Annotated in this window: 45 protein-coding genes (1 of these 45 running past the window's edge); 19 read left to right on the top strand and 26 right to left on the bottom strand. The window is 72.8% G+C overall.

All coding sequences use genetic code 11. The features are described 5' to 3' along the window. From HHX40_RS32610 to HHX40_RS38005, 3 genes are all read left to right on the top strand, one after another. A protein-coding gene (locus HHX40_RS32610) for an MFS transporter (RefSeq protein ID WP_182883651.1) crosses the window boundary here: on the top strand, nucleotides 1–186 show its 3' end. It extends 1113 nt beyond the left edge of the window; the window shows 186 of its 1299 coding nt (coding positions 1114–1299); its start codon lies off the left edge, out of view; it ends in the stop codon at nucleotides 184–186. A gap of 61 nt (nucleotides 187–247) precedes the next feature. After that, nucleotides 248–1264: an aspartyl/asparaginyl beta-hydroxylase domain-containing protein gene (locus tag HHX40_RS32605; protein WP_182883650.1), complete on the top strand. Its 1017-nt coding sequence runs from the start codon at nucleotides 248–250 to the stop codon at nucleotides 1262–1264. A 67-nt stretch (nucleotides 1265–1331) separates the two neighbouring features. After that, entirely contained in the window at nucleotides 1332–2288 is a 957-nt protein-coding gene (locus HHX40_RS38005; protein WP_182883649.1) for a GNAT family N-acetyltransferase, read from the top strand. Nucleotides 2289–2331: 43 nt separating this feature from the next. On the opposite strand, the gene HHX40_RS32595 is transcribed toward HHX40_RS38005, so the two are convergent. The 6 genes from HHX40_RS32595 to HHX40_RS32570 all read right to left on the bottom strand — a co-directional run bounded on the left by HHX40_RS32595 (nucleotide 2332) and on the right by HHX40_RS32570 (nucleotide 8514). Further along, entirely contained in the window at nucleotides 2332–3108 is a 777-nt protein-coding gene (locus HHX40_RS32595; RefSeq protein ID WP_182877296.1) for a cyclase family protein, read from the bottom strand. A gap of 1 nt (nucleotide 3109) precedes the next feature. Then, nucleotides 3110–3508: a Rieske (2Fe-2S) protein gene (locus HHX40_RS32590; RefSeq protein ID WP_111701505.1), complete on the bottom strand. Its 399-nt coding sequence runs from the start codon at nucleotides 3506–3508 to the stop codon at nucleotides 3110–3112. A 93-nt stretch (nucleotides 3509–3601) separates the two neighbouring features. Next, nucleotides 3602–5209 carry an FAD-dependent monooxygenase gene (locus HHX40_RS32585; RefSeq protein ID WP_220499861.1) on the bottom strand — a complete coding sequence of 536 codons (1608 nt, stop codon included), beginning with the start codon at nucleotides 5207–5209 and terminating at the stop codon, nucleotides 3602–3604. Beyond that, nucleotides 5206–6603, bottom strand: a complete 1398-nt coding sequence (locus HHX40_RS32580; protein WP_220499860.1) for a hypothetical protein — start codon at nucleotides 6601–6603, stop codon at nucleotides 5206–5208. The genes HHX40_RS32585 and HHX40_RS32580 overlap by 4 nt, the downstream gene beginning before the upstream one ends. Then, entirely contained in the window at nucleotides 6569–7810 is a 1242-nt protein-coding gene (locus tag HHX40_RS32575) for an aminotransferase class V-fold PLP-dependent enzyme (RefSeq protein ID WP_220499859.1), read from the bottom strand. Before HHX40_RS32575 ends, HHX40_RS32580 begins: the two co-directional genes overlap by 35 nt. After that, complete coding sequence (locus HHX40_RS32570) at nucleotides 7807–8514, bottom strand: tryptophan 2,3-dioxygenase family protein (RefSeq protein WP_182883648.1); 708 nt, start codon at nucleotides 8512–8514, stop codon at nucleotides 7807–7809. Before HHX40_RS32570 ends, HHX40_RS32575 begins: the two co-directional genes overlap by 4 nt. 181 nt (nucleotides 8515–8695) lie before the next feature. On the opposite strand from HHX40_RS32570, the gene HHX40_RS32565 reads away from it, so the two are divergent. The 3 genes from HHX40_RS32565 to HHX40_RS32555 all read left to right on the top strand — a co-directional run bounded on the left by HHX40_RS32565 (nucleotide 8696) and on the right by HHX40_RS32555 (nucleotide 14115). Further along, nucleotides 8696–10075 carry an alpha/beta hydrolase family protein gene (locus tag HHX40_RS32565; RefSeq protein WP_182883647.1) on the top strand — a complete coding sequence of 460 codons (1380 nt, stop codon included), beginning with the start codon at nucleotides 8696–8698 and terminating at the stop codon, nucleotides 10073–10075. A 103-nt stretch (nucleotides 10076–10178) separates the two neighbouring features. Beyond that, entirely contained in the window at nucleotides 10179–12914 is a 2736-nt protein-coding gene (locus tag HHX40_RS32560; RefSeq protein ID WP_220499858.1) for an alpha/beta fold hydrolase, read from the top strand. A gap of 13 nt (nucleotides 12915–12927) precedes the next feature. Beyond that, complete coding sequence (locus HHX40_RS32555; RefSeq protein WP_310738381.1) at nucleotides 12928–14115, top strand: ABC transporter permease; 1188 nt, start codon at nucleotides 12928–12930, stop codon at nucleotides 14113–14115. Nucleotides 14116–14327: 212 nt separating this feature from the next. Here HHX40_RS32555 and HHX40_RS32550 read toward each other — a convergent pair whose 3' ends face one another. Further along, entirely contained in the window at nucleotides 14328–14915 is a 588-nt protein-coding gene (locus tag HHX40_RS32550; RefSeq protein ID WP_182883645.1) for a flavin reductase family protein, read from the bottom strand. Between the two features lie 379 nt (nucleotides 14916–15294). On the opposite strand from HHX40_RS32550, the gene HHX40_RS32545 reads away from it, so the two are divergent. Next, the gene (locus HHX40_RS32545) at nucleotides 15295–16491 is read left to right on the top strand and encodes a glycerophosphodiester phosphodiesterase (protein ID WP_259404118.1); all 1197 of its coding nucleotides are present in this window, start codon (nucleotides 15295–15297) and stop codon (nucleotides 16489–16491) included. 434 nt (nucleotides 16492–16925) lie between these two features. On the opposite strand, the gene HHX40_RS32540 is transcribed toward HHX40_RS32545, so the two are convergent. After that, nucleotides 16926–17603: a methyltransferase domain-containing protein gene (locus HHX40_RS32540; RefSeq protein ID WP_182883677.1), complete on the bottom strand. Its 678-nt coding sequence runs from the start codon at nucleotides 17601–17603 to the stop codon at nucleotides 16926–16928. A 623-nt stretch (nucleotides 17604–18226) separates the two neighbouring features. Between HHX40_RS32540 and HHX40_RS32535 the strand changes: the two genes are divergently transcribed. Next, the gene (locus tag HHX40_RS32535; protein ID WP_182883644.1) at nucleotides 18227–20140 is read left to right on the top strand and encodes a helix-turn-helix domain-containing protein; all 1914 of its coding nucleotides are present in this window, start codon (nucleotides 18227–18229) and stop codon (nucleotides 20138–20140) included. On the opposite strand, the gene HHX40_RS32530 is transcribed toward HHX40_RS32535, so the two are convergent. Continuing rightward, entirely contained in the window at nucleotides 20084–21448 is a 1365-nt protein-coding gene (locus tag HHX40_RS32530) for a transposase (RefSeq protein WP_182883643.1), read from the bottom strand. The two genes, HHX40_RS32535 and HHX40_RS32530, sit on opposite strands and share 57 nt — an antisense overlap. 613 nt (nucleotides 21449–22061) lie before the next feature. Between HHX40_RS32530 and HHX40_RS32525 the strand changes: the two genes are divergently transcribed. Beyond that, nucleotides 22062–22409: a chorismate mutase gene (locus HHX40_RS32525; protein WP_182883642.1), complete on the top strand. Its 348-nt coding sequence runs from the start codon at nucleotides 22062–22064 to the stop codon at nucleotides 22407–22409. Nucleotides 22410–22461: 52 nt separating this feature from the next. After that, nucleotides 22462–24456 (top strand): AfsR/SARP family transcriptional regulator, encoded by a 1995-nt coding sequence (locus HHX40_RS32520; protein ID WP_182883641.1) that lies wholly within the window; start codon nucleotides 22462–22464, stop codon nucleotides 24454–24456. An 81-nt stretch (nucleotides 24457–24537) separates the two neighbouring features. Here the strand turns inward: HHX40_RS32520 and HHX40_RS32515 are convergent, their stop codons facing one another. The 9 genes from HHX40_RS32515 to HHX40_RS32475 are packed head-to-tail and all read right to left on the bottom strand — an operon-like array spanning nucleotide 24538 to nucleotide 32137. Continuing rightward, entirely contained in the window at nucleotides 24538–24948 is a 411-nt protein-coding gene (locus tag HHX40_RS32515; protein WP_220499856.1) for an MmcQ/YjbR family DNA-binding protein, read from the bottom strand. Continuing rightward, on the bottom strand, nucleotides 24945–26021 hold the full coding sequence (locus tag HHX40_RS32510) for a [LysW]-lysine hydrolase (protein WP_182877307.1): 1077 nt from the start codon (nucleotides 26019–26021) through the stop codon (nucleotides 24945–24947). Before HHX40_RS32510 ends, HHX40_RS32515 begins: the two co-directional genes overlap by 4 nt. Next, nucleotides 26018–26848 carry a [LysW]-aminoadipate kinase gene (locus tag HHX40_RS32505; protein ID WP_182877308.1) on the bottom strand — a complete coding sequence of 277 codons (831 nt, stop codon included), beginning with the start codon at nucleotides 26846–26848 and terminating at the stop codon, nucleotides 26018–26020. The genes HHX40_RS32510 and HHX40_RS32505 overlap by 4 nt, the downstream gene beginning before the upstream one ends. Before the next feature lie 7 nt (nucleotides 26849–26855). After that, on the bottom strand, nucleotides 26856–27878 hold the full coding sequence (gene argC / locus HHX40_RS32500) for an N-acetyl-gamma-glutamyl-phosphate reductase (RefSeq protein WP_111701492.1): 1023 nt from the start codon (nucleotides 27876–27878) through the stop codon (nucleotides 26856–26858). Continuing rightward, nucleotides 27875–28744 (bottom strand): lysine biosynthesis protein LysX, encoded by an 870-nt coding sequence (gene lysX, locus HHX40_RS32495; protein WP_182883640.1) that lies wholly within the window; start codon nucleotides 28742–28744, stop codon nucleotides 27875–27877. The genes argC and lysX overlap by 4 nt, the downstream gene beginning before the upstream one ends. 3 nt (nucleotides 28745–28747) lie before the next feature. Beyond that, on the bottom strand, nucleotides 28748–28924 hold the full coding sequence (locus HHX40_RS32490) for a lysine biosynthesis protein LysW (RefSeq protein WP_150929950.1): 177 nt from the start codon (nucleotides 28922–28924) through the stop codon (nucleotides 28748–28750). Next, nucleotides 28921–29934: a transketolase family protein gene (locus HHX40_RS32485; RefSeq protein WP_182883639.1), complete on the bottom strand. Its 1014-nt coding sequence runs from the start codon at nucleotides 29932–29934 to the stop codon at nucleotides 28921–28923. Before HHX40_RS32485 ends, HHX40_RS32490 begins: the two co-directional genes overlap by 4 nt. Next, nucleotides 29931–30782, bottom strand: coding sequence for a transketolase (locus HHX40_RS32480; protein ID WP_182883638.1), 852 nt, complete (start codon nucleotides 30780–30782; stop codon nucleotides 29931–29933). The genes HHX40_RS32485 and HHX40_RS32480 overlap by 4 nt, the downstream gene beginning before the upstream one ends. Next, a complete protein-coding gene (locus HHX40_RS32475) occupies nucleotides 30779–32137 on the bottom strand; it encodes a DegT/DnrJ/EryC1/StrS family aminotransferase (protein ID WP_182877311.1) in 1359 nt (452 codons plus the stop codon). The genes HHX40_RS32480 and HHX40_RS32475 overlap by 4 nt, the downstream gene beginning before the upstream one ends. Nucleotides 32138–32212: 75 nt before the next feature. On the opposite strand from HHX40_RS32475, the gene HHX40_RS32470 reads away from it, so the two are divergent. The 7 genes from HHX40_RS32470 to HHX40_RS32440 all read left to right on the top strand — a co-directional run bounded on the left by HHX40_RS32470 (nucleotide 32213) and on the right by HHX40_RS32440 (nucleotide 39085). Continuing rightward, complete coding sequence (locus HHX40_RS32470) at nucleotides 32213–32482, top strand: hypothetical protein (protein WP_182883637.1); 270 nt, start codon at nucleotides 32213–32215, stop codon at nucleotides 32480–32482. 26 nt (nucleotides 32483–32508) lie between these two features. After that, on the top strand, nucleotides 32509–32994 hold the full coding sequence (locus tag HHX40_RS32465) for a hypothetical protein (protein WP_182883636.1): 486 nt from the start codon (nucleotides 32509–32511) through the stop codon (nucleotides 32992–32994). Beyond that, on the top strand, nucleotides 32991–35207 hold the full coding sequence (locus tag HHX40_RS32460; RefSeq protein WP_182883635.1) for a M48 family metallopeptidase: 2217 nt from the start codon (nucleotides 32991–32993) through the stop codon (nucleotides 35205–35207). The genes HHX40_RS32465 and HHX40_RS32460 overlap by 4 nt, the downstream gene beginning before the upstream one ends. Before the next feature lie 282 nt (nucleotides 35208–35489). After that, the gene (locus HHX40_RS32455) at nucleotides 35490–36248 is read left to right on the top strand and encodes an ABC transporter permease (protein WP_244302360.1); all 759 of its coding nucleotides are present in this window, start codon (nucleotides 35490–35492) and stop codon (nucleotides 36246–36248) included. Between the two features lie 60 nt (nucleotides 36249–36308). Next, nucleotides 36309–37379, top strand: coding sequence for an ABC transporter substrate-binding protein (locus tag HHX40_RS32450; RefSeq protein ID WP_182883633.1), 1071 nt, complete (start codon nucleotides 36309–36311; stop codon nucleotides 37377–37379). After that, nucleotides 37363–38187, top strand: coding sequence for an ABC transporter ATP-binding protein (locus tag HHX40_RS32445; protein WP_182883632.1), 825 nt, complete (start codon nucleotides 37363–37365; stop codon nucleotides 38185–38187). The genes HHX40_RS32450 and HHX40_RS32445 overlap by 17 nt, the downstream gene beginning before the upstream one ends. A gap of 28 nt (nucleotides 38188–38215) precedes the next feature. Further along, complete coding sequence (locus HHX40_RS32440) at nucleotides 38216–39085, top strand: TauD/TfdA dioxygenase family protein (RefSeq protein ID WP_182883631.1); 870 nt, start codon at nucleotides 38216–38218, stop codon at nucleotides 39083–39085. A gap of 2 nt (nucleotides 39086–39087) precedes the next feature. Here HHX40_RS32440 and mdlC read toward each other — a convergent pair whose 3' ends face one another. The 8 genes from mdlC to HHX40_RS32400 all read right to left on the bottom strand — a co-directional run bounded on the left by mdlC (nucleotide 39088) and on the right by HHX40_RS32400 (nucleotide 53852). After that, nucleotides 39088–40722, bottom strand: a complete 1635-nt coding sequence (gene mdlC / locus HHX40_RS32435) for a benzoylformate decarboxylase (RefSeq protein WP_220499855.1) — start codon at nucleotides 40720–40722, stop codon at nucleotides 39088–39090. A gap of 20 nt (nucleotides 40723–40742) precedes the next feature. Next, complete coding sequence (locus HHX40_RS32430) at nucleotides 40743–41624, bottom strand: prephenate dehydrogenase dimerization domain-containing protein (protein ID WP_182883630.1); 882 nt, start codon at nucleotides 41622–41624, stop codon at nucleotides 40743–40745. Continuing rightward, on the bottom strand, nucleotides 41621–43708 hold the full coding sequence (locus HHX40_RS32425; RefSeq protein ID WP_182883629.1) for an amino acid adenylation domain-containing protein: 2088 nt from the start codon (nucleotides 43706–43708) through the stop codon (nucleotides 41621–41623). The genes HHX40_RS32430 and HHX40_RS32425 overlap by 4 nt, the downstream gene beginning before the upstream one ends. A gap of 395 nt (nucleotides 43709–44103) precedes the next feature. Beyond that, a complete protein-coding gene (gene gntD / locus HHX40_RS32420; protein WP_220499854.1) occupies nucleotides 44104–45195 on the bottom strand; it encodes a guanitoxin biosynthesis L-enduracididine beta-hydroxylase GntD in 1092 nt (363 codons plus the stop codon). Between the two features lie 26 nt (nucleotides 45196–45221). Further along, nucleotides 45222–49673 carry a non-ribosomal peptide synthetase gene (locus HHX40_RS32415; RefSeq protein ID WP_182883628.1) on the bottom strand — a complete coding sequence of 1484 codons (4452 nt, stop codon included), beginning with the start codon at nucleotides 49671–49673 and terminating at the stop codon, nucleotides 45222–45224. Between the two features lie 36 nt (nucleotides 49674–49709). Continuing rightward, a complete protein-coding gene (locus tag HHX40_RS32410; RefSeq protein ID WP_182877320.1) occupies nucleotides 49710–49910 on the bottom strand; it encodes an MbtH family protein in 201 nt (66 codons plus the stop codon). Nucleotides 49911–49953: 43 nt separating this feature from the next. Next, a complete protein-coding gene (locus HHX40_RS32405) occupies nucleotides 49954–53073 on the bottom strand; it encodes a condensation domain-containing protein (RefSeq protein WP_182883627.1) in 3120 nt (1039 codons plus the stop codon). Beyond that, nucleotides 53070–53852 (bottom strand): thioesterase II family protein, encoded by a 783-nt coding sequence (locus HHX40_RS32400; protein ID WP_220499853.1) that lies wholly within the window; start codon nucleotides 53850–53852, stop codon nucleotides 53070–53072. The genes HHX40_RS32405 and HHX40_RS32400 overlap by 4 nt, the downstream gene beginning before the upstream one ends. A 224-nt stretch (nucleotides 53853–54076) precedes the next feature. Between HHX40_RS32400 and HHX40_RS32395 the strand changes: the two genes are divergently transcribed. Both HHX40_RS32395 and HHX40_RS32390 read left to right on the top strand, forming a co-directional pair. Next, nucleotides 54077–55972 (top strand): AMP-binding protein, encoded by a 1896-nt coding sequence (locus HHX40_RS32395; protein WP_182883626.1) that lies wholly within the window; start codon nucleotides 54077–54079, stop codon nucleotides 55970–55972. After that, a partial coding sequence (locus HHX40_RS32390; protein ID WP_182883625.1) for a condensation domain-containing protein occupies nucleotides 55969–57671 on the top strand: 1703 nt, incomplete at its 3' end. The genes HHX40_RS32395 and HHX40_RS32390, both read left to right, overlap by 4 nt.

Genomic DNA, 57671 nt, shown 5'->3' with positions numbered 1-57671 from the left:
TCCTTCCTGCTGCTCGGCGTGCTCTGCGTGGTCGCGCTGGTGGGGCTGGCGGCGGTGTCCGGGCGGTTCCGCGGCCCGCGGGCGGCCGAACCCACGGCGACCGCCGGAACCACCGGAACCACCCCGACCCCCGAGAGCACGGAGGCGGCGGTGGCGGCGCAGGAGACCTCGCAGAGACCATCCTGATATCGGCTCGGGTGACAGTGATCGTCGGACTTGTCGAGCAGAATGCGGAGAGATCGAGCTCATGAGTGTCACGCACCAGCAGGTCTTGGAACCCATCGTCTGCGGTCATCCCGCGGCCGCCCGGTTGCTGCCCACCTTCGACGTCGCGCGGCTTCTCGAGGATCTGGACCGCCTGGACGACCACCAGTGGTCGTTGCAGCAGACCTTCACCTCCGCCGGGCTGGCCGAGCGGGCACCCTACGACTGGCGCGCGCTGCCGCTCCGCAGCCCGACGGGCCGTCCCGAGCGCACCGACCCCGGCGGCGCGGGCCTGGACGAGTTCGCCGACACGCCCTGGCTCGCCCAGGCCCCCTACTTCGCCGAGATCCTGGCCTCGGTTCCGGCCCCCCTGCGCTGCGTGCGGTTGCTCGCGCTCGGGCCGGGCGCGATCGGCGAGGTCCACTTCGACACCAAGGTCGGCTTCCCGTGGGGGAACCTGCGGCTGCACGTGCCGATCACGACCAACCCCGGGGCCGCCCTGATCATCGAAGGGGTGGAGCACCGGTGGCAGCCGGGCACGTTCTGGTTCGGCGACTTCGGCCGGTGGCACCAGGTGCTCAACACCGGCCAGGACAAGCGCATCCACATGATCGTCGACACGCTGATCACACCGGAGACGCTGAGCCTGTTCCCCCCGGACTTCCTCGAGACGCTGTCCGCCGACGAGGTGCTCTACGCCCGCCCCACGGCGCCGCTGGACGACCCCGAGCGCTACCACTGCGCGTTCGAGATCCCCGCGTCCTTCGCCGACTGGGAGGAGGCGGAGGGCCAGTTCCTGCTGCCCCAGCCGAAGCTCGCGGCGACCGTGAACAGCGACGACGACGGTAACCGCCTGGTCCTGACGCTGGACGGTGAGCCCACCTTCGGTCTCGTCCACGTGGGCGAGGGCGAGTTCCGCTTCACCGGCTGGACGGAGGAGCGCACCATCCAGGTCGTGCCCGACGGCGCGGCCCCGACCGTCATCCTGCGGACCCGCAGGGGGACGGCCGAGCGCCGGCTGGAGGTCCCCGCGACCCGGCGGATCCCGTCCGCGGCGTGAACCGTCGTCCCGTCCCGCCGGGCGGCGCGGCCCGGCGGGACGGTCACGACCGGCCCAGGAGGAGACAGTGAAGATCGAGACGGTGAACGGCCTGACGATTGGGCTGGTCGACGTCGGCGAAGCCGAGAACGGTGACTGGGAGCGCCACCAGGGCGAGCTGGACCTGGTCCGGGTCGTGGACCCGCCCCCGGAGTCGTGGCCGCGGCTGCGCGCCGCGGGTTTCGCCGTCCACCCCTCGTGGATCACGTGGATGGCCCCGGTCGCCGCGTCGGAGGAGGAGTTCCTGAGCCGGCTGTCGGTGCAGGAGCGGCGCAACGTGCGTCTCGGGTTGCGCTACGCGGCCGGGCGCGACGTCCGGATGGACGTGGCCGACCCGGTGGACGACCTCGTCTTCGACGACTTCCTCAAGCTGTACGAGCCGCACATCGGCGGCATGCGGCACGGCGTGCCGTACGCGAGCATGGAGCGCGAGGAGATCCTCGGCATGCGCGAGGACTACTTCGCCGTCCAGGCGTTCGAGGACGACACGCTCGTGGGGTGCTGCATGTGCCGCAAGCGCGCCGACGCCTCGACCGTGGTGATCCGGTTCGTGACGACCACCCAGGACAGCCGGCAGCACCGCATCGTCCGCGCCATGTACATGCGGGTGTTCGCGAAGGCCCGCGAGCTGGGGTACCGGAGCGTGTCCCTGGGCACCGACCCCGCGCTCTACGGCCACATCGCCAAGCCGGGGCTGTTCCGCTTCAAGAGCCGGCTGGGCTTCACCCCGATCCCGGCGCGGTTGTTCGGCACGATGGACGACCCCGACGAGGCCACCCGGGTGCTCCGCCTGGACACGCTCACCGAGCCGTCGCTGCTGATCTCGTACGCCATCGCCGACGACGCGGGAGCCGGCGAAATCACCTTCGACACCCCGCTGCGCCTGGACGTGCTGACCGGCGAGGACACCACCGACCCGGAGCAGGACCTGGGGCCGTACCGGGCGCCGTTCCTCACCGGCGTCGGCCTGGTGCGGATCGGCTGAATCCCCGTCCGGCCCCCTCGCCCGGTCCCTTGCGGGAGCGCCGTCAGGCCGGTCCCTGATGCTCCACCAGGGCGAGCGCCCTGGTGGGGCTGCCCGAGCCGCCCACGATGGGCAGCGGCCCCACCATCAGCACGGCGCCGGTGGGCGGCAGCAGGGAGAGGTTGCGCAACTGCGTCAGGCCGTACTTCCCCGCGCCGTGGAAGTACCAGTGGCAGGGGTACGGACGGTCCGTGAACTCGCCCGCGAGGCCGGCGTCGGTGCCCACGGTCTCCACGCCGATGCCGATGACCGGGGTCTGCTCGGCCAGCCAGCGCGCGCACTCCGGTGCGACGCCGGGCGTGTGCCCCTCGTTGAGGAACCGCGCGGGGTCCTCGCGGCGGGCGTCCCAGCCGGTGCGGTAGAGCAGCCAGCCGCCCTCCGGAAGCTCGCCGTGGCTCTCCTGCCAGCGCTCGACGTGCTCGCGGCGCAGCAGGAAGTCGGGATCGCCCGCCGCCTCCGCGGTGAAGTCGAGCACGACGGCCGGTCCCACGAGACGCCCGGGCGGCACCTCCGACACGTCGTGGGTGCCCTTGCCCGACAACCAGTGCACGGGCGCGTCGAAGTGCGTGCCGGTGTGCTCCGACAGGCGGATGTTGTTCCAGTAGACGGTGGGCCCGGCGGCGTCGTAGTCGCTGATGACCTCGCGGGAGAACGGCCACGGCTGGCCCCGCTCCGGCGGCAGCTTGATGATCGGCGTCTGCTCGGAGAGAGGGGCGGTCAGGTCGACGACCTCGACGACGCCGCGGCGCATCGCGTGGACGAGCTCGGTGAGCAGCCCCATGTCAGGCCACCACGATCTCGTCGCCGGACACCTTCAGCTTGAAGGCGGGCAGCGGCTGGTCCGCCGGGCCGAAGGTGACCGATCCGTCGGTGATGGCGAACCTGCTGACGTGGCAGGGGCAGACGATCTCGCCGTCCGACACCTCGTCCACCCGGCAGCCCCGGTGGGTGCACAGCGCGGAGAACGCCTTGAAGGTGCCGGCCTCCGGCTGCGTCACCACGACGTCGAGGTCGGAGAGCACGTGCCCGCCGCCGACGGGCACGTCGCCGGTCCGGCCGAGGGAGGTGCCGCTCGGCGGCGCGTCCGCCGTACGGGCGACCTCGCACCCGGAGAGCGCGGCGGCCGCGGCGGCCGCGCCCGTCCCCGCGAGTACGGCGCGTCGGCTGTAGGTAGGGCTCATCGGTTACCTCCGGGGAAGAACCCCGCCTCCGGCGGGGAGGAATCGGACCTGGTCGGGAGGACGGGTGGGAGGACAGGTGAGATGAGGGGGCGGTCAGCCCTTCGCGAGCGAAAGCTCCCCGGCGGACGCCGAGGCGCGCAGTGCGGCCGCGAACCGCTCGCCGGACCCGCCGGTGGCGGACAGGTGGCCGTCGGGCCGGGCCAGCCACCACACCGGCTGGTCCAGCCCGCCGTACGTCTCCGGCAGCGCCGGCCCGGTGGCCCGGGCGAGGGTGGTCCCGGCGGGCGCCGCGGCCGCCGGGGCGTCCGGGGGGACCACGATCACGAGGCGGGCGGGGAGGTCCCACGGCCGCGCCCGCGCGGCCTCGACGACCGGGAGCGCCTCGGCCACGCCGGGTGCGAAGACCAGGCCGGTGAATCCCGCGCCGAGAAGCCGGCGCAGCCGGGTCGGCACGCCGTCCACGGTGACCTCGCCGTCGGGCGCGAACGCTCCCAGCAGCGGGTGTCCGCGCTCGACGATGGGGGAGTCGGTGTAGGTGTAGGGCTCGGCCATCTTGCCGCTGTTGACGTGGCGGCGGGCGAGGCCGAGGATGCGCGACAGGCGCAGCAGCGCCGCGCGGGTCCAGCGCCTGACCAGGTTGGGCGGCACCATGAAGCGGATGGTCGCCTCGGTCACCCGCAGGTTCTCCAGCGCGGCGGCGTACCGCTCGGTGTGGTAGCTGTCCAGCAGTTCCTCGCCGCCGCGGCCGGACAGGACGAGCGCGAGCTTCCAGGCGAGGTTGTCGGCGTCCTGGATGCCGCTGTTCATGCCGCGCGAGCCGTACGGCGGCAGCGCGTGCGCCGCGTCGCCGGCGAACAGCACCCGGCCCACCCGGAGCCGCTCGACCACCCGCTGGTGGAAGCGGTAGGTGCTGACCCAGTCCACCTCGTACGGAATGTCGCCGATGACCGCCCTGACCCGCTGGTCGAACCGGCCGTCCGCGCGCTCGGCGTCGATGTCGGCGTCCGGCGGCAACTGCCAGTCGATGCGCCAGATGTCGTGCGGCTGCGGGTGCATGACGAGCTGCCGGCCGGGGTTGAAGTGCGGGTCGTAGTGGAAGTGGCGCTCCTGCGCCAGCGGCAGCTTGGCCTTGATGTCGGTGATCAGGAACCGGTCGCGGTGGGTGTAGCCGGTCCACCGGACGCCCATCAGCTCCCGGAGCCGGCTGCGCACGCCGTCGCAGGCGACGAGGTAGGAGAAGGCGAGCTCCCGCTCACCCGTGCCGGTGCGCACGCGGACGGTGACCCCGTCCTCGTCCTGGCGCACGTCGGTCACCTCGTGGTCCCACCGCAGCTCGCAGAGGGGCTCGGTCTCCGCCGCCCGCACCAGGATCTGCTCGATGCGGTGCTGCGAGATGTTGACGAACGGCCCGAAGCCGGGGCCGCGGGGATACCGAGCCGCCCTGATCTCCCGGTTGCGCACATAGGTCCGGGCGACGTCCCAGGTCACGCCTTCCTCGGCGATCGGGTCCGCGCAGCCGAACTTGTCCAGCACCTCCAGCACGTCGCCCTGGATCAGGCACGCCTTGGACCCCTGCTTGACCAGGTGCGGGTTCGCCTCCAGCAGCACGCACGGCACTCCGTGGTCGGCCAGCCGCAGCGCCGCGACCAGTCCCACCGGCCCGGCGCCGACGATGCCGACCGGTGCCTCGATTCCGCTCACGGCGCCCTCCTCGTCTCCTTGTCGGCCTCCAGGACGGCCTCGCCGTCCGCGTGCAGGCCGTTCTCGCCGTTGCCGTGCAGGCCGTTGTCGTGCAGCCCGTTGCCGTTGCCGTTGCCGTTGGCGTGCACACCGTTCGGGTGCAGGCCGCCGCCGGGCACGCCGTTCTGCAGGGTGCGGAACACCGGCAGGTCGCGGACGGCCGCCAGGTAGGGCGTGCCCTGCGTGTATCCGGTGCCGGAGGCCTCGCCCAGCATGCGTACGGCCAGCCGGTAGTGGGTCTGGCGCCAGCGGGCGAGGGTCCGCGCGAAGGACTCCATCGCCGCGCCCAGCCGTACGCGGTCCGGCTCGGGCACGCCGGTGCCGAGCAGCGCGGCGCAGGCCTCGTCGAGGGTCTCCTGACCGGCCAGCACCCTCATGCGCACGTCCGGCACCGAGAAGTACGCCTGCGAGTCGATCCGGCCCGGGTCGGGCATGCTGCACAGCGACTCGACCAGCTTGTAGTTGCGCGACTGGATCGCGCTGGCGCCCTCGGTGAACTGGCGGAAGGTGCGGAACGCCTCGACCTGCATGGTGGCGAGCATCGAGAACAGCGGTCCCGACTCCTCCAGCGCGGTTCGTGAGCCGTCGAGGAAGTACACCGCCCGGTCCACCTCGCCCTGCCGCAGCGCCGCGATCGCGCCGCGCAGGTGCGTGGACAGCAGCGCGAAGGTGGTCTCGAACGCCTGGAGCACGCGCAGGAAGAGGTACTCGTCGTGGATGGTGTCGACGGGCAGGATGCTCAGCTTCATGGCCCGCCGCTCGGCGAAGGACATGTCGCCGCGGACCGCCGCGCACGCCTGGCGGGCCTGGTCGGCGGGGCCCACCTCGGTCAGCCCCGAGTCGAGCGCCATCCGGCCCAGCACCGGCCGCAGCACCCGCAGCCCGTGCCGGTAGCGCTTGCCGACCACGGCCGCGTCCGGCCGCATGCGGGGCAGCAGCGTCGTACGGCCGTCCTGGGCGGCCAGCTCGAAGGCCAGCGCGTCGGCCACGAGCTGGGCGATCAGCCGGTCGCACCGCGGCCGCGCGAAGAGGGCCTGCTCCAGGGGGTCGTCCGGCCCGGGGAGCTGGAGCAGCGACAGCGCCAGATACGTGGGGTAGTCGTAGCGCTGGTCGGGTTTGTCCAGGGCGGTGTCGAGGAAACTGGCGAGCGTGTGGACGTGCGGCCACGGTCCGTGCAGGGACGGCAGCAGCGTCCGCGCCTCCGCCAGCATCCGGAGCAGTTCCGGGGGCACGAAGTGCTTGCCGACGTGGTGATACTCGCGTACCACCGCGGCGTAGGGGAACTTCATCAGGTCGGGATTGCGCAGCCAGGAGCTCAGCTCAGCTGTGGACACGGACACCACCGCACGATCCATGCTTGCTTCGGTACGCCGAGACGGCCGCGCACAGAGCCGCGACGTCGCCGGCGTCGTTGTAGAAATGACACGAGATCCGGACGTACCGGCCGCGTGGGCTTACGCTGACGCCGTGTTCGGCGAGGAACCGGGCCAGCGACTCGGGCTCGGGGTCGAAGAGGCACAGGTGCGCGCCGCGGGTCCGCCGGGGCGGCAGCACGACCTGTTCACCCCGTTCGCGCAGGCCGCCGGCGGCCAGGTCGGTCAGGGCCAGCACGTGGTCGCGCACCTCGGCGAGGTCGAGCGGCTCGACGAGGTCGAACCCCGCGTTGGCCGCGTAGGCCGCCGGCACCGCGGGCGTCCCGGTCTCGAACCGGGTGGCCGCGGCGGGGAAGTCCAGCAGGCCTACGTCGAAGGCGAAGGGATCGACGCGCCCGAACCACCCGGTCAGCACGGGATCGAGACCGAGTGACCCCGGCGCGCGTACGTAGAGGAAGGCCAGGCCGGGCAGGCCGAGCAGGTACTTCATGGTGCCGGCCACCAGGAAGTCGCAGCCGAGTTCGTCCACCCGTACGGGCCGGACCCCCACGGCCTGGTAGGCGTCCACGAACACCGGGGCACCGGCGGCGTGCGCGATCGCCGCGATCTCGGCGACCGGCATGACGCGGCCCTCGGCGTAGGTCACCAGCGGTACCGACACGAGCCGAGTGCGCTCGTCGATCAGCGCGGCGTAGTCGGCCACACAGTCGCCGGCCCAGTCGCCGGCACCGTCGTCGCCGTACCCGTCGCCGTACCCGTCGGCCGTCTCGTCCACGGGTTTCCCGGCACAGGGAGCGTGGACGACCTCCGTGCCGTCGCGGCCCTGCGCGAGCCACACGTGGGAGATCGACGGGAACTCCGCTGTGCTGCTCACGATCCGGTGCCGTCCCCGCCGCCGGCCCAGTGTGGAGGCCACCTGGTAGGCCCCGACGGAGGCGTTGGGCACCACGGCCACGCGCTCGGCGTCGGCGCCGATGAGCCGGGCGAACCGGGCGCGCGCCCGGTCGACCTGCCGCGAGAACCGCTCCCACGCGCCCGCCCCCAGGGTCATGTCCGCCGCCATCCGGCCCAGCGCGTGGTCGAGGTCGGTGGAGCGGGCGCCCAGGCTGCAACTCGACAGGTGCACGGTGCGTTCCAGCATCGGGAAGCGCCGCCGGAACGCCGCCGCGGCGCTGCTCGTGCCGCTCATAACGCGGTCTCTGCCATGGGGCCGGTGCGGGTGAGCTCGTCGCGCAGCTGCCACAGCTCCGGGAAGAACTTGTAGTTGATCAGGCTGGCCAGGACGTCCACGGGGGTCCCCTGGGTGCCCACGACCTGATGCCCGATCACCCGCGTCGCCATCTTGTAGTGCCGTACGCGCCACAGGGAGATGCGCTCGTCCCACTCGATGAGCGCCTCGGCCAGCCGGTGTTCGGGGCTGTAGAGCCCGCTCCGGTACAGCTCGGCGAGGTCGAGCCCGCGCCGCCGGACCATGGCGGCGAACGCCGCTTCGAGCCGGCGCCCGCACCCCCGGATGGCCCGCCAGCCGGGTGAGTCCGCGCCCGAGCCGTGCCCCAGCACCGTGCGGATCAGCTGGAAGTCCCAGGGCGACAGGTGCCGCATCATCTCCAGCTGGCCGGTCACCAGCTCGATGCCCAAGGACGCCCGGCCGAGCAGGCCCGTGGCGCTCTCCAGCTCCTCCGCGCCGATGCGCTCGGCGGCCTCGTCGAGGTCGGCGCAGGTGAGCTTCAGCCACAGTTCGGTGGTCTGGTGCACGACCTGGAAGAGCAGCTCGTCCCGGTGCACGACCTCGTCCGGGCCGCGTTGCAAGGACAGCAAGGTATCGGTCCGCATATACCTCGCGTAATCGGTGTCACCCTCGCCGGTGAGCACCTGCTTGGAGTAGTCCTTCATGTAGCGAACCCCAATGTCTCACTCGTCGACATTCATGGGGCGACGGTACGAGGACGTCCTATCATCCGGGTCTCAGTGAATTGCCGGTTATGCGCGGGCGTACGGAGAATCGGAGACCCGGCACAGCCGGGCCGTCAATTCTTCCGCAGGGCGAATCGACAAACAATGGACGGGAGAATCCATGTTTGCTGCCCGGAAACTGCTGGGCCTTGTCGGCGTATTGCTGATGACGGCCGCGCTCACGCTCGCGCCGGGACCGGCCGGAGCCGAGGAGGTGACGTTCACCAGCGACGGAACGCGATTGAACGGCACCGTTTTCGCTCCTCCCGGGACAGGCCACCGGCGTCCCGGCCTGGTGCTCGTCTCCGTGTCCGGCTGGCTGCCGCGCGAGGAACTGCACAAGATGGTCGCGCCCTTCGTCGAGGCGGGCGTCGTGACGTTCGTCTACGAAAAGCGGACGGCCGGATATTCGGCGACGCAGCGGTCCTATTCCCAGCTCGCCGACGACGCGCTGGCCGCGGTGCGGCTGCTGCGCGCCCGCCCGGACGTCGACCCGGATCGGGTGGGGCTGTGGGGCATCAGCGAGGGAGGCTGGGTGGCGCCGCTGGTGGCCGCGCGCTCGCCGGAGGTCGGTTTCGTGGTGCTGCTGGCGGCCAGCGGCGTGCAGCCGGCCCGGCAGACGGCCTGGCACCTCGACAACCTGCTGCGGCACGACGGCGTGTCCGGCCCGCTCGCGCTCAACGGCGTCCGGCTGGCCGAGGGTCTCGGGCAGTTCCCCGAGGCCGCCTTCGATCCCGCGCCCGCGCTGACCCGGGTGCGTCAGCCGGTGTTCGCCGTGTGGGGGGCGGACGACCACACCGTCCCGCCCGCCGAGTCGATGGCGGTCGTCCGGAACGCGTTGGAGCAGGGCGGCAACCACGACTACACGATGCGGGTCGTCTCCTCGGCCACCCATCCGCTCGCCCGCGGCACGACCTGGATCGTCCCCGAGTTCTACGACCTGGTGACGGCGTGGCTGAAGAGCCCGAAGGCGGCCGGGCGGTCCGACGCGCCGCCCTCGCAGGAACGGACCAGCCTGCCCGTCGAGCCGCACACCTGGTACGAGTCCGCCTGGGCGCAGGGCGGCGCGCTGCTGCTGATGGCGGTGCTGTTCTCCGCCTACCTGGGCGCCGGGCTCGTCGGGCGGAGGCGGCGGCGCCGGGCCGCGGCGGCATGGGGGCCTGAGGGGGCGCAGCAGGGGCCGGAGCGGGATCCGGGCATGCGCCGGACCGCCCGTCTCCTGGCGGTCTGCGGGCTGCTCGCCCCCCTCGGCCTCGTCTGCTACGTCGTCGCCCTCCTGCTCACCCAGAGCACGGGCGCCGTCGGCGGGGTGGTGGTGCCCTACCTGGCGCTCCGGGGGGTCGTCCTGCTCGCCGTCGCCGCGATGGCCTTCGTCGCGGCCGCATGGTGGCGCGCCCGGCGGCACATCACCCGGGCGGAGCGCGTACGGCTGGGCCTGCTCCTCGGCGGCGGCGCGGTGCTGCTGCCCTGGGCGGCCTACTGGGGCCTGCTGTTCGGATGACCCGTGGCGACATCGACCAGGGGACATCTGGCACACCCCGTCCACGACCCGTCGGGCACGACCTAAGACCCAGGTGATAACCCGTATGTCTAGCGTCGCAGCCGTGGCACTTCTCGGGTGGCTGAAACCGCAGCGGGCGCGATTCCGGGTCGCCGCGCTCGTCGTCGCCGCGCTCGGCGTGACCGCCCTGACCCTGCACACCCAGCGGCCCGCCGAAGTGCGCGTGGAGAGCGCCTTCGTCGAGGTTCCCGCCGGGCCCGGCGCGTCCGGGCAGGTGAGCCTGGACACCAGCCTCTACCTGCCGACGCGCACCCCCGCGCCCGCGGTCCTGCTGGCCCACGGGTTCGGCGGCGACAAGCACAGCGTGGACGCCGAGGCGTACGAACTGGCCGAGGCCGGGTTCGTCGTGCAGACCTACACGGCGCGCGGCTTCGGCCGCAGCGGCGGGCGGATCGGCCTGAACGACCCCGATCTGGAGGTCGCCGACGCGCGGCGGCTGCTCGACCGGCTGGCCCGCAGGGCCGACGTGCTCAAGGACGGCCCCGGCGACCCCAAGGTGGCGGTCTCCGGGGCGTCGTACGGCGGAGCGCTGTCCCTGCTGCTGGCCGGGCTCGACCGCCGGATCGACGCGCTCGTCCCGGTGATCACCTACAACGACCTGATGCAGGCGCTGCTGCCGAACTCGGCCGGCGCCCCGGCGGCGGCCACGCCGTCCGCGACGGCCTTCGCCGCCGGCGGCGTGTTCAAGAGCTCGTGGGCCGGCTGGCTGTATTCGATGGGCTTCGGCAGCGATTCGGGCGGCGGGGGCGGGCAGTTCGGCGACTCCCCCCAGTGCGGCCGGTTCACGCCGGAGATCTGCCGCGCCTACACCGAACTGGCCACCACGGGCACGCCGACCCCGGCGCTGGAGCGGCTGCTGCACCGGCTCTCGCCCACGTCGGTGGTGGGCCGCATCACCGCGCCGACCCTGCTGGTGCAGGGTGAGCAGGACACGCTCTTCGGGCTCGACCACGCCGACGCCACCGCCCGCCAGATCGCCCGCGCGGGCACCTCGGTGCAGATGGTGTGGTACGCGGGCGGCCACGACGGCGACCGTCCCGATGCCGCGCTCCGGGCGCGCATCGCGGACTGGCTGCGCCTGCGGCTGCTCGGCCGGGGGACCGATCCCTTCGGCCCCTTCGAATACCAGGTGCAGGGCTCGATCCGGCCGGACGGATCGGCGGCGGTGCGCACCGTGCGGGCCCGCGCCTACCCCGGCCTGCTCTCCGGCGCGACCGGAAGCTGGTCCGCCCAGCTCATCGGCGGCGAGCAGACGATCGTCAACCCGCCGGGAGGCCAGCCGGCCGCCGTGAGCGGCATCCCCGGCCTGAACGGCTACCTGTCGCGCACGCCGTGGCTCGCCTCGATGGTCGGCATGGACCTGCCCGGGCAGTCGGCGAAGTTCTCCACCGCCGCGCTGAAGGCGCCGCTGCTGGTGGCCGGCGTGCCCACCGTACGGCTGCGGGTCTCCGCCGTCGGCGCGCCGGGGGACGGCGCGCTGTTCGTCAAGCTGTACGACAAGGGCCCCGACGGGACCAGGACTCTGCCCGGAAACGGGGTCGCGGCCGTCCGGCTGCCGTCGCTGCCCGCCGACGGATCCCCGGTCGAGGTGAACGTGAGCCTGCCCGGCATCGTCCACTCCGCGGTGAGCGGGCACGAGCTGGAGCTGACCGTGGCGACCACGGACCAGACGTACCGCCCGTCGTCCGCCCCGGCGGTCTACCGGGTGGCGGTGATCGGCGCGCTGCGGGCGCCCGTCGTGCCGGGCACGGCGATGGAGACGGCCTGGCCGGTCGGCAAACTCCTCGGCATCGCCGCCGTCCTCGGTGTGGGACTGCTGCTGAGCGTGCTCGCGGGCGTGCGCCGCCGGCAGCCCGACTTCGATCCCGCGCTGGCCGGCACCCCGCTGGTCGTCGAGGGGCTGACGAAGAGCTACCCCGGCGGGGTGAAGGCGGTGGACGGACTGTCCTTCCGCGTCGGGCGCGGCCAGGTCCTCGGCCTGCTCGGGCCGAACGGCGCGGGCAAGACCACGACCCTGCGCATGCTGCTCGGGCTGGTGAAGCCCACGGCGGGCACCGTGCGGGTCTTCGGGCACCGGGTCACGTCCGGCGCTCCGGTGCTGTCGCGGATCGGGGCCTTCGTGGAGGGCGCCGGCTTCCTCCCGCACCTGTCGGGGGCCGAGAACCTGCGCCTCTACTGGGCGGCCACCGGCCGGCCGGCCGCCGAGGCCCGGCTGGACGAGGCGCTGGACATCGCCGGCCTGGGCGACGCCGTGGAGCGCAGGGTGCGCACCTACAGCCAGGGCATGCGGCAGCGGCTGGCCATCGCGCAGGCCATGCTGGGGCTGCCGGACCTGCTGGTGCTCGACGAGCCCACCAACGGTCTCGACCCTCCGCAGATCCACCACCTGCGCGGGGTGCTCCGGCGGTACGCCGCGACCGGCCGTACGGTGCTCGTCTCCTCGCATCTGCTGGCGGAGGTTGAGCAGACCGCGAACCGGGTGGTGGTCATCCACCGGGGCCGCGTGATCGCCGACGACGCCGTGGGCGCCATCACGGCGGGTTCGGGAGAGACCGGATTCGCCGTGGACCGCCCCGACGTCGCCGCCGGTCTGCTCCGCGCGGTGCCCGGCGTGTCCGACGTACGCGTCGAGGAGGGCACCGTGTACGCCAACCTCGACGGCGTCGCCCGTGGGGAGACCGTGCAGCGGCTGGTTCTCGCGGGCGTGGCCGTCGACCGGGTGGCGCCGCGGCAACGGCTGGAGGAAGCCTTCCTGCGGCTCGTCCAGGAGGAATCGTGAGGAGTGTGACCCGGTGACCGCTCCGGAACGCGAGGCGACGACCACCCGCCAGGATGTGACCACGCAGGACGCGGGCGGTCCGGTCCGCGACGTGCCGCCGTACGACGGAGGCGCGGCGACGACCGGCCAGAACACGGCCTCTCGCACCGGCCGCGACGTCGGCCAGAACTCCGACCGCGACACGGGCCGGAGCGCGGGCCAGAACCTCGGCCCGGGCCCGGGCATCGGCCACACCACCGGCCGGAGCGCGGGCGGGGACCTCGGTGCCGCCTTCAGCGTCTCCACCGGTGCTTCGGCCGGCGCTTCGATCGGCGCGGACAGCGAGGCCGGTGCGGACGTCGAGGGCGGTGCGGACGCCAGGACCGGCGCGGCGGCGGGATACCGGCCGCGGGGAACCCTCCGCGTCCTGGTCGAGCTGCGCAGACAGTGGCGCCGCAGACGCACCCAGCTCGTCTTCGCACTGATCGCGCTGCTGCCGCTCGTGCTGGTCGCGGCCTTCGAGATCGGCGGGCAGGACCCGGCGCGCAGCGCGGTGACCTACGCCGACCTCGCGGTCACGAGCGGCCCGAACTTCGTCGTCTTCACCCTCTACCTGGCGGGTTCGCTGCTGCTGCCGGTCGTGGTCGCGTTGTTCTTCGGGGACGCGGTCGCGAGCGAGGCGTCGTGGTCGAGCCTGAAATACCTGCTGGCGATCCCCGTGCCCCGGCTCCGGCTGCTGCGCCAGAAGGCCGTGACGGCAGCGCTGCTCTCCCTCCTCGCGCTCGGCCTGCTGCCCGTGGTGGCGCTGATCGCCGGCGTGATCTGGTACGGCCCGGGCGACGCGACCAGCCCGGCCGGAGACGCGGTCCCCTTCGGCCGCAGCGTGGTCATGCTGGCGGTCGCCGTGGGCTACACCGTGGTGCAGCTCGCCTGGGTGGGGGCCCTCGCGCTCTGGCTGTCGGTGACCGTCGACGCCCCGCTCGGAGCGGTCGGCGGCGCCGCGCTGGCGTCGGTGCTCTCCCAGATCCTGGACCAGATCACCGCACTGGGGTCCTTCCGCGACCTGCTGCCCACCCATCACGCCTGGGCGTGGATCGGTCTCTTCGCCACCGACGCCGACGTGACCGGCATGGCCGACGGCCTGCTGGTCTCACTGGTGTACGCGCTGGTCTTCGGCGTGCTCGCCGCCTACCGGTTCAGCCGCAAGGACATCACGACCTGACCACCAGGCGAGGCAGCGGCAGAGCCGCCTCCCGGGGCGGCGTGCGGAGCGGACGCCAGAGGCAAGCGCAAGAGGCGGCGCCACAGGCAGCGTCTGAGGCGCCTTTGAGGGCGCCTTTGAGGGCGCCTTTCGAGGGCGGCTTGAGAGGCGGGCGTCAGAAGGACGACTGGGAAACGCTTGGGGGACGCACGGGGGAACGGTCAGGCGGAGCGTCAGGCGGTGGCGCCGAGCCCTTCGCCGAACCCTTCTCCGATGCTGTCGTTGAGGCGGCGCAGCGGCGAGACGCGGGCGGCGCCCCGGCGGTGCCAGACGAGCCCGCCGCCGTCGCGCCTGTCCGGGCTGACCACGCGGACGACCCGGGCCAGCAGGATCGTGTGGTCGCCGCCGTCCAGTGCGCCGGCCGGTTCACAGCTCACGCGCAGCCGTACGTCGGTCAGCTCCGGCGCCATGCCGGGGTGGACGTCCAGGCCGCGGAACCTGTCGACGGGTGAGGCGAACCGCAGGGCCAGATCCTGCTGGCCGGGTTCGAGCACGTGCAGGCACAGCTCCCGCGCGCCGACGACGGCGTCATGGCTCAGGTTGGCCCGGTTCAGGCAGACGAGCAGCATGGGCGGAGACAGGGAGACCGAGCACACGGCGTTCACGGTCAGGCCGCACATCCGGCCGTCCGGCGCGTAGCACGTGAGCACCGTCAGCGGTGCCGCCATCTGCGCCATCGCCTCGCGGAAGGTGTCGCCGTCGACCGACGGGGCGATGTCCGGCAGGGGTGTCGTCCTCGGGTCATCCCGTCGAATGATCACCCTCCGACCGTAACGGGGCTGCCTATCATCCAGCTCTCGCCGCCCGGCGGGAGATGCCCTCCGCGCAGGTCACAGGCCCCGGCGCGAGACCCCGCCCGCGATCCGCCCGCGATCAGGCCGTCATCCGCTCGCGAGCCAGCCGGGCAGGCCGGCGCGGCACAAGGCAGGGCAGACCAGGGCTGGCAGCGGAGCGCAAGGCAGCACAGTGCATGCACCAGCGCAGGGCGCGGCGGGGCTGTGCGGTGCAGTGCAGGACGAGAACGTCACGAGAGCACGCCGAGCCTGGGCGCTGGTGCAATTGCATCGCCGGTCCGCCCGCCGCCTGCCGCGCGTGGGCCGGACGTGCCACCCGGAAGCGTCCAGTCGAGGAGATCGCGTCATGACATCGAACCCGCGGAGGCTTCCTGCGCCACCCGCTCCCTCAGAACCGGCGAACTCGGCGCCCGTCCGCCTGCGGTCACGGCGGGGGAGGGCGGCGCGCGCCGGCGCGGCCGTGGCGATGGGCGTGCTGGCGACGGTCGCCGTGCTGCCCGCCGCGGACGCCACCGCGCAGCGCAGCGGTGTCCTGGGCGGCCAGACGTCCGGGCCGGTGATCATCGCGCATCGCGGCGCCTCGGCGTACCGGCCCGAACACACCCTCGCGGGGTACGAACTGGCGGTGCGCATGGGGGCGGACTACATCGAGCCGGACCTGGTGCTGACCAAGGACGGCGTCCTGGTGGCCTCCCACTCGCCCGAGATCGGCTCGACGACGGACGTCGCGAACCACCCCGAGTTCGCCGGGCGCATGAAGACCAGGAGTCTCGACGGCTGGGAGATGACCGGCTGGTTCGCCGAGGACTTCACGCTGGCCGAGCTGAAGACCCTGCGCTGCAGGGAGGACGAGCCGTCGATCCGCCAGCACACCACCATCTACGACGGCCGCTACCAGATCCCGACGTTCCAGGAGATCATCGACCTGACCCGGCGGCTCTCGCGGGAGCTCGGCCGGGACGTGGGCATGTATCCGGAGACGAAGAACCCCACCTACTACCGCAAGCTCGGCATGCCCATCGAACCCAAGCTCGTCCGCGCGCTGGAGGCCAACGGGCTGAACACGCCGCGGGCCAAGGTGATCGTGCAGTCCTTCGAGGTGGGAAATCTCAAGGAACTCCACAAGCGGCTGCGGGTGCCGTTGATCCAGTTGCTCTACAAGGACGGCGCACCGCCCGACTTCGCCGAGTCCGGTGATCCGCGCACCTACGCCGACCTGGTCACTCCGGCCGGACTGCGGGAGATCGCCGCCTACGCCGCCGGCATCGGCCCGGACAAGGACATGGTCATCGGACGGAACCCGGACGGCACGCTGGGCCAGGCCACGAACCTGGTCAGGGACGCCCACCGCGCGGGCCTCGTGGTGCACGCGTACACGTTCCGCGCCGAGAACGACACCCTGCCGAAGAACTTCCGGTCGTCGGACCGGGACGGCGACTACGGCGACCTGTTCGGCGAGCTGAAGAGGTTCTTCGCGGCGGGCGTCGACGGGGTGTTCACCGACAACACCGACATCGGCGTCGCGGCACGCGCCGAACGCTGACCCGCCGCCCATCCCTGCCGCCCGTCCCCGCCGTACGACGCCGCGCGAACAGCGCCGTACGGATCGGGGGCGGGCCTCTCGTGACGCGCCGGGATGGCGGTAACCCGGACGGAGCCCCGCGGATCGGGGGAATCTACGGGCGGAGCGTCAGGAAAGGGGCACCGCGGCAGTGCGGCGCTTCTCGGGTCGCAGGGAGAAATGCCGGGTTCGGGGAAACGGCGTGGCGGCCCGCGGGCGACGATGAACCGGGTGGGGCGTCAGGGCGATTGTCCGCGCCGCACGCGAATGGGGGTGCCGAACACGCGGAGGGTCGCGTGGGCCGGGAGGGTCGAGGCGGTGTCCTGCCCAGATTCGCGAACAAGGCGCGTGGCGTGGGGAGAACCGCGAGGAGTGAGGGAGAGGCTTTGGGGGAATCCTGGACGGACTTCAGCCGATCACGCGTGCGCGGTGCCGTTCGAGCCGGCGAAGGCGAGATCCCGCCGCCGCGGCGCGCTCACCGTCACTTCGAGCAGCATGTGCTCTATGTCGAGTTCTCCTTCCCGCACCGTCCGGTCGGCCAGCAGGCGCAGGCTGCGGTCGCCGTCCCCGGCGCCCCGCAGGAGGGCCACCAGATCGCCGCGGGTGCTGAAATGAATGAGCGCGACGCCGTCCGGGGTGAGCCAGTTCGGCACTTCCTCGAGAAAGCGGCGGTGCGCTTGGTAACCCGCGTCGACGTACGCCCGATCGTGCATGTTGGCGTATTCGAATCCGGGCGGGGCCAGCACGTAATTTGAACTCCAGAAAACGAGGTCGAAGCGCTCGCCTTCCCCGAGTGACGTGAACAGGTCACTGCATCGGGCGTCCACCCGGTCGGCCACACCGTGGCGCGTGGCGTTCATCGCCGTGTTGCGGGCCGCCTCCGGGTTGATGTCGAGCGCCACCACGTTCGCGCACCCGGCCAGCGCGGCCGACACGGAGATCAGTCCGGTGCCCGATCCCATTTCGAGAAGGGAGCCCCAGCGGGGAACGTCCGGGTCTTCCACGAGCCCCAGGAATCCCATCGCGATCTGAGTCGAAGGAGAATAGATCGGAGCGAAAACCTCGGGCAGGAGGTCCCATTCTCGGTCGTACATGCTGAACACGCTCGGACGGTCGGTTCGCGTTCGCGAGCGCTGACTTCGTTCTAGTGAACGTAAGTAACTCTTTGCCTCCAGGGTCACGTTGTTTCTCTCCCTCCTTGTCGGCAATACGGCTTATGCTAACTTTCACCCGGTGAGGGGAGGCCGGGAAAGGTTGTGGCACAACACACTTTCCGGTCTCGGATGGTGACGGAGTCACCGCGTCGCCCGATGGCGGGAGCCCGGGAGCGGGGCGAGGCGGCGGCGCTGAACAGGAGGCAGGCAGGGGTGTTCGCCGGGGTCACGAGGCGGCCGGCGGCGGTTATGATCACCTCAACCGGACCTGGCGGTGGCGATGGAAGCGCCATCCGCCAGTCGATCCGACGCGCGGTTAAGGTCCGTGTCAACTTGACATCTAGTTGACATGTAGGACCGTAAGGACGGACATTTCGCCTATCGAGTGACCAGCCTGCACCCTCGTGCCCGGCCTCCATCACCCCCAGGAAAGGGCCCTGCTGTGACGACGAGTCAACGGGTTATACTCGCCGTTTCGTCCCCGTGTCCGCCACACGGGCTCCTCCGCCACCCCCGCACGGACGGTCGCGAGCCCCGCCAGTTTCCCGATTGCGAGGCGATGTATGGCTGACACGCTGTCCTTTCTCGAACTCCTGGCGCGGGAGGGGTCGCCGGACGAGTTCGAGATGGTCGTGGCCGTGGCGCGGAGAAACGGGGTGACCGGGGAAGGGCTCGAGGAACTGGAGCGGGCCAAGCGCCTGAGCCTCGCGGTGCACGCCCAGCTCGAACGGCACCAGCAGCGTGAGGGGACCTTCGCGACGCTCGTCGACACGGCCAGGGAGCTCGCCAAGCCGCCGGATCTCGACGTCCTGCTCAACGTGACGACGAGGCGGGCGCGGCTGCTGCTGCGCGTGGACATGGCCTACATCGGCATGCCGGACGACGACCTGAAGGAGGTGTGCATCCGCGCGGCGGACGGCCACACCTCGATGCTCAGCGTCGGACTGCGGCTGCCGAACACCGGGGGCGTCGGGCGCAAGGTGCTCACCGACAGCCTGCCGTTCTGGACCCCCGACTACCTGGTGGACCAGCGTTTCGTGCACAGCGAGCGGACCGACGAGGTCGTGCGGGCGGAGGGGCTGCACGCGATCATGGCCGCGCCGCTGGTGTACGAGAAGGCGCCGTTCGGCATCCTGTACGTCGGCGACCGGAACGTCCGCCACTTCAAGGTGGACGAGATCTCGCTGCTGAGCTCGCTGGCGAGCCTCGCCAGCGCCATGATCGAGAAAGCCCGGTGGCTGGAGGTGGCCACCGGCCGGGCGGAGTCGCTGCGCATCCGGGTGGAGGAGGCGGAGAGCCAGCTCGGCAGCCTGGCGGACCTCGCCGAGGTGCACCAGGGGCTCATGGACATGGCTCTCTCCGGAGGGAACTTCCAGACGCTGGCCGAGGAGGCCGGGCACCGCCTGCGGGCCTCGGTCCAGTTGCGGGCCGCGGACGGCGCGGTCCTGGCCACGGCGGGACGGCTGCCGGAACGCGAGGACCTCGTCCTGCTGGCCCGGATGAACGCGCACGCCGCGCGGGAGCCGTTCCACCTGGAGGGCATGTGGGCGGCGCCCGTCCTCGCCGGCGACGGACACCTCGGCACCCTCCTGGTGTTCCCCACGGAGCCGCTGGACGAATGGGCGCGGCGGCTGCTCGGCATCGTCGCGCAGGTCGCCGCGGTGCTCGTGCTGCTGGACCGCAAACCGGGCATGCTCGAGGCGGGCGACCGTGGCGAACTGCTCGACGACCTCCTCGCCAACCCCCCGCGTCCGGCCCAGCGGCTGCGCAAGCGGGCCCGGTGGCTCGGCATGGACCTCGACACCGACCACGTCGTCGTGCTGAGCCGTACGGACGGCGCCGCCAGGGGGAAGGCCGCGGTGTGGGCCGCGTCGTACGCCCACAGCATGGGCGGCCTGCACACGGTCAAGAACGGGTGCAACGTGCTGCTGCTCATGGGGTCGGACCCGGGGGAGGCCGCGCGGGCCGTGTCCGCCAAGCTGTCCCCTCTGCTGGACACTCCGGTGACGGTCGCGGCGGCGGGTCCGGTCTCCGACCCCGCGTCGGTCCGGTCCGGGTTCGCCGAGGCGCTGCGCTGTCTGGAGGCCATGACGACCCTCGGGGCCGGCGGCTCCGCGGCCTCGGTCGGCGATCTCGGCTTCCTGGGCGTCCTGCTGGCCGACAGCCCGGACATCGACGGATTCATCGCCGCGGCGATCGGGCCCGTGCTGGAGTACGACCGGCAGCGGTCGACCGAACTGGTCCAGACTCTCGGGGCGTACTTCGAGTCGGGGAGCAGTCCCACGTACGCCGCCGAGAAGCTGCACGTCCACCCCAACACCGTGTCCCGTCGTCTGGAACGCATCGGCGAGCTGCTCGGCCCCGGCTGGCAGGACACCGAGCGTTCCCTGGACATCCAGCTGGCGCTCCGGCTCGTGCGCCTACGCCACCTGCTCGGTGGGTCCATCACACCCGGCACCGGGAGGGAAGGCGGGTGAGCCGCGCGCCGCGGTCCTGTCCCGCTCGGTGAGGACCGAGACGGCGCAGGCGGCCGAGGCCAGCGTGGTGTGGCGGTGCCATCCGGAGAACGACCGGCCGGTGAAGTCCCTCATTCCCACGTCGTCGGAGACGTCGGCGAAGTCCTCGTCGACGAGCCGAAGCAGCCGGGTCAGCCTGACCAGCGTGGTGAGATCCGGCGTGTTCAGGTTGGTGAGCCACAGCTCGCCCGGCCGTGCCTCGCCGATTCCGGAGATCCCCAGGAGGAGCAGCTCGCGGTCGTGGCCGCCCGTGTCGGCGGTCCCGCCGGCCCTGCGCACCGGAACTCCTCCCGGCCGCGCGGCGCGGGGCCGTACAACCCCCGACTGTACGGCCCCGGCCGGTAAGGCCCCCGAATTCAGGGCCCCGGCATTCGAGGCCCCCGGATTCGGAACATGGGGGGCGGTGCCTCCGTCGTGGCGGTGCGGCGCCACGACGGAGGCCGTGGCCACCAGGCGGGTGTGCCGCCCGGGGTCGGTGTCCGGCATCTCGACGCGGCGCCGGGTGTGCCGCGCCGCCGACATGATCTGCCGGGCGGAGAGGGCACGCGCCCGGCCGGGAAGGCAGAGCTGCTGATCGCCGTCGATCCTGGCGAGCAGCGGGACGCCGGCGTCGCCGAGCCCCCGCGCGAGAACGTGGACGTCGAGCTCCCGCGCGTCGAGCACGACCGGCCGCACGGGCAGGTCCCACGCCGACAGGTCCAGGAAGGCGTTCACCGCGCAGCCGGACGGCGTGTCGGCGGCGGCGCCCTCGGGAATGGCGGCCCGGCTGCGCCGCCGCTTGTCGTCCAGCCACGCCTCCGGCAGGTGCAGTCTCCAGTTCACCGGGCTGCACAGCTGCTCGGACGCAAGCCACACGCCCATGGCCAGCTGGGCCGTGCCCACCTGGCCGAGACCGGGGAAGAAGCGCCGGTCCACGCCCACCGAGTGCTCGCCCGCCTTGGGGATGAGCACCGGCCGCACGACCCAGGCCTGTGGCGGGGCGACACCGATCACGTATTCGGCCAGCGCCTGCCGCACCGGCATCCAGTCCCAGGTCGAGTCGCAGACGAAGTGGTGCAGGCTCTGCTCGGTGGCCGGGCCGCCGATCACGCCGGCGATGTTCCTGATCGACTTTCGTCCGGTCGCGGTGAGAAGTCCGTACAGGTAGTCCATTCCCCTGCTGCGCTGGTCGCGGCGGCGAAGAGGCGCGAAGAGCGCCGCGCAGAGCTCGGCGGGCAGGATCTCGTCGGGCAGGATGCGGTCCGGATCTGCGCTGCGCGTGTCGCGCATGGTGGGTCACCCCGGGCGAATGGCGGGCGGACGTGTCGCCTCCACCATCGGCCGCGGGCGCGGCGCGCGCCTAGATGCGCTCGCCCTCATGTGGCCGTCCGCGGTGGTGACGCCGTCACCCCGCGCCCTTTTCGCGCCTCCAGGCCCGAGATCTTCTCGCTCCGGTCACTCGTCCGCAGTGTGGCCGGGCCACCACGGGCGGACGCCGGGCGGATGTGCGCGTGTGGCACGGTCACCCCGGTGTGTTCCGTACGGCCCGCGGCGGTGGGAGCGGGGCGGCGGCGTGGCCCGCGGTCCGGTGCCGGCCGGTCGGCGGCGGGCTTGGCGGAGACAGTCCCTGGTCACCGTGTGCGGTGGGCCCCAAAGTTGGCTGAAATGGCGATAATCTTGAGAAATCTGCCTTACCACAGACATGACGGATTTTGAGGATATCCGTTGACGACCCCCCAGGCCTCCCGGACGATCCTCCACATACCGGGAAGTTGCCGCACACCAGGACTAAGGGGGGAACACCATGATACCGCCCTAAGAGATCCGACACCTAACTTTGCCGAGTGCGCGCCTCATCCTGTTGCGCCGCCGGCGCATCCGTTGGTTCGAAGGGACGTTTCCCGTGGCGAAACTCAACGTACTCAGAGCGCAAATAGACGGCCTCGACCGGAAATTGGCGGAAATTATCGCCGAACGTCTCGGGCTGTGTGCTCAGGTGGCTCACGTGAAGTTGGCCGAGGGAATTTCCATGATGCAGCCGGACCGCGTCACCGCAGTTCGTGAAGCCTACGCCGGCCGGGCGCGGGAGCTGGGCGTGTCACCGGACCTTCTGGTCCAGGTGGCCGTTCTCCTCATCGACGAGGCCTGCCGGCTGGAGGCGGGAATCATGGGAACGTCGATCGGACCCCACACCTCTGAACATACCCGGGCAGGCGGAGCTGGAGGCGTAGCCGATGGGACCCGAGTGTAATACCGAGACAGATGAGGGCGAAGTATTCTTTCGAATACTGGGCCCTTTTCAAGTGAGTGTCGGAAATACGGTCGTCAAGCTCGCCAAGAACAGGCAGCTGACCGTTCTCGCGCTTCTGGCGACCGAGGCAAACAAGATCGTGTCGGTGGGGAGAATCATCGACGCGGTCTGGGGGGACGCTTCGCCGATCACGGCGGACAAGCAGATCCAGACCTGTGTGTGGCGGCTGCGTTCGGTCTTCGAGGCGGCCGGCGCGCCCGCGAACATCATCGAGACCACCCAGGGGGGATACCGGCTGCGCCTCGGCGAGTCGGGCCTGGACGCGTGGCTGTTCGAGCGGGCCGTGGCCCGTGGTCGGAGCAGGGTGGAAGACGGTGATCTCGGCGGTGCGGCGGAGGAGTACCGCGCGGCCCTGTCGCTGTTCCGCGGCCAGCCGCTCGCGGAACTCGACAGCGCGGTGATCGAGGCGGTCGCCACCTACTGGGCCGAGCGAAGGCTGTCGGTGCTGGAGGAGTGCCTCGACCTCGAACTCGCCATGGGCAGGCACCGCGAACTGGTGGGGGAGCTCAGGCTGCTCGTGGAGGAGCACCCGCTGCGCGAGCATCTGCGCGCCAAGCTCATGACGGCGCTGTACCTGTCCGACCGGCGCGCAGACGCGCTGGCGGTGTACCGCGCCGGCCGGACCGCGCTGGTCAACAACCTCGGCCTCGATCCCTGCGCGCGCCTGCAGGACCTGCACCGCCGGATCATCTCCGGGCACCCCGTCCCCTCGCCGTTCCCGCAGCGTGCCCGGCACGCGGCGAAGATCCCCGCGCAGCTGCCCGCCGGCGTCGGCGACTTCACCGGCAGGCTCGACCAGGTCGACTGGCTGTGCCGGGAGCTCAACCACGACCGGGCCGACCGGCCGCGGGTCATCGCCCTGGTGGGCCGCGGCGGCGTGGGCAAGACGGCGCTGGCCGTCCACGCGGCACACAAGGTGCGCGACCACTACCCGGACGGGCAGATCCACGCCAACCTGCGCGGCAGCACCGAACCCCGGCAGCCGGCCGACGTGCTCGCCGAGTTCCTGCACGCGCTGGGGGTGCCGCAGCGGAGCGTCCCGCCGGACCTGTCCGGCCGCGCGACGCTGTTCCGCAGCGTCAGCGCCGGCCGCCGCCTGCTCATCCTGCTGGACGACGTGGCGGACTACGAGCAGATCGAGCCGCTGCTGCCCGGTGACCGGGGGAGCGTGGTGCTGTGCACGAGCCAGCCCAGCATGATCCAGGCGCCCGGTGTCGCGATGCGCCGCGTCGAAGGGCTCACCACCGCCGAGGGCGTGCAACTGCTCGCCCAGCTCGTGGGGGCGGAGCGCGTCGCCCAGGAGCCGGAGAGCGCCCGGCTGGTCGTGGAGCGTTGCGGGCACCTGCCGCTGGCGATCCGCGCCGCCGGCGCCCGCCTCAACGCCCGCCCGGCCTACCGGCTCGACCGGTTCGTCGACCGCCTGTCGGACGAGGACCGCAGGATCACCGAGCTGACCTACGGTTCCCTGGACACCGGCGCGCGGCTCGTCGCCTCGGCGGAGCGGCTGCCCGACGTGGCCCGCACGCTGTGGCTGCTGCTGAGCGTCATGAACCTGTCGCACGTGTCGGCCTGGGCGGCGGCCGCGGTCGCCGACCTGTCGGAGGACGAGGCGCAGCGGCTGCTCGACGTCCTGGTCGACCACCAGATGCTCGACGTGGTGAGCGAGGACGGCCTGGGCGGTTCCCGCTACGAGTTCCATTCGCTGGTGCGGATCCGGGCCCGTGCGCTCGCGACCGCGGAGCTCGACGCGACGACCCGCGCCAAGGCCCGTGACCGGCTCCTCGACGTGTTCCTGTGGCTTGAGGAGCACGCGCGGGTGGCCCTCCGCTCACCCCGCAACGGGCTGTCGCGTCCCGCGCCGGCCTCCGTGCTGCGCATCGGCCGGACCATCATCCGCGACATCGCCCAGTACGCCGACGTGTGGCTCGCCCAGGAGCGGCCCAACCTCGCCGAACTCCGCGAGCCGCTCGTCGCCACGAGCGTGTGACGATGCCACGGCCGGCGACGACGGTACGGGCGACGACGACCCCGGCCCCCAGGGCGGCCGAGCCGCCGGGGCCGGGGAGGTTCAGCGCTCCGGCGGCGGGTCCAGTTGTCCGGCCAGCCTCCTGGGCGCCAGGTGGCGGTAGCTCTCGGCGAGCAGCTCCGCCACCTCGGACCAGTCCACGTCCTCCTCGACGACCATGCCGACGATGTCGCGGAACCAGGGCGGCCGGAAGAACGGATGGCCGAGGCCGCCCAGGGCGGCCAGTTCCTCCCCGGACGACCGGAACGTCAGCACGACCGCCGGCCCGGACGTGCCGGCCGCCCGCGCGTACGCGGGAGGCCGGCCGTCCTGGACCACGAGCACGTGGGCGAAGGTCTTCCTGCCCACCCGCCACCGCGTGCCCACCCACGCCTGCTCCTCGTACGCCTCGGGCAGGCGCAGGCAGGCCTCCCGGAGGCGGGCCACGATCTCGCCGGGAACCTCCGCCGTCAACGCCACTCCGCCTGGGCGAGGATCCCGAGCGCCTCACGCAGGACCTCCACGGCCCTGCCGTACTCGATCATGTCGATGTGCTCCCGATCGGTGTGGTCGAGGCTGGAGTCACCGGGACCGTAGACCGCCATGGGCACCTGCCAGCGGGGCTCCACGATGTTCAGGTCGGCGGTCCCGGTCTTCAGCTTGAGCTTCGGCCGCTCCCCCCGGCGCCGGATGCCGGCGCACAGCGCCCGTACGGCGGGCCCCGCGGGGTCCACCCGCACCGGCGGCGTCCGGTCGTCGACGTACAGCGTCCCGTCCCTCGCGGCGTCGGTGACGAAGCGCTCGAAGGCCGCCAGGTCGAACCCCGGCGGGGTGCGTACGGACACGGTCATCAGCGCCTGCTCGATCGTGCCGGTGATGTCGTTCAGCGTGGGGATGGGACGGTCGAAGGCCCGGTCGCCCGCCCCCACCACCTCGCAGTAGGAGTCGCAGTAGGACCGGACCCGGTCCCAGAAGAGGGCCGCGGCCTCGGTGGCCTTCTCCTCCGGGCTGGCCGTGTGCACCGCCGGCCGGCTGACGTCGTAGCGCATCATGACGCGGCCCTTGTAGCCGATGCCGACGCCGGCCCAGCCGTTGGGCTCGCCGACGACGGCCACGTCCGGCCGGAAGGTCTCGGCGAGGTGCTGCGCGCCCTTGCCGAAGGTCTCCTCCTCGACGACCCCGGCCACCACCACCTGCATGCCGCGCAGGTCCGCCGCGGCGGCGGCCGCGATCATCGTGGCGAGCGGCCCCTTGGCGTCCACGGTGCCCCGCCCGTACAGGAGGGAGCCCTCCTGCCGGACCGGGATGTCGCCGGGCACGGTGTCCATGTGACCCATCAACATGATCATAGGCGCGTCGGGGTCGCCGCGCCTGCCGATCACGTTGCCCACCTCGTCGATGTGACTGCGGAATCCCCACTCGGGCAGTTCGCGCGCGAGCAGGGCGGCCAGTTCGGCCTCCTCACCCGTCGTCGACGGCACCTCCACCATGCGGCGCAGCAGGGTCTCGGCCCTGCTCGTCGTACCGCCGCTCACGCTGCTGGTCATCGCGCTCCTTTGACGAGGGTGGTTCCTGCTCCGGCCCGTGCGGCGAGCACCGGCGAGGGACCGCGTCCGTCGCCGAGGACGACATGCGGCACGCCCGCCAGGCACGCCTCGCCCGCGGTCCGCAGTTTGACCTTCATGCGCCCGCCGGCCAGGTCGAGGTACTCGGCGAGGTCCTCGCACGGGATCTCGGCCACCAGGCTGGCGGGGTCGCCGGCGTCCCGCAGGAGCCCCGGCACGTTGGACAGGATGATGAGCCAGTCGGCCTCCAGCGCGACCGCGAGATGCGCGGCGAACCGGTCGGCGTCCACGTTGAGCAGCCCGGAGCCGCCGGACCCGGCGTCGGACTCCGGGTCGTACGCGGGCGGCGAGATCACCGGCACGTACCCCGCCGCGAGCAGGGTCCGCGGCAGGTGGGCGTCCACCGCCGAGATCCGCCCCGACAGGTCGTCGCGGACCACCCGCCGGACGCCGTCCACGACGACGTTCGCCGGAGGCGTCCGCCGGGCGGTGACCATCCCGCCGTCGGCTCCCGACAGGCCCACCGCGCGGACGCCGAGCCGGAGCAGCTCGGTCACCAGCGGGGGCTTCAGGCGGCCGAGCATGCCGAGGACGAGCACGTCGAGCGCCGCCGCGTCGGTGTACCGGCTGCGGCGCCCGCCGGGCGCGGTCAGGTACCGCCTCGGGCGGCCGAGCTCGTCCGCGAGCCGGTCGGCCTCGGCGCCGCCGCCGTGGACCACGACCACACTGTCGCCGCGGTCCACCAGCGCGCGGATGTCGGCGCACGCCCGGGACATGTCCGCGCCGAGCGATCCGCCGACCTTGATCACATACCGTTCAGATCGGGTGGAGTCCGACGAAGTCGAGTCCCGCGGTCTCCTCCCAGTCAGCGGCGATGTTGAGGCACTGGACGGCATTTCCGGCACCTCCCTTCACCAGGTTGTCCAGTGCGGCCACGACCACCAGGTGGTCGCCGCCGGGGGCGAGGGCCAGCCCGATGTCGCAGAAGTTGCTGCCGGCCAGGATCTTCGGTTCCGGCATGCGGTGCAGCGCCGAGCGTTCCCTGATCACACGGACGAACGGCTCCTCGCCGTACGCCTTGCGGTAGACGGCCCACAGTTCCCGTTCGGTGACCGTGCGGGAGGGGGTGACGTGGCAGGCGACCTGCACCCCGCGCACCGCCTCGACGGCGGTCACCGACATGTGCGCCGTGATCCCGCACGCCTGCTCGATCTCCGCGGTGTGGCGGTGCCCGTGGGGTTTGGCCATCCGCATCGCGCCGCTGCGCTCGGGATGGTGGCTGCCCTCGTCGGGCGTCCGCCCGCCGCCGCTGGATCCCGTACGGGCGTCGACGACCACCGGGCCGCCGATCAGCCCCTCGGCCGCCAGCGGGTGCAGCGCGAGGATCGCCGCGTTGGCCATGCAGCCGGCCACCGCGATGTGGGTGGCGCCGCGCAGCCCGTCCCGGTTGAGCTCGGGGATGCCGGGCTGGAAGCGGGCCAGCCAGGCGGGGTCGGGCGGCGGCCCGGGGTAGAAGCGCGCCCGCCTCTCCGGGTCGTGGATCCGGAAGTCCGCGCTGAGGTCCACGACCGTCGGCGCGAGCCCCGACCAGCGTTCGACGGAGCGCATCGACGTGCCGTGCGGGGTCGCGAGGAAGACGACGTCGCAGGGCGACAGGTCCTCCTCGCGGGTGAAGCACAGGTCGGTCTGGCCGCGCAGGTTCGGGTGGGAGACCCGCAGGGGACGCCCGGCCTGCCGTTCCGAGGTGACCTGTGCCAGTTCGATGTGCGGATGACGCAGCAGCAGCCGGACGATCTCCCCGCCGATGTAGCCGCTGCCGCCGACGACGGCGGCCCTCATGGCGCCAGCGCTCCGAGGACGTGGCCGACGACGAGGTCGGCCAGATCCACCTCGGTCGCCTGGATGAGCCCGTGGAACTCCATGGTGTGGTTCACCTCGGTGACCAGCAGTTCCCCGGTCGCGCGCTCGATCAGGTCCACCGCGAGCATGCCGCCGCCGACCGCCTGGGCCGCCCGCAGCGAGAGCTTCACCAGGTCGTCGGTGAGAGGGCACCGCTCCGTGGACGCGCCGCGGGCGGTGTTGGTGATCCAGTGGCCGGAGCGGCGGTAGACCGCGGCCACCACCTCGTCGCCGAGCACGATCACCCTGAGGTCGCGGCCCGGCTTGTCGATGTACTCCTGCACGTAGAAGACCGAGTGCACCGGCGAGCGCAGCGACTGCTTGTGCTCGATCAGCGCCTCGGCCGCGTCACGGTCGTTGACCTTGGCCAGCAGCCGGCCCCACGAGCCGACGGCCGGTTTGACCACGGCCGGGTAACCGACGCGTTCGATGGCCTCCAGGGCGGCGTCGGGAGTCAGCGCGACGACCGTCACCGGTGTCGGTATCCCGGCGCCGGCCAGCGCCAGCGAGGTGAGGATCTTGTCGCCGCACGTCTCGATCACGGCGCTCGGGTTGAAGACCGGCAGGTTGCCGGCCTCGAACAGGCGCGCCGCGTACAGGCTGCGCGTGTGGGACATGCTCCGGTTGAGCACGCCCCGGTAGCGGCCCGCCACGGGCGCGCCGAGGTCGCCGACCACCCGGCGTTCGTCGATCTGCTCGTACGGCACGCCGCGCCGTTCGAGGGCCTCGAAGATCAAGCGTTCCTCGAGGCGCGTGCGGGTGGTCAGGACGGCGAGCGGACCGTCCTGACCAGCGCTGATTGTCACGTTCTACTCCCCGAAGTCTTCCTCGATCTCCGGCGCGAGCGCGAACTCGGCGGGGTCGAGGCCGATGACCTCGAGCTCCGCCTGGCAGGCCGGGCATACGACGATCGAGGTCACCCGCAGGTCCGAGGACGTGGGTACGGCCTCGGTGCAGTCGGGACAGGTGCTCACTGCGACGGTCATGGAGACTCTCCTTGTTCGGTGCTGATGCGAACATCCGGACGACCACGCAGGACGGACTCGGCCGCGCGGACCACGTGGTCCCGCGACACGCCGCACTGCGCGAGCTGTTCCTCGTGACTGCCGGGCCGGGAGCAGAACGCGTCGCCGACGCCCACGCGCACCACCCGCGCCGGCCGGTGTTCGGCCAGGGCCTCGGCGACCGCGCCGCCCAGCCCGCCGAGCACGGAGTGGTCCTCGACGGTTACGACGCCCGCGGTCGTCTCCGCCGCCTCCACCAGGGCGGCGACGTCCAGCGGCTTGATCGTGTGCATGTTCAGCACGCACGCCTCGATCCCCGCCGCGGCGAGCCTGCGCGCCGCGTCGAGCGCGAACCGTACGGGGAGGGCCCCCGCGGCCACGATCGTCACGTCGCCGCCCGCGCGCAGCCGTTCCGCTCGGCCCACGGTGAAGTCGGCGTCGTCGGTGTAGACCGGAGGGGTCGGGTTGCGGCCGAGCCTGATGTAGACCGGTCCCGGCAGGTAGGCGGAGGCCCGGACCATGCGGACGGTCTCCGCGGGGTCCGCGGGCGTCATCACGGTCATGTTCGGCAGGCCCCGCATGATCGCGAGGTCCTGCTGGGCGTGGTGCGTGGGGCCGAGGTGGGCGGCGGACAGCCCGGAGTGGGTGCCGACGATCCGCACCGGAAGCGCGTGGTAGGCGACGTCGATCTTGACTTGTTCCAGGGCCCGCGCCGAGGCGAAGGCCGCCATCGTGTTGACGAACGGCAGGACGCCGGTGCTCGCCACGGCCGCCGCCACGGTGATCAGGTTGGCCTCGGCGATGCCCAGGTCGACGTACTGGCCCGGCAGTTCGGCCTCGAACTGCCGCTCCAGCCCGCCCATGTCGGAGTCCAGGCACCAGACACGGCCGTCCGCCCGGGCCAGCTCCAGCAGCGTGGCCCGGTAGGCGGCGCGGTCGGAGTCGGGCGCCGGCGCCCGGGCCGGGGCGCCGCGCTCGCGTGTGGTGGTCATGCCGCGGCTCGCAGCGCGGCCAGGGCCCGCTCGTACGCGTCGGGGCCGAGCTTGGCGAAGTGACTCTGCTTGCGGTGCTCCAGGTGACGCACCCCCCGGCCCTTCACGGTGTCGGCGATGAGCACGGCCGGGCCTCCCGGCGCGGGCGGGGTGCGCAGGGCCGGCACCAGTTCGGCGAAGTCGTGCCCGTCGGCGTGCGACACCTGCCAGCCGAACGCGCGCCACCGGTCGGCCAGGGGCTCCAGCCGCATCCGGTCCTCCGTCGAGCCGTTGATCTGCAGCCGGTTCCGGTCGATCACCGCGGTGAGGTTGTCCAGCCGGTAGTGCGCCGCCGACATCGCGGCCTCCCACACCGTGCCCTCCTGCAGTTCGCCATCGCCGAGCAGGACGAACACGCGGTTGGCGCGCCCGGCCCGCTTGGCCGCGAGCGCCAGGCCGACGGCGAGGGACAGGCCGTGGCCGAGCGACCCGGTGGCGAACTCCACCCCCGGGACCGCGGGGGTGGGGTGGGCCATGAGCCTGCCGTCGGGGTGGCCGTAGGTCGCCAGCTCCGAGCGCGGGAAGAAGCCGCGCTCGGCGAGCGTGGAGTACAGCGCGGCGCTGGCGTGCCCCTTGCTCAGCACGAAGTAGTCGCGCCCGGACCAGCGGGGCTCCTGCGGGCGTACCCGCAGGACCTCGAAGTACAGCGCGACGAGGATGTCCGCGGCCGACAGCGACCCCCCTATGTGGGTGCCGACGGCCCCGGCGCCGATGGCCAGCACGTGCTCCCGCACCGCCAGGGCGGTGCGGGACAACGCGGCCGGGTCGACGGCGCCCTCGGGGCTCCGCGCGACGGTCTCGACGGTCATGCGGCCGCTCCGGCGTGCGCGTGACCGACGCCCTTCACCGCCGCCCACGGCGGGGCGTACGGCGCGGACCGCGCGAAGCGGCCGATCACGTCGAGGTTCTCCCAGACCCGCTGGAAGGCGTCGGCGTACTCCTCCAGCGCCGGCCCGGCGTCCGGGTTGAGGTGCATGCGCCGCAGGCACAGGGAGTCCTCGATGACCGCGCAGGTCACCGGGTAGTCGGCCAGGTCGTAACGCTGGGGGTTGACCCCCGGCAGCGACCAGGGGTAGCCCCGGCCGTACGCGTCCTGCTCCTGGAACACCGGCTGACCGGGCAACGGGATGATCTGGTAGTGCGTCAGCGGCACGCCCTCGGCCAGCAGCGCGCGGCGCAGCGCCTGCCGGAACTGGCCGGGCGTGATGCCGTCCAGCCCCGCGGCCTCCGGGTCGAAGCGGAAGCGCAGCATGTGCCACATGTGGGTGCGGTCGTCCGGCACGGAGGGCAGGACGATGCCGGGCAGCTCGGCGAGCCGGTTCAGGAACACCGGGATGTTCTGCTCACGCCGCACCTGGTAGTCCCAGAAGCGGTCGAGCTGGGCCCGGGTGAAGGCGGCGAGGACCGCGCTGAGCTTGAGGTTCGACCCCCGCGTGGCGGAGACGTAGAGGCGCTCCTCCGTGCTCAGGTCCTCGCCCAGGATGCGCAGGCTGCGGCAGCGCTCGGCGACCCGCTCGTCGTCGGTGACGATCAGCCCGCCCTCCCCGCAGGTCGGGATGCTCTTCTCCACGTTGAGGCTGAAGCAGCCGACGTCGCCGATCGAGCCCGCCGTGCGGCCGCGGTACTTGCCTCCCTGGGCCTGGACCGCGTCCTCGATGACGTAGAGGTCGTACTTGCGCGCCAGCGCCAGGATCTCGTCCATGTCGGCCGGCAGGCCGCCGAGATGCACCGGGATGATCGCGCGCGTACGGTTGGTGATCTTCGCCTCGATCTGCGTGACGTCGATGTTGAACGACACGGGGTCGATGTCGACGAACACGGGGACGGCGAGCTGGTAGAGGGGAGCCATCGCGGTCGCGACGTAGCTCAGGGCCGGCACGATCACCTCGTCGCCGGGGCCGATGCCGAGCGCGGTCAGCGCCAGCTCCAGCGCCACCGTGCCGCTGTTGACCGACACCGCGTGACGGGTGTCGCAGAATGCGGCCCATTCGCTTTCCAGCCCGCTGATCTCGGGCTCTTCCTTCGCGCCCACGGTGAATTTTCCGTGGTCGAGCACGCGTAGTACGGCGTCCCGATCGGCCTGCGTCACCACCGGCCATTCCAGTCTGCGGTATTCCGGCCGGACCGCGGGCTTGCCGCCGAACATCGCCAGATCGGCCTTCATTTCTCTCCTTCTGCCGCACCATTTCCCTTATTCGGGCGTCAGGCGGAGACCACGCTAGGCGTTTGTTCTCTCGCCATGGTATTGAAATGGCACGCCTTTTCTCTCGCCGTGGTATTGATTCGAGCTGATATTTCTCTCGGCAATAGAAATGGCGATGCGGACGGCTTCGCCCGGCGCGGGCGGCGCAGGGGAGAATGGCATGCGGTACGCGCCGGCCGTGTGGCCGCGGCCGTCCGGATGGCGCACTTGTGGTGGTCCGGAAAGGTGATTGAAGACCTCGGCCGAGATGCGCCGGTCGACATAGAATTACGGGGGATGCCGGAATTACGCTCGACGATGGCCTGACGACTCAGGCGGGTCCAGGAGGTGCCGTGGTCCGCGAGAGCGATCGACAGTTGGCGACGGTGCTGGCGCGTCATGCGGTCGCCCACGCCGCTCCTGGCGAACTGCCGTTGTTCGAGGTCACATCGGATGCCTTCTTCGCGGCGCCCGGGCGGGCCGGGCGGGCGTTCAGGCGGAGCGAACCACTCGGCTTCGGTCTGGAGACCGCGGTCACCGTCGTCAGCACCATCGCGCTCACCGTGACCGTCGACGTGCTGAAGGAGATCACCACGCGCCATGCCGAACGACTGGTGAGCTCGTCGGCATCGCGGGTCGGTCGCGTGCTCAGGCGCAGGTTCGCACGCAGGTCGCGGCAGTCCGCCGAGCCGTTGCCGAGCCTCGATCAGGAGCAGCTCGCGGCGCTCCGCGAGCTGGCATACCGGCGGGCGCTGGAACTGCGCGCGTCCGACGAGCAGGCGGCACGGATAGCCGACGGCATCGTCTCAGCGTTGGCCGGGCCGACCAGCGACCCGTGAGGCCGGCCGCGGAGTCCGCGGCGGCGACGGAGGACGCCCGGCCCAGTCCGTTCGCCGTCCCTTCCGCCACCACCTCGCGATTCGCCCTGCTCGTCGTCGCGATCTCATTGATCACATTGACGTACGGCCCGTCGACGGTTCCGGGGATGGGCGAGAGGCCGACGGGCGACTACGCGGGCGTGACCTGCTTCCGGAACCTGGTGAACGAGGCCACCCGGCGAGCCGGCACACCGGTGAACCTGTTCGACGCGGACACGTACCGGTTGCACGGGAGCTGCCCGGAAGGGGCGGCGGCGAACCCGGCACCGGGCCTTCGGGTGCTCGCGGTGTACTGGCTGGTCGTGCTGGCCATGTGGTGGGCGACACCGCTCTGGCGGCTGCGGCGCCGGCGCCTCCGCCCGCTGCCTGTCGCCGAGATGCCGGAACTCCCCGGATACCTCGCCGAGTTGCGGCGCGTCGCCGGAGTCGGCACCCGTGTCACGTTCGTGGTCGACTACCTCGACCCGCGCATCTCCGGCCTCGCCTTCGGACGACCGGGGCGGCGGCACATCTTGCTCAGTGGCGGACTGCTGGCCACGTTCGTCTCCGACAGACCGGTCTTCCGGGCGGTCGTCCTGCACGAACTCGCCCATCTCCGCAATCGTGACGTGGACCTTGGATTCATCACGATCGCGGCGTGGCGGGTCTTCCTGGTCCTGATCCTCGCTCCCGACCTGTTCTCTTTTCTGAGATTGCCGGCCGAGGCCCGGCTCCGCCCCTCATACGGCTTCGCCGCGACGTTGGCCGGGCAACTGGTCGTGCTGGCGGTCTATCTGCTGCTTGCCGGCAACGCCGTGCTGCGCAGCCGCGAGCTGCACGCGGACGCTCGCGCGGCGCAGTGGAGCGGCGGCCCCGACGACCTGGCCCGACTGTTCGCTCCGCACGCGGGCGTCCGGATCGGACGGCTACGTCACTCGCTGGGGTCGCATCCCGCGACCCGCGACCGGCTTCTGGCTCTGGCCGACACATCCGCGCTGCTGAGGATGGGTTTCGGTGAGTCGCTGACCATGGGACTGGCCATCAGCCTCGTTCAGGACATCGGCGAGACGGTGTTCGAGGGGAAAACGGCCTTCTGGGTCTTCGCCGTTCTGCTCGCGACCGGAGTCGGGCTCGGGATCTGGCGCATGGAGATCGCCGCGTACGTGCTGGGTGATCCGACGCGCGTCAACCGGGTGGGCCTGGGGCTCGGCCTCGGTCTCGCGGTGGGCGGGACAGTCTCTCCGACCTGGCCCGCGTCCGAGGATCTGCTCGGGCGATCGTCGATCGGCGCCATCCTCCCCTGGTGCGTGCTGTTGTTCCTCGGGGGCTGGCTGTTCGTCCGCTGGATGGCGGTGGTGGCTCGGGCCTGGATGCCGGTGGCCGCCGCCGCGCGCCGCCCCGCCCTCGTCGTCGTGACGACCCTGGCCGTCGCGGCGGTCCTACTGGGCATCGGGTTCGTCTACGCTCTGCCGCTGGCGTTGATCGCGGGGCAGGCACAGGCGCTTCTGTTCCCGGGGCTTCCGCAGACATCGGTGTTCTTCATCGAGGCCGTGGTCGTCCTCATCACCGCACCGGAGGCGCTCAGGATTCTCACTTTGCTGACCATCGCGGTGTATCCGCTCGTCGGAACCGTCCTCGCGCGCCGTCTCCCGTCGCGGCCCGCCCCGTCATGGCTCACGCTCGATCCGTTGCCGCCCGGCTGGCGGAGCGCCTCTCAGCTGCCGGGGGAGGGAGGAACCGCGATCAGGAGTGGTCTCGTCGTCGCGTGCTTCGCGCTCCTGCTCGCGTTCACCGGCTATTTTGTGAGCTTCCTGACGGCCCGCGATCTGGCCGTTTCCTTCATCCGTTTCTACGGCATGGAGACGTTCGACATGGCGACGATGGCGCTGACGTCAGTGATCGCCACGGCTCGCGCCAGGGACTCCTCCGTGCTCTGGGGTATCGTCGGCGCCTCTGTCGCAGGCCTGGTCGTGGTCATCGGTGAGCGCGTCCTCTTCCATACGGCGGCGGGCATCGCCACGGTCGCGTTCGGCCGTTCCGCCATGCCCGTTCTCAGCTCCGCGGTGCGGGACTCGCCGATGTACCTGAGTTGGATGCTGTCCGTATTCGCCGAGGGCATCGAGCTCGCCTCTCTGGTGGCACTGGTGACAGCGGCCGTCGACCCCCGCCGCCTCCGCCGCACCCCGGCACCCTAGGCCACCGGGGGTGGTGTGACCTGCCCAGAGATGGTCCCCGGGGCCTCCCGATTGCCATAAACATGTAAATTTGGTAGGAAATACCTGTGTCTCTGGCATCGGGGCCGGCCCCGAGCGGCCCGACGTGCCCCGACCTTCGGAGCGACCACCGTGACGTCTTCCACCTCAACATCGCTTTCTCCCGCTCCCGCGGGCGGGCCTCCCGTGGCGGGAGGGCCCGCTGACGGGGCGGCCGCCACCGCGCCGCCGTTCTGGCGGGGTCGCGGGACCCGCCGGATCGGCGTGCGGGTCCTTTCGCTCCTGGCGCTGCTCGCGCTCTGGCAGCTCGCGGCCGCCGCCGCGGGCAACCCGTCGTTCGTGCCCGCGCCCCGGGCGGTGTGGGACCAGCTCGTCCTGCTGTCCACCACCCACGACGGCGTCCGCGGCTACAGCGGTCACCTGCTCGCCGAGCACCTGGGCATCAGCCTCCGCCGCATCCTCGTCGGCTCGGCGCTCGGCGTGGCGGCGGGGCTCGTCATCGGCGTCGTCCTGGGCGCCGTGCCGTGGATCCGTCTCGTGGCCGAGCCGGTCGTGACCTTCGTACGGGCGCTGCCTCCGCTGGCCTACTTCAGCCTGCTGATCATCTGGTTCGGCATCGACGAGACGCCCAAGCTGTGGCTGCTCGCCATCGCCGCGCTCCCGCCGGTCGCCGTGGCCACCGCCGCGGCCGTCCACGGCGCCCCGACCGGCCTGGTCGAGGCGGCCAGGGCGCTGGGCGCCTCCCGGTGGAACGTGATCAGGGACGTGGTGCTGCCCAGCGCGCTACCCGAGATCTTCACCGGTGTCCGGCTGGCCGTCGGGGTCGCGTACTCCTCGGTCGTCGCGGCGGAGACGGTCAACGGCGTGCCCGGCATCGGGGGGATGGTCCGCGACGCCCAGCGTTACCTGCAGACCGACGTCGTGGTGCTCGGGCTGCTCGCCATCGGCCTGTCCGGACTGCTGATCGACGGCCTGCTGCGCGCCGCCGAGACCCGGCTCATCCCCTGGCGCGGCCGGACCTGACCACCGCGTCCACCCGAACTCCCATGAAGCCCCCCCAACCTGCAGAAGGAACCTTTCGCCATGCCACGACCACGCCCCGCGCGCCTGTCCACCATCGTCCTGGCCGCCGCGACGGCCGCAGTGACGGCCGCCGTCCTGACCGCGTGCGGCAACGGCACCGCGTCCGGCGGAGGTGGCGGCGGCGGTACGACGGAGCGCACCATCCGCATCGCCTACCAGGCGTTTCCCAGCGGGGACCTCATCGTGAAGAACAAGGGGTGGCTGGAGCAGGCGCTGCCCGGCTACACGATCAAGTGGACCAAGTTCGACTCGGGCGCCAGCATCAACACCGCCTTCGTGGCCAAGAGCGTGGACATCGCGGCCATCGGGTCGAGCCCGGTCGCCCGCGGGCTGTCCCAGCCGCTGAACATCCCCTATCAGGTGGCGTTCGTGCTCGACGTGGCGGGCGACAACGAGGCCCTGGTCGCCCGCGACGGCAGCGGCGTCTCCTCGGTGGCGGACCTGCGCGGCAAGAAGGTGGCCACGCCGTTCGCCTCGACGGCTCACTACAGCCTGCTCGCCGCCCTCGACAGGGCGGGGGTGCCGGAGTCGGCGGTGAACCTCGTCGATCTGGAGCCGCAGGACATCGTGGCGTCCTGGACGCGCGGGGACATCGACGCCGCCTACGTGTGGCTGCCGACGCTGGACGAGATCAAGAAGACCGGTAAGACGCTCGTCACCAGCCGCGAGCTGGCGACGGCGGGCAAGCCGACCCTCGACCTCGGTGTGGTGTCGACGGCGTTCGTCAAGGCGCACCCCGAAGCCGTCGACGCCTGGCGCAAGGCCGAGGCCAGGGCGCTCGACCTCATCGCGAACGACCCCGACACCGCCGCCCAGGCGGTGGGCGCGGAGCTCAACCTCGGCAAGGACGACGCCAAGGCGCAGCTCAGCCAGGGCGTGTTCCTCAAGCCGGCCGACCTGTCCTCGGCGGAGTGGCTCGGCAGGCCCGGCCAGGTCGGCGGCCTGGCCAAGAACCTGGTGAGCGCGGCGCAGTTCCTCAAGGACCAGCAGAAGATCGACTCGGTGCCCGACCTCGCCACGGTCGAGAAGGCCGTCTACACCGAAGGGCTTCCCGGTGTCCTCGCGCCCTGACCCGGCCGCCGCCCCCACTGCCGCCCCCACCGTGGCGGACGAGGACGCCGCCGTCCGCCTGCACGAGGTCGGGCACGTCTACGACGGCTCGGGAGGTCCCGTCGCCGCCCTGGGACCGATCTCCCTCACCGTCCCGTCCGGGACCTTCCTCGTGCTCGTCGGCGCCTCCGGATGCGGCAAGAGCACGCTGCTGCGCCTCGTCGCGGGCTTCGAGAAGCCCACCTCCGGCACCGTGCTCACCGGGGGCGCCGAACCCGTCCCCGGCAGAGGCGCCGGGATCGTCTTCCAGCAGCCCCGGCTGTTCCCGTGGAAGACCGTGGGCGGCAACGTCGAACTGGCCCTGCGGTACGCCGGGGTGCCCCGCGCGGAGCGCGCCCGCCGCGTGCCGGAACTGCTGGAACGGGTCGGCCTGCACGACGTGGCGGACCGCCGGATCTGGCAGATCTCGGGAGGGCAGCAGCAGCGGGTTGCGATCGCCAGGGCGCTCGCCGGCGACGACCCGCTGCTGCTGCTCGACGAGCCGTTCGCCGCCCTCGACGCGCTCACCCGCGAGCGCCTCCAGGAGGACCTGCGCCGGGTGAGCGCGCAGACCGGCCGCACGTCGGTGTTCGTCACCCACAGCGTCGAGGAGGCCGTGTTCCTCGGCAGCCGGGTCGTCGTGCTCACCCGCCGGCCGGGCCGGATCGCGCTCGACCTGGAGGTCGACCTTCCGCGCACCGGGATCGAACCCGACGAACTGCGCGCCCTGCCCGAATACGCCGCGCTCCGCGCCGAGGTCGGCCACGCCGTACGCGCCGCCGCCGCCTGAAGCACAGCCGCCACCCGAGGAGAACGAGATGACCACATCGACCGCCGTCAAGCTGGACCTGCGACCGCTCGGCCCCCACTTCGGGTCGGAGGTCGAGGGGCTGGACCTGGCACACGCCACCGACGAGGAGCTGGCCGCGGTGCGCGCCGCCCTCGTGGAACGCAAGGTGCTGTTCTTCGGCGGCCAGAGCCTGGACGAGGACGGGCAGGTGGCGCTCGGCCGCCGTCTCGGCGAGCTGACCGCCTCCCACCCGGTCGTCGGGGGAGTCGACGAGGCGCATCCCGAGATCTACGCACTCGACAGCGCCGACAACGGCTTCGCCGACGTCTGGCACACCGACGTCACGTTCATGCCCCGCCCGCCGCTCGGCTCGATCCTGCGCGCGGTGGTCCTCCCGCCCACGGGAGGCGACACCAGCTGGGCCGACAGCCAGCTCGCCTACGACTCGCTGTCCGCCCCGGTGCGGGAGCTGGCCGACCAGCTCACCGCGGTGCACGACGGCAACCGCGAGTTCGGCTACTACCTCGCCCAGCGCCGGTCCGGCAGGGGCAGTGTCTGGGACGGCGAGGTCGTCACCCGCCTCGACCCGGTGGAGCACCCGGTGGTCCGCGTCCACCCCGAGACCGGCCGCAAGGGCATCTTCGTCAACCCCGGTTTCACCTCCCACATCGTCGGCGTGTCCGAGGCGGAGAGCCGGGCCATCCTGGATCTGCTCTACGCCCACCTCACCAAGCCCGAGCACATCGTCCGGCACCGCTGGAGGCTCGGCGACGTCGCCATGTGGGACAACCGGAGCACGGCCCACTACGCCAACCGGGACTACGGCGACGCCCACCGGGTGATGCACCGGATCACCCTGCGCGGCGACCGTCCCTTCGGCCCCGGACGACGTTCCTGAGCTCAGTACATGCGCGGCGGCGCGGGGTCGGTGCGCACGTGCAGCAGATGCGGCCGGTCGTCGGCGAGCGCGGTGGCGAGGGCGCTCTTCACCTCGGCGGGCTCGGACACGTACCGGGCCGCGCAGCCCATTCCCTGGGCCAGTGCGACGAAGTCGAGCCCGCCCAGGTCGACACCGGGGATGCCCGTGCCGCCGGACGCCTCGCCGAGCAGCCGCACCGCCGCGTACCGCGTGTTGTCCAGGATCACGAAGGTCACCGGCGTCCGCTCGCGCGCCGCGGTCCACAGGGCCTGGATGCCGAACATGGCCGACCCGTCGCCGAGCACCGCGACCACCCTGCGGCCCGGCCTGGCCAGTGCGGCGCCGACCGCGGCCGGGAGCCCGTAGCCGAGCGCGCCGCTCGCGGTGGTGAGGAACCCCGTGTCGGTCGCGGTGATCGGCAGGTGGTCGTGCAGCACGCTGCGGTGGCTGGGCGTCTCCTCCACCACGATCGCGTCGGGGGGCAGCAGTTCGGCGAGCGTGGCGTAGACCTCCGCCGCGGTGATCATCCCTTCCGCCGGTCCCGCCGGCCGGGCGAGGACGGGCGGGGCCGCCCTGCCGGTCACGCGCGCCCGGCGGACCGGCGCACCGTTCGCGGCACTGCCGAGAGCCTCGTCCAGCGCCCGGAGGGCGAGCAGCGGCGTCGCCCTGATGCCGGGCCCCGTGTCCGCCCTGGCCAGCACCTGTTCGTCGTCGCTGACCACGAAGAGCGGGGGCAGCGGGACCTCGGCCTCGCCACGGTAGACGTGGTAGGTGAAGGCCGGGGCGCCGATCACCACGACCAGGTCGTGCCGGGCCAGCGCCGCGGCGGTGGCGCGCTTCTCCGCGTCGAGGAAGCCCAGGAAGAGGGGATGGTCCTCGGGGAAGGAGCACCGAGGCGAGACCGGCGCGGCCCAGACGCCCGCCCCGACGCGTTCCGCGAGGGCGACGAGGTCCGCGACCGCGCCGTCCGCGTCCACGCCGGGCCCGGCCACGATGCCCGGCCGCGCGCTGCCGTGCAGGGCCCGGGCCAGCGCCGCGAGGGCGGCGGGGTCGGGGCCGAAGCCGGGGATCGCCGGACGCGCGGCGACCGGCGCGCCCGCCTCCGCGTCCCAGTCGTCCGCCGGAACGGAGATGAAGACCGGGCCTCGCGGGGCCTGGGACGCCACGTGGTAGGCGCGGGCGATCGCCGCGGGCACGTCCTGCGCCCGGGCGGGCTCGCAACTCCACTTGACGTACGGCCGGGGGAAGGCGGTGGCGTCGGTGGCGCCGAGGAACGGGTCGCCGCGCAGCAGCGTCCTGCTCTGCTGGCCGGCCATCACGATCAGCGGGGCGTGGCCGCGCGCGGCGTTGAACACCTGCCCGAGGCCGTGGCCGAGGCCGCCCGCGCTGTGCAGGTTCACCAGCACCGGCCGCCTGGTGGCCTGGGCGTAGCCGTCGGCCATGGCGACGACCACCGATTCGTGCAGCCCGAGCACGTAGCGGAAATCGTCCGGCCAGTCGGTGAGAAACGCGACCTCGGTGGTTCCGGGATTTCCGAAAACGGTGGTCAGGCCGAGTTGCCGGAGCAGCCGGCGGGTGGCGTCCCGGACCGTCCTGTCGCTCGCGATCGAATTCACGGGAAACGCCTCCCAAAATCTCAGGAACGGGCGGAAAGCCGCATGGTGAAAAGCCGGGCGCAATATCCCCGGAGTAGCGGCGCCCGGTCGCCGAGATGTTTCTCGACACCGTGCAGCAGCGTGTCGAATCCGTCGCGGTCGCCCGTGGAGGCGAGCGTGTCGATCGTGGCGACGGCCTCGCGCAGCGCCGCCCTCGCCGCGGCGGCGTGCGGGTTGGCCACCTGGATGTCCCAGTAGACCTCGGGGTTGCCGCCGGTGATCCGGGCCAGGACGGCGAGCATGGTCAGGTGCGGGGGCGGGGCCAGGGCGAGCAGCGCCTCGGCGTCCGCGCCGCCCGCGACGACCGCCTGCCCGAAGGCCAGCACGGCGGCGTGCGTGGCCGCCTGGAGGACCGCCGTGACGCGGTCGTGCTCCCCGGCGGTCAGCTCGACGACGCGGGCTCCGGCGGCGGTGATCGAGCCGAGCAGCGCGGCGGTGCGCGGCCCGTCCGCCACGCGTACGGCGGCCACGGCGTTGTCCTGCCAGCCCAGCGCGGGCGCGAACATCGGGTTGAGCCCGCACGCCTCCGCACCCCGGGAGGCCGCCGCACGGGCGAGAGCGGGCGTGACGGCCTCCTTGACCGACAGGGTCTCGACCAGCAGCGCCCCCGGCCGTACGGCCGGCGCGCAGGCGGCGACGGCCGGGACGGCGACGTGCTCGGGCAGCGCGAAGACCACCGTGTCGGCCCGCCGCAGCACGCCGAGCAGGTCCGCCGACGGGCGGCACGCGTCCGCGACGATGACCGCCGTGCCGGGGATCTCCGCCGCCCGCACGTCCGCGCACACCACCGGGCCGTCCGGGAGCCGCAGGCGGGCGAGCAGCCCGCCCACCTCGCCCGCGCCGCCGACCACGACCGTCGTCATCGGGACTCCACCGGCTCACCGGCGCGCAGCGCGGCCACGTCGATCTTCCCGTTCCGGTTGCGCGGCAGTTCGGCGAGGACGACGTACCGGTCGGGCCGCATGTACGCGGGGAGCGTGGCCGCCGCGACCGCGCGGAGTTCGTCCTCGGTGGGCGGGGCGCCGCTCGCGGCGACGAAGGCGATCACCTGCTCCGCCCCGCCGGGTGGCGTCCGCAGGGTGACGAAGCAGCCGGTCACGGACGGATGCCCCGCCACGGCCGCCTCGATCTCCCCGAGTTCCACCCGGAAGCCCCTGATCTTCACCTGGCTGTCGGTGCGGCCGGCGATGTGCAGCTCACCGCCGGGTGACCAGAACCCGCGGTCGCCGGTGCGGTAGATCCGCCCGCCGCCCCTGGGGTCGGGCAGGAACCGCGCCGCGGTGAGGCCGGGACGCCGGTGGTAACCCCGCGCCAGGGCCGGGCCCGAGACGCAGATCTCGCCGATCACCCCCGGGGGCGCCGGCCGGAGCCCGGCGTCCAGGACCTCGACCCGGTAGTTGGGCAGCGGCCCGCCGATCGGGATCCGCCCGTCCGCGGCGTCGGCGATGCCGCAGTGGTGGGCGGTGGCCCACACCGCGCACTCGGTCGGCCCGTAGTCGTTGAGCAGCACGGCGTCCGGGCAGGTGAGCAGATGGCGCGCGACCAGCCGGGGCGGCATCGGCTCGCCGCCCACCGAGACCAGCCGCAGCCGGCTCAGGCACTCCTCCCCGGCCGCCTCCAGGACGAGCCCGTAGTGCGACGGGACGGAGTGGATGTGGGTGATCGGCACCCGCCGCAGCAGGGCGCGCAGGGCCAGCGGGTCACGCGCCTCGGTCTCGGTCGGCAGCACCGCCGTCCCGCCCCCGGTGAGCGTCCAGTAGAGGCCGCCCGCGGCGCCGTCGAAGCACAGCGGCATGGTGACCAGGTCGCACTCGGGCGGCGGGCCGCCCACGCCGCGGGCGTGCGTGGACACCACGATCGCCCGGTGGCTGACCGCCACGCCCTTCGGCACGCCGGTGGACCCGGACGTGTAGATGACGTAGGCCAGGTCGGCCGTCCGCACCGGCACATCCAGGTCGTCTCCCCGATCGGGGTCCTGGCCCGCGCCCGGCCCGTCCGGGTCCAGCAGGCGTACGCCCGGGAACCCGGCCGGGAAGCCGAGGGGGGCTTCGGCAGGGGAGTCGCCGGGGGACTCGCCCGGAGACTCCTCAAGGGACTCGCCGGGGGAGGCGGCTGCGCCATCGCCGGTCGGCCGGCCGACCGCGAGCCGCACGCCGGAGTCGGCGAGGATGCGGCGGATGCGGTCGGCGGGCTGGGACGGCTCGATCGGCACGTAGGCCGCGCCGGACTTGAGCACGGCGAGCATCGCGACGACCGACTCGGCGGCGCGGCCGGCGAAGACCGCGACGAGGTCGCCGGGGCAGGCGCCGGCCGCGCGCAGGCGCCGCCCGAGCCGGTTGGCCCGGGCGTTCAGCTCGCCGTAGGTCAGCGTGACGTCGCCGCAGACGAGCGCCGTACGCGCGGGCTCGGCCACGGCCCGGCGCTCGATCAGCGTGTGCAGGCAGACGTCCTCCACCGGCTGCGGCTCGCCGCCGGACCAGGTGGCGATCGCCGCGCGCTCGGCGGTGGTGAGCGCGGCGACGTCGCGTACCGGGCGGTCCTCGGCGATCTCCCCGAGGACCGCGAGCAGCCGGTCGGCCAGGGCGGCGACCACCTCAGGGTCGAACAGGCCGGTGTCGTGGTCGAGGCACAGCCCGCCGTCCGACCACCGCACGACCAGTTCGTGCGGCACGGACACGGCGCCGCCGGGCTCCGCCGCTTCCCGGCCCCCTCCCGCGACGGCGACGCGGGCTACCACGCCGGCCGGGAGGGACGGCGCGGCGCGGAGGTCCTCCGCCACCCGGCGGACCAGGTCGGCGGCCCGTTCGCGCTCGTCCACGAGCACGGTCAGCGCGACCGGGCGGGGGGTGACGACGGCCAGGCGCACCTCGGGCTCGCCGGTGTGGCGGGCGAGGAGGATCGCCGCGGCCGCCGCCAGGACGGCCTCCGGCGCCGCGCCTTCAGACACCCTGCCTTCAGACACCGCGCCTTCAGACACCGCGCCTTCAGACACCGCGCCTTCAGACACCGCGCCTTCAGACACCGCGCCTTCAGACACCGCGCCTTCAGACACCGCGCCTTCAGACACCGCGCCTTCAGACACCACGCCGTCCGGCAGGGTGCTCTCCGGCGTCGCGCCTGCTGTGCCCGCGCTGCCCGGCCGTGCGGTTTCCGGTGCCGCGGTTTCCGGCTGCGGGTGTTCCGGGGTCGCGCCGCCGGGGGCGGGCCACGGCCGGAACACCGTGTCGGTCGTGCCGGACGGCACGCTGCCGCAGCGGAGCCACGCCGGCAGCTCGCCGCCGTGGCGGACCCCGCCGTCGGGGTGCGGATCTCCCGGGAAGGCCGTACGGCCGGGCAGCCGGTTCACAGCAGCACGCGTTCGTGCGGCGCGGACCGGTGTGCCCGGGACTTGCGCAGGTCCCGGGTGACCAGCACCTTCTTCAGCCACCGGTCGGTGCCGTCGAACCTGGCGCGGAACGCGCTCCTGCCGTGCACGGCCCGGTAGTTGTCGACGATGAGCAGGTCACCGGGGCCGAGCGCGACCCCGCACAGGTTGGCCTCCAGCGACCCGACCAGGGCGGCCAGCGCCTCCTCGGCCTCCCCGTCGCCCGGCAGCGCGGACATGAACACCGGGTCGATGCGCAGGTACGGCGCGTCGGGGTGGCCGAACAGGACCGCGCTCGGCTCGGGCTCGTCCTGCATCCGCTGGATGCTGTGCATCGCCATGCCCATCCCCGCCGCCTCCTCGGCCCGCGCCCGCAGCCGGTTGAGGTGCTCGTTGTCGGGGCGGATGAGGAAGCGCGGCTGGGCGAGCACCGCGCGGTGCGCGGGGTCGATCCGCACCTCGTCGACGCCGGCCACGGTGGTCGGCACCGCGTCGTGGTTGCGCAACCCGAGCAGGAGCAGGTAGTCGCAACGGAGGGGGTGGAAGCCGTCCTCCGTGTGCCACTCCAGCTGCACGGTGCCGTGCCCGCTCTGCTCGCGCTCCTCGGTCGGCATCGGCACCACGTCGTGCACGAGCTTGCCGTTCTGCAGGGACGACCAGCCGAAGACGTCGCCGAGCAGGCTCGCGACCAGCACCAGGTAGACCTCGTGGGCCGTGCGCGCGGGCACGGTCGAGGGCCTCGCCTGCTCCCGCCAGTCGAGCGGGGTGGGGCCGATCTCGTCGTCGGAGACCGGCAGTCCCCGGACGACCAGCGCCGGGCTGCTCTCGAACAGGCGGAGGGAGAGCAGTTCGCCGACCAGGCGCTCCGGCAGGCGATGGGCGTACGTCGCGGCGCCGTCGAGCAGCGCCGGGGCGGTGCTCGAACCGTGGCGGGCGGCGAGGGTGCGGGTGTAGGTGTCGATCTGGGCCGCGTCGGCCGGGTCGAGGTCGATGTAACGGATGCTTCCCGTCCCGGTGCTTCCCGTTGCGGCCTCGCCGTCCGGCCGCGGCATCGTTGAGACGTCCTCCATGGTGGTCCTTTCTCGCCTCACGCCCGCTACGCCGCGGCCCGCGCGGCAACCTCTTCAGGGGCCGGGAGGTAGCCGTTCTCCACGAGGAAGCGGAAGCAGGAGTGGGCCCACTCCTCGTTGACCGGCGGGCACTCGATGCCGGACCCGTCCAGGGCCGCGGTCAGCACCCGGCACTCGTCCATAGGGTCGACCCGCTGCTGCAGGTCGGGGTCGAGGGCGGCGTGCCGCATGGACGCCACGCGCAGGATCGGGGTCAGCGGGTAGAGGATGTGGTCCTCGTCGACCGCGAGGGCCTGCCGCCTGGCCTCCTCCTCCTCGACGACGTTGAGGGCGTAGCCGAACGACCGCAGCCACTCGTAGCACTGCTGCATCGTGGTCGGTTCCCGGTTGGTGATGTTGAAGTTCCGGCCGAGGTTCTCCTCCCGCAGGGAGGTGTAGACGATCGCCTTGGCCGTGTAGTCGACGGGCACCGCGTTGATCACGTCGTTGTAGAGCGGCAGCACGCCGAGGTCCAGGAAGCCCTTGAGGTAGACGTACAGGTAGTCGGTCTCGTGGGAGGCGCCGGTCTGGGTGTGACCAGTGATCATCCACGGGCGCTGCACGGTGACCGGGACGCCGCGGTCGCGGGCGAGGGTCACGATCCGCTCGGACACCCACTTCGTACGGGGGTAACCGGTGGGGATCTTGGTGGGCCGGTCGGTGAGGTCCTGCTCGGTGAAGGGGCGCTCCGCGCCCGTGCCCATGAAGACGTCCACGCTGGAGATCAGGTGGAACGCCTTGAGCCGGGTGGTCGTCGCCAGCCGCAGCAGTTCCTCGGTGCCGAGGACGTTCGCGGCCTTCATCGCCTCGTAGGGGTAGGTGAAGTTGACGATCGCGCCGCTGTGGTAGATCGCGTCCAGCGACCCGGCCAGCTCGTCGTACGCCTCCTTCGACAGGCCGAGGGCCGGCTTCGCGAGGTCGCCGGTGACCACCCGCAGCCTGGACCGGTACGACTCGTCCCACGCCCGGTACTTGCGCAGGACCTCCTCCAGGCGGTCCCACGCCTCGTCCCGGCTCTGGCCGCGCACCAGGCAGTGCACGATCGCGTCGGTGCGCTCGATCAGCTCGACCGCGACGAAGGCGCCGAGGTAGCCGGTGGCGCCGGTGACCAGCACGTGCTCCGGCTCGAACCACCGGGCGTGCGGCAGGCCGTCGGGCCGTACGGCGGGGTCGAGCGTGACGTCGGCCTGCAGGTCGGCGAGCTGCTGCAGGTAGAGGGCGGCGTTGTCCTGCGCGCTGCGCTCGCGCTGCTGAAGCTCGACGACCCGGGCGATGCCCTCGACGGTCGGCACCCGGAAGATGTCGTCGATCGGCAGTTCGATCGTGTGCTGCCGGGACAGCTGCGCGGCGAGCCGGGCCACCAGCAGCGAGTTGCCGCCGAGGGAGAAGAAGTCGGCCGTGACGCTGAGCCGCGGCAGGCCGAGCACCGAGGCGAAGGTCTCGGCGATCTCCGCCTCCAGCGTGGTGCGCGGCTCGACGAAGTCGCCGGCGGCCACCTCCTGCGGCGTGGGCAGCGCGGCGAGGTCGATCTTGCCGTGCCGGGTCAGCGGCATGCGCTCCAGCGTGACGAAGGCGCTCGGCACCATGTAGTCGGGCACCTGCCCGAGCACGTGGTTGACCAGCGTCTCCTGGGTCAGGATGCGGCCGGACACCGGGACCACGTACGCGACCAGGCGCGGCATGCCGGGCTGGTCCTCGCGTACGGTGACCACGGCCTCGGAGACGAGGGGGTGGCGCAGCACCACGTTCTCGACCTCGGCCGGCTCGACCCGGAACCCGCGGATCTTGACCTGGGTGTCGGCCCGGCCGAGGAACTCGATGGTGCCGTCGGGCCGGTAGCGGGCCAGGTCGCCGGTCCGGTAGAGCCGGGACCCCGGGGCGAACGGGTCGGGCAGGAAGCGGTCCGCGGTCATCGCGGGGCGGTTCACGTAGCCGCGGGCCGTGCCCTCGCCGCCGATGTACAGCTCGCCCGGCACCCCCGGGGGCACCGGGTTGAGCCGCCGGTCCAGCAGGTGGATCCGCGCGCCCGGGATCGGGCGGCCGATCGGCACGCGGGGCGCGTCGGCGTCCGCCGGCGACACCGGGTGCACCGAGGCCCACACCGTGGCCTCCGTCGGGCCGTACTCGTTGAACAGCACGGCGTCCGGCGAGTGGCGGTAGTGCTCGGCGACCAGGCTCGGCGGCAGCGCCTCGCCCGCGACGACGGTCGCGCGGACCGACGGGCGCGGCTCCGGGTCGGTCTCCAGCAGCAGGGCGTACTGCGACGGCACGCCGTCGACGTGGGTGACCTGGCGGTTCCGGATGAGCCGGCCCAGCAGGCGGGGGTCGAGCACCTCCGTCTCGGTCGGCAGCACGACCGTGCCGCCGCGGCTGAGCGTCCAGTACAGGCCGCCGCCGGCCGCGTCGAAGGTGAGCGGCGCCAGCACCAGGTAGCGCTCGGGCAGGCCCGGCCCCTCGCAGGCCGTACGCGCCTCGGTGGCGTGCACGATCTGCCGGTGCTCGACCGCGACGCCCTTGGGCCGGCCGGTCGATCCGGAGGTGTAGATGATGTAGGCCAGGTTCGCGGGACCCGCCGGGACGACCGCCCGGTCCCCCGTGTGCTCGGGGTCGGTGATGGAGACGCTGACCCGGGTCCGCCCGGCCAGCGTCACGGGCAGGGCGGCCAGGGCCTCCGCGCGGCCGACGAGCAGGCCGATCCCGGCGTCGTCGGCGATGAACGTCAGCCGGTCGGCCGGGTAGGACGGGTCGAGCGGCACGTACGCCGCCCCGGCCTTGAGCACGCCGAGCAGGGCCACCACGCTGTGCGGCGACCGGTCGACGACGACGCCCACCCGCGACTCGGGTCCGGCGCCCCGGGCGACGAGTTCGGCGGCCAGCGCGTCCGCGCGGCCGTCGAGGGAGGCGTAGCTGATCTCGACGCCGCCGCCGGAGACCGCCGTACGCTCCGGGTGCGCCTGGGCCGCCCGCTCGACGAGCGCGTGCAGGGTGAGCGACCGGTCGCGCTCGGTCCGCGTGTCGTTCCACCCGGCCACGATCCGCTCGTGCTCCTCCGGGGTGAGCAGCGGGATGTCGGCCAGCGGGTGGTCGGGGCGGGCCAGCCCCTCGGTCAGCACCACCAGGACGTGGCCGAGGAACCGCTCGACCGTGCCCCGGTCGAACAGGTCGGTGTTGTACTGCGCGCGCAGGTGCAGGCCGTCGCTCCGCCGTACCGCGAACAGGTCGATGTCGTGCGGGGTCCAGGTCACCGGCAGGTCGAGGGGCCGCGCCACCGCGCCGGGCAGGACGCGGTCGTCGGTGTCCTCCTCGAAGGCGAAGGTGGTCTGGAACAGCGGCGTGCGGCTCAGGTCGCGCTGGGGCTGCGCCGCGTCCACGATCCGGTCGAACGGGAGCCGCGCGTGCGCCAGAGCCTGCGCGCGGGCGGCGGTGACGCGCCCGGTCAGCGCGCCGAGGCCGTCGCCGGCCCGCAGCTCGACCCGCAGCGGCACGATGTTCTCCAGCGGGCCGACCGTGCTGTCCTGCGCGGCGCTTCCGGTGGCGGTCCACGATCCCGCCGCCGGGACGCCGATCGCCAGGTCGTGCTGCTGCGAGTAGCGCGAGAGCACGGCGGCGTACGCGGCCAGCAGCGTCGGCCCCGGGTCCTCGCGCCAGGCGGTCAGCGCGGCGGCCAGGGAGGCGGGCACCGGGACCGTGACCGCGTCGCCGTGGATGGTCTTCAGCGGCGGGCGCGGGCGGTCGGTCGGCAGCTCCAGCGGGCTGAGGGCGGCCAGCCCGCCGCGCCAGTAGTCGACGGCCTCGCCCGCGTCGTCGCTCTCGCTCCAGGCGCGCTGGGCGTCCACGAGGGAACGGAAGTCGGCGGGCGTGCCGGCGGGCGCGGCCTCGGCGCCGCCGGACAGGGCCGCGTAGCGCGACAGCACCTCGTCGACGATCAGCCTGACCGAGCGCCGGTCGGCGACCATCTGGTGCGCGGTGAGCAGGAAGACGTGGTCGTCCGGGGCGGCGCGCAGCAGCGACGCGCGGACCAGCGGCCCCCTGCCGAGGTCGAAACGGGTCCCGGTCTCGGCCGCCGCCACCCGGGCGAGCTCACCGTCGAGGTCGCCGGGGTCGATGTCCTGGACGGGCAGCCGCAGCGTCACCGCCGCCGCGGTGGTGGCGATGGCCTGGCCGTTGACCTCGCGGAACGTGGCCCGCAGCACCTCGTGCCGCTGCACGACGGCGACGAGCGCCTGCTGCATCGCCGCCGGGTCGATCGGGCCGGACAGCCGCACCGCGGCGCTGACCTGCCAGGGTTTGGCGGAGTCCAGTTGGTGCAGCAGCCACAGGCGGCGCTGCTCGAGGAGAAGGGTGCTGGGTGTCGTCTCGACCGATCCGTCCAGGAGCTTGGCGAGCAGCGCACGCTTCTCCTCCGGGGTCATCGACTCCAATTCCGGCCGCTGGCTCATGTGTCGCACTCCTGTCGGTGGATGTGAATCGGGGGGTCAGGCGGCGTGCTCGCGCAGCGACCGGGGGCGCATGTCGACCCAGACCTTCTCGATGTGGTCCAGGCACTCCTGCTTGCGGCCCGTGACGCCGACGCCGGACCAGCCGGGCGGTACGGGCCGGTCGGCGAACCAGATGGAGTACTGCTCCTCGTCGTTGAGGACGACCTGGAAGACGGTCTCGGGGTCATCGATGCCCATGAGGGACTCCTTGGGTTGAGTGGTCGTTCGGTGGCGGCCCGGGTCATCCGAGCCGGCGGAGCAACTGGTCGATCTCGGCGTCGGACAGTTCGGCGAGCCCGCCGTACGCGGCGGACGAGGCGTCGGCGGCCGCGCGGGCACGCTCCTCCTCCACCGCCGCGACGGCCTCCGCGAGACCGGCCACGGTCGCCCTGCGGAAGAAGTCGCGCACCGGGACGAGCACGCCGAGCTGGTCCCGTACGCGGCCGATGACCTTGGCGGCGAGCACGGAGTGCCCGCCCAGGGCGAAGAAGTCGGCGTGGACGCCGAACTCCGGCACCGGCAGCACGTCCCGGAAGATGGAGATGATCGCGCGCTCCAGGCGGTTGCGCGGCGGGGTCTCGTCGATGCCCTCCCGCAGCGCCTCCCCGCACATCGCGGTGAGCGCCGCCCGGTCGACCCCGCCGTCCGGCAGCCGGGGCAGCTCGCGCAGCACGCCGAAAGCGGCGGGCGTCCCGGGCTCCTCCGATCCCGTACGGACCCGGTCGCGCGCGTTCGCCAGGGCCTCCCGCACCGTGGCCACCAGGGCCTCGCGCGACCGGGGCGAGGCGGCCGCCTGCGGGTCGGCGGGCACCAGCCAGCCGACGAGCCGCGGCCCGGCTCCGGTCTCCCCGGGCACGACGGCGGCCTCGCGCACCCCCTCGACCTCGGTCAGCCGCCGTTCGATCCGGTCCGGCCGCACGACGTGGTCGCCCAGGGTCAGGCGGCCGTCGGCGTAGCCCGCGAAGCGCAGCTCACCGGAGGGGGTGCACCGATAGCGCTCGCCGGTCGCCACCGCGCCCGAACCCGCCGTGTCCGGGCCCACGACGGCGGGACCCGACAGCCACAGCTCGCCGACGACGCCCGGGGGCACCGGCTCGCCCGTCTCGTCGAGCAGCCGCCGGATGGTCCCGGCGAGCGGCGGGCCGGACCCCTCTCCCAGGCGGGACAGGCTCACCGGGGCCGCCGACAGCGGCGTCCGCCTGCCCAGGAAGACGGTGTTCCCGGTGCGTCCGAGCGCCTCGGCCAGGTCGTCGGCGACGAAGGGGCCGACGCAGACCAGCCGGGCGTCCGGCGACGGCGCGTACCCCTCGGTCAGCAGCCGGCGCCAGACCTGCGGCGCGGCGACCACCACGGTCCCGCCTGCCGGTGTGTCCGTGAGGACCAGGCGGGCTCCGGCGCTCAGCGGCGCGAGCAGGGCGGCCAGGTCGACCGGCCCTCCGTCGTGCACGAGGACGACCTCGTCGTCCGGGCCGAGCCCCAGCCTCGCGGCAACCGCCGTCGCCGCGGCGGCCAGCGCGCGGTGGGAGAACACGACCGTGTGGCCGTCGCGATCGCCGTCGTCCACCTGCCAGGCGGGCGATCCGGCCCGTGCCGAGCCGGAGGGCACCGGGTCGAAGCGGGGGCCGGTGGTCACCAGCCAGTCGTCCGCCGTGAACGTGACGAACGCCCCGGCGCGCGGGTGGCGCGAGCCGTACGTGAGGACCGCGCCCGTCTCGAAGACGGCCAGCGCCGCGACGAGGAGCGCCGCCGACGGCAACGGCGGCGTCGCGACGACGACGCCCGGCCCGACGCCCTCGGCCCGGAGCCGTGCCGCCAGTCCGGCGGCGGCCGTACGCAGGTCGGCGTGGCTCATCTCGGCGTCGGCGGCGCGGACCGCGTGACTCTGGCTGGAGGAGCGGCCGGCGAGCACGTCGAGGATGGTGCCGTCAGGCGGCGCGGGGGCCTCCTCGCGCGACCGGCGGTCGGCGAGCGCGCGCTCCCCGGCGTCCGCGCGCGGCAGCGCGCCCCAGCGCACGCCGGGGTCGCGGCGGATCTCGGCCAGCACGGCGCGGTAGACGTCCAGCAGCAGCCGCGCCGTGCCCGGGTCGTACAGGTCGCGGTCGTAGTCGAGCCGCAGCCGCAGTCCGTCGCCGTCCGGCAGGACCGTCAGCCACAGGTCGAACTTGGCCGACGTCACGGCGAGGTCGACCGGGACCATGGTCAGCTCGGGCAGCCGCGCGAGGACACCGGGCGTGTTCTGCATGGAGAACATCACGTCGAACAGCGGGTTGCGGTCCACCACCCGCGGCAGGCGCAGCTCCTCCACCAGCCGGTCGAACGGCATCTCCTGGTGGGAGAAGGCCTCCAGGCAGGTGTTCCGTACGGCCCGCACGGCGTCGGCGAACCCGGCGCCCTCCGGCAGGCGGGTGCGCAGCACGAGCGGGTTGGCGAAGAAGCCGATGACGTCCTCGGCGTCGGGGTGGTGCCGCCCGGCCACCGGGGTGCCGACCGCGACGTCCGGCTGCCCGGTGACGCGGGCGAGGGTCACCTTGAACGCGGAGAGCAGGAGCATGAACGGGGTCGCCTCCCAGCCTCTGCCGAGGGCGTCGAGCGCCGCCGCCTCGTCGGCGGGCAGCGTCTCCTCCAGCCGGCCGGCCGCCATGCGCCGCTGCGCCTGGCGGGAGTGGTCGACGGGCAGGGGAAGCGGCTGGACGCCCGACAGCGTTCCGCACCAGTGCGCAACCAGGTCACGCAGCGGCTCGCCGGCGAGGGACTCCTCCCGCCAGGCGACGTAGTCGGCGTACTGGATGGGCAGCTCGGGAGCCGGGCCCTCGCCGCCGAGCAGGCGGCGGTAGCTCTCGGCCAGGTCGCGGTAGAAGACCTCGATCGACCAGCCGTCGCAGCAGATGTGGTGGATGACCACGATCAGGGTGTGCCGGTCGGCGGCCTCCCGCACCAGGAGCACCCGCAGCAGCGGCGGCTCGTCCAGGACGAACGGCAGGCTCGCCTGCTCCTCGGCCGCGCGCTGCACGTACTCCTCGGCGGCCTCGGGAGACAGGTGCGAGCAGTCGACCGTGGGCAGCGCCACCAGCGTCTCGACCGCGACGACCTGCCGGGGGTCGCCGTCCACCACCCCGACCCCCGCGCGGAGGCTCTCGTGCCGGGCGACCACCTGGTTCAGCGCGCGCTGGAGCAGCACCGGGTCGAGCCGGCCGGTGAGCCGCACCGCGCTGGTGACGTTGTACGCGGCGTTGGCGGCGGGGTCCCACTGACACAGGAACCACAGCTGCCGCTGGGACGGCGCGGCGGGCAGGATGATCATGTTGCCGTAGTCGCGTTCGGGGCCGCTGCCGACCGCGCCGACGTAGGACGAGCTGGTCATCGTTCGATTCCCCCGATGTCACCGGTTTCCCTGGCAGGCGTCGTCGTGGTCAGGGCCGCCTCGATGAGTCGGACGATCCGGCCCTCGTGCTCCCGGACGAAGAAGTGGCCGCCGTCGAACGTCGTCACGCGGCACTCCTCGGATGTCAGCTCCGCCCACGCGCCGCTCGCGGCGATGTCCACTTCGTCGTCGCGGCCGTGCAGGACGTGGACCGGCACCGGCAGCGGCGCGAGCGGCTGGAAGCGGTAGTTCTCGACCACCGCCAGGTCGGCACGGATCGTCGGCAGCATCAGGTCGATCAGCTCCGGATAGGCCAGCACCTCGGCGTCGAGGCCCTGGCCCTGGTAGAGCCACGCCACGAGCTCGTCGCGCGGCAGGTCGTGCGCTGGGTCGAACCGCACCAGGTGGGGCGCCTCCAGGCCCGCGACGAACAGCCCGGCGGGCAGCGGCAGGCCGGCGTCGCGGATCCGCCGGGTCAGCTCGAAGGCCACCAGCGCGCCCATGCTGTGGCCGAAGAACGCGTAGCGCCGATCGGTCAGCGGGGTGACCGCGGTGAGCAGGGCGTCGGTCAGCCGGTCGATGTCCGGGATCGCCGGTTCGCTGAGGCGCACCTCCCGGCCCGGCAGGCACGCGGCGGTGACGCGCAGGCTCCGGGTGTGGCGCTGCCACCCCCGGAACACCGACCCGCTGCCGCCGGCGTACGGAAAGCACACGAGCTCGCACGCCGGATCCGGCACATCGGCGAACGAGGCCAACCAGCATGATCTCATGCGGGCCATGCACACCTCCGTGGGAATATCGGAACCCGCCGCGGGTAATTCGCGAATTCATCGCACAGCTTTGCCGTGGGGTCCGTCAAGAATTCGTTCGGAAACTGAGAGAACGCCGGTAGACGCCTGAGAACCGGGCGAGAGCGGGCCTTCTTACATTCTGATCGCCGCCTCGTCGGTAATGCCGCGCCGGGCTTCGCCCGCCGTAGTCACCACGCGAAGGAGCCCCAGCGATGCCAACTCCGGCCGATCGCACGCTCGCCCACGTCCTGGCCGACCACGTCGCGGCGCAGCCCGGCCAGGTGGCGTACGAGTACCTGCACGAGGACGGCCGCATCGACTCGATCACCTACGGCGAGCTGTGGCGGCGGGCCTGCGGCCTGGCCGGGCAGCTGCCCAAGGACGGGCCGGCGCTGCTGCTGTACCCGCCCGGCCTGGACCTCGTGGCCGCCGTCTGGGCCTGCTTCCTGGCCGGGGTGCCCGCGGTGCCGACGTACCCGCCGCTGATGGGGGCCGCCGACCGGATCGCGCAGCGCTTCGCCCGGATCCTCGCCGACTCCGGCGCGACGTCGCTGCTGGCCGACCCGGCGATCCTGGCGCTCATCCCCGTGGGCGACGTGCCGCTGCCGCCGGTGATCTCCGAGGCGGGCGAGCCGGTGGAGCCGAAGGTCCTGCCGCGGCGGCACGACGTGGCGCTGGTGCAGTACACCTCCGGCAGCACCGGGCAGCCGAAGGGCGTCGTCCTCGACCACGCCAATCTCATCGCGAATATCCGGGCGATCAGCGACGTATTTCGCGTCGATCGGGACATCCGGGTTATCTCATGGCTTCCGCCGTACCACGACATGGGTCTGATCGGTTGCATTCTGACGCCCGGGTACGGCGGATTTCCGGTCCGGCTGATGTCGCCCGTGCATTTCCTCCGGCAACCGCTCGACTGGTTGCGGCAGATCTCGGAAATGGGTGTCACGCACACCGGCGGGCCGAATTTCGCCTACGACCTGTGCGTGCGCCGTGCCCGCGGCGCGGACCTGTCCGGGCTGGACCTCAGCCAGTGGCGGCTGGCGTTCAACGGCGCGGAGCCGATCCGCCCGGGCACGCTCCGGGCCTTCGCCGAGCGCTTCGCCGGCAACGGGTTCCGGCCGGAGGCGTTCCTGCCCTGCTACGGCCTGGCGGAGGCCACCCTGATCGTCACCGGGCGGCACTTCTCGCCGGAGGACGGCGTCGCCGAGGACGGACGGGTGGACTGCGGCCCGGCCGTCGACGGGCACTCCGTGGTGGTCGTGGACGACGGCACCCCGGCGGCGGACGGGGAGAACGGCGAGATCTGGGTCCGGGGGCCGAGCGTCTGCCGCGGCTACTGGAACGACTCCGACGACCGTTCGTTCGGCGAACTCGACGGCGAGCGCTACCTGCGCACCGGCGACCTGGGCTACCTGCGCGACGGGCACCTGTTCGTCACCGGCCGGTCCAAGGACGTGCTCATCCAGAGCGGCGTGAACTTCCACGCCCACGACCTGGAGTCAGCGGCGGTCGACGGGCATCCCGCGTTGCGGCCGACGGCGGCGGCGTTCATGGTGGAGCGCGCCGGGGGCGAGGAGATCGTGCTGGCCGTCGAGCTCGCCAGGGCCGGCGCGGACGTCGACCGGGCCGAGATCGCCGCTGACCTCAAAACCAGGGTGCTGGCCGCCACCGGTGCCCGGGTGGACATCGTCGTGGTCTGCCCGCCCGGCGCCATCCCCCGTACGACCAGCGGCAAGGTCCAGCGCTCGTTGGCCCGCACCCGCTATGCGGCCGGTGAACTCAGGGGAGAGGTGATCGGCGACCGCGCGGTGCCCGTGGAGCGGTTCCTCGCCGGCGTCTTCGCGGCGGTGTGCGAGGTGGGCGAGTGCGCGCCGACGCAGAACCTGAGCAGCATCGGCGGCGACTCCGTCCGCGTCGCCGAGATCGCGGCGATCCTGGAGGACGCGCTCGCGCTGCCCGTGCCGATCGAGGTCGTGCTGGCGGCCCAGTCGCCCCGCGCGGTCACGGCCCGGCTCATGGCCGACTGGAGCGAGCGGGGCGTCTCCGGCGCCCAGGTCGCGGCCCGCATCGCGGCGCTGACCGCCGAGGCCGGTGAGTCGCGGTGAGCGAACACGCGGGCCGGGACCTGGTCAGGCGCTGGCGGGACCGGGCGTCCGCGGCCCCGTCCGCCGCTGCCGCCGACGCCGGGGAACCGGCCGTCAGCCCCGCGCAGACGGGGCTGCTGCTCTTCGAGCAGCTTCACCCGGGCACCGCGGTGAACATCCTGTCGTTCGTGGCGTCCGTGGCCGGGCCGGTGAACCGCGGCCGCCTGCGGTCGGCGCTCGCCCGGATGGCCGAGCGCCACCCGCTGCTGCGTGCCCGGTTCCCGCGCGAGGAGCCGCCGAGGTGCGTCGTCGCCCCTGTCGAGCCCGCCGTCGGGTCTGCCGTCGACCCTGCCGCCGATTCCGTCACCGGGCCGTACGCCGTGCCGGAGCCCGAGTTCGCCGACCTCGCACACCTGCCGGAAGGCGATCGGCGCGAGGCGGCGCTGGCCCGCGCCGAGGACTTCGCCGCCCGGCCCATGGACCCGGCCGCCGGCCCGCTGTGGCGGGTCGCCGTCTGGTCGCTCGGCCCCGATGAGACGCTCCTGCAGGTCGTGGCCCACCATCTCATCTGCGACGGCTGGTCGCTGGGCGTCTTCCTCGCCGAACTCACCACCCTCTACTCCGATGGAGCCCTGCCCGGTGCGGCCTCCCCGCCCACCGGGGGCACGCCGGTCACCGAGGCGGACCTCGCCTACTGGCGTGAGCGGCTGGGCGACGCTCCTCCGCTCGACCTCCCGGCCGACCTGCCGCGACCCGTCAGGCCGCGCTTCCGCTCGGCCGCGGTCCCGGTGTCGCTGGACGCGGCCGCCGTACGGCACGCCCTGGAGGTCGCCGAGCGCGAGCGGGTCACCCCGTTCATGATGCTGCTCGCCGCCCTGCACCTGACGCTGGCGAGGACGACCGGGGAGCCCGACGTGACGATCGGGGCGCCGATCGCGACCGTCGAGCGGCACCGCGCACCGGGAGCCATCGCCCCGCTGGTCAACATGCTCGCGCTGCGCACCGACAGCGCCGCCGCCGCGACCGGCCGCGATCTCCTGACCGCCGTACGCGACACCTGCCTCGGCGCGTACGCGCACGCGCACGTCCCCCTGGAGACGGTCGCCGCGGCGGCGGGGACCGGCGGAGACCGGCTGTTCCGGGTGATGTGCGTCCTCCAGGACGGCCTGCCCGAGTTCCACCTGGACGGACGGCCCGTACGGCCGCTGACGATGGCGCCCGCCGCGATCCAGTACGACGTCGAGGTGTACCTGTGGCTGACGGGCGACCGCGTCACCGGGTTCCTCGGCTACGACGCCGACCTGTTCGACGCCGAGACCGCCCGGCTCCTCGCCGGCCGCTTCGGCGTGGCGCTGCGCGTGCTCACCGAAGGCCTGGACGGGCCTCTCGCGGAACTCGACGTGCTGGACGAGGCCGAGAAGTCGGTCCTCGGTGTGTTGGGTGACGGTGGTCCGCTGACCGGTCCGGCTGTCGGGGCTGGTGGGTGTGTGCATGGGTTGGTCGAGGCGGTGGTGGATCGGTGTCCGGATGCGGTGGCGGTGCGGGCTGTTGACGGGGTGGTGCGGTATCGGGAGTTGGATGAGCGGGCTGAGCGGTTGGCTCGTCATCTGGTGGGGTTGGGTGCGGGGGCTGGGGTGTTGGTGGGGGTGTGCCTGCCGCGGACCAGTGATCTGATCGTGGCGTTGCTGGCGGTGTTGAAGACCGGTGCGGCCTATGTGCC

Origin of the sequence: Microbispora sp. H10949 (genome assembly GCF_014161435.1) — a bacterium.
Taxonomy (GTDB): Bacteria; Actinomycetota; Actinomycetes; order Streptosporangiales; family Streptosporangiaceae; genus Microbispora; species Microbispora triticiradicis.
Note: the sequence above shows the minus strand (reverse complement) of the source record. Positions and strands in the feature narration are given on the sequence as shown.

Excerpts from the sequence above, each read along its gene's own strand:
- HHX40_RS32605 (WP_182883650.1), top strand. The coding sequence starts at position 248 with ATGAGTGTCACGCACCAGCAGGTCTTGGAACCCATCGTCTGCGGTCAT.
- HHX40_RS32595 (WP_182877296.1), bottom strand. The coding sequence starts at position 3,108 with ATGGGGCTGCTCACCGAGCTCGTCCACGCGATGCGCCGCGGCGTCGTC.
- HHX40_RS32590 (WP_111701505.1), bottom strand. The coding sequence starts at position 3,508 with ATGAGCCCTACCTACAGCCGACGCGCCGTACTCGCGGGGACGGGCGCG.
- HHX40_RS32580 (WP_220499860.1), bottom strand. The coding sequence starts at position 6,603 with ATGGATCGTGCGGTGGTGTCCGTGTCCACAGCTGAGCTGAGCTCCTGG.
- HHX40_RS32575 (WP_220499859.1), bottom strand. The coding sequence starts at position 7,810 with ATGAGCGGCACGAGCAGCGCCGCGGCGGCGTTCCGGCGGCGCTTCCCG.
- HHX40_RS32570 (WP_182883648.1), bottom strand. The coding sequence starts at position 8,514 with ATGAAGGACTACTCCAAGCAGGTGCTCACCGGCGAGGGTGACACCGAT.
- HHX40_RS32565 (WP_182883647.1), top strand. The coding sequence starts at position 8,696 with ATGTTTGCTGCCCGGAAACTGCTGGGCCTTGTCGGCGTATTGCTGATG.
- HHX40_RS32545 (WP_259404118.1), top strand. The coding sequence starts at position 15,295 with ATGACATCGAACCCGCGGAGGCTTCCTGCGCCACCCGCTCCCTCAGAA.
- HHX40_RS32540 (WP_182883677.1), bottom strand. The coding sequence starts at position 17,603 with ATGTACGACCGAGAATGGGACCTCCTGCCCGAGGTTTTCGCTCCGATC.
- HHX40_RS32535 (WP_182883644.1), top strand. The coding sequence starts at position 18,227 with ATGGCTGACACGCTGTCCTTTCTCGAACTCCTGGCGCGGGAGGGGTCG.
- HHX40_RS32530 (WP_182883643.1), bottom strand. The coding sequence starts at position 21,448 with ATGCGCGACACGCGCAGCGCAGATCCGGACCGCATCCTGCCCGACGAG.
- HHX40_RS32510 (WP_182877307.1), bottom strand. The coding sequence starts at position 26,021 with ATGACCAGCAGCGTGAGCGGCGGTACGACGAGCAGGGCCGAGACCCTG.
- argC (WP_111701492.1), bottom strand. The coding sequence starts at position 27,878 with ATGAGGGCCGCCGTCGTCGGCGGCAGCGGCTACATCGGCGGGGAGATC.
- HHX40_RS32490 (WP_150929950.1), bottom strand. The coding sequence starts at position 28,924 with ATGACCGTCGCAGTGAGCACCTGTCCCGACTGCACCGAGGCCGTACCC.
- HHX40_RS32485 (WP_182883639.1), bottom strand. The coding sequence starts at position 29,934 with ATGACCACCACACGCGAGCGCGGCGCCCCGGCCCGGGCGCCGGCGCCC.
- HHX40_RS32480 (WP_182883638.1), bottom strand. The coding sequence starts at position 30,782 with ATGACCGTCGAGACCGTCGCGCGGAGCCCCGAGGGCGCCGTCGACCCG.
- HHX40_RS32475 (WP_182877311.1), bottom strand. The coding sequence starts at position 32,137 with ATGAAGGCCGATCTGGCGATGTTCGGCGGCAAGCCCGCGGTCCGGCCG.
- HHX40_RS32470 (WP_182883637.1), top strand. The coding sequence starts at position 32,213 with ATGGTATTGAAATGGCACGCCTTTTCTCTCGCCGTGGTATTGATTCGA.
- HHX40_RS32450 (WP_182883633.1), top strand. The coding sequence starts at position 36,309 with ATGCCACGACCACGCCCCGCGCGCCTGTCCACCATCGTCCTGGCCGCC.
- HHX40_RS32440 (WP_182883631.1), top strand. The coding sequence starts at position 38,216 with ATGACCACATCGACCGCCGTCAAGCTGGACCTGCGACCGCTCGGCCCC.
- HHX40_RS32430 (WP_182883630.1), bottom strand. The coding sequence starts at position 41,624 with ATGACGACGGTCGTGGTCGGCGGCGCGGGCGAGGTGGGCGGGCTGCTC.
- gntD (WP_220499854.1), bottom strand. The coding sequence starts at position 45,195 with ATGGAGGACGTCTCAACGATGCCGCGGCCGGACGGCGAGGCCGCAACG.
- HHX40_RS32415 (WP_182883628.1), bottom strand. The coding sequence starts at position 49,673 with ATGAGCCAGCGGCCGGAATTGGAGTCGATGACCCCGGAGGAGAAGCGT.
- HHX40_RS32410 (WP_182877320.1), bottom strand. The coding sequence starts at position 49,910 with ATGGGCATCGATGACCCCGAGACCGTCTTCCAGGTCGTCCTCAACGAC.
- HHX40_RS32405 (WP_182883627.1), bottom strand. The coding sequence starts at position 53,073 with ATGACCAGCTCGTCCTACGTCGGCGCGGTCGGCAGCGGCCCCGAACGC.
- HHX40_RS32400 (WP_220499853.1), bottom strand. The coding sequence starts at position 53,852 with ATGGCCCGCATGAGATCATGCTGGTTGGCCTCGTTCGCCGATGTGCCG.
- HHX40_RS32395 (WP_182883626.1), top strand. The coding sequence starts at position 54,077 with ATGCCAACTCCGGCCGATCGCACGCTCGCCCACGTCCTGGCCGACCAC.